Genomic DNA, 57,671 nt, shown 5'->3' with positions numbered 1-57,671 from the left:
CCGAGGCGGCCGGCGGCACCATGGCCGTCATGTCACCGGCCACCCGGCAGGAGATCGGTCGGGCCGGTGTCGGCAACGCCGACGACGTGACGCGGGCCTGCGTCCGGGCCGCGCAGGCGCAGCGTGACTGGGCCGCCACCAGCTATCTGGAGCGGGCCGCCGTGCTGCGCCGGGCCGGTCAGCTGTTCGAGCGCTACGCCGACGACATCGGCGGTTGGCTGATCCGCGAGGCCGGGTCGGTGCCGCCGAAAGCCGAGGTCGAGACGACCACCGCCGCCCAGGAGTGCTACGAGGCGGCCACCCTGCCGTCGCACCCGACCGGTGAGATCCTGGCCAGCGGCCAGCCCCGGCTGAGTCTGGCGCGTCGGCTGCCGGTCGGGGTGGTCGGCGTCATCGCACCGTTCAACTTCCCGCTGATCCTGTCCATCCGGTCCATCGCGCCGGCCCTGGCGTTGGGCAACGCGGTGGTGTTCAAACCGGACCCGCGTACGGCGGTCTGCGGCGGGGTGTCGATCGCCCGGATCTTCCAGGAGGCGGGTCTGCCCGACGGGCTGCTGCACGTGCTGCCCGGTGGGGCGGACGTCGGCGAGGCGCTGATCGCCGACCCCCGGGTGCGGGTGGTCAGCTTCACCGGTTCCACCGCCGCCGGGCGCAAGGTGGGCGAGGCCGCCGCCCGCCACCTCAAGCGGGCCCATCTGGAGCTGGGCGGCAACTCGGCGTTGATCGTGCTCGACGACGCCGACCTGGACCTCGCGGTCTCGGCCGGCGCCTGGGGGTCGTTCCTGCACCAGGGGCAGATCTGCATGGCCACCGGCCGGCACCTGGTGCACGAGCGGATCGCCGACCGGTACGTCGAGCAGTTGGCGGCCAAGGCCGACCACCTGCCGGTCGGGGATCCGGCGGCCGGGCAGGTTGCGCTCGGCCCGATCATCGACGAACACCAGCGGGACAAGATTCATTCGTTGGTCACGGCCAGCCTCGACGCCGGGGCCCGGTTGGCGGCCGGCGGCACCTACGAGGAGCTGTTCTACCGGCCGACGGTGCTGGCCGACGCCACCTCGACCACCCCGGCGTTCGCTCAGGAGGTGTTCGGCCCGGTCGCGCCGGTGGCGACCTTCGCCGATCTGGATCAGGCGGTCGCGATGGCCGGCGACACCGAGTACGGCCTGTCGCTGGGCATCCTGAGCCGGGACGTGATGAAGGCGATGGCGCTGGCCGACCGGATCCCCAGCGGCATCGTGCACATCAACGACCAGACCGTCGACGACGAGGCGGTGGCGCCGTTCGGCGGGGTGGGCGCCTCCGGCACCGGCAGCCGGTTCGGCGGGCCGGCCGCCAACATCGAGGCGTTCACCGAGACCCAGTGGCTCACCATGCAGGGCGACATCAGCCGGTTCCCGTTCTGACCCGGCGGACCGGAAGCTGAGGACGGACGTCGATCCGCCGGCGGTACGCGATGTCCGTCACAGACATCGCCGCACCCGGATGTGACAGTGACCGGGTGACACCACCGGACCCTACGCCGGCCACCACGCCTCCCCAGCCGGCGCAGCGGGAGCCGGGCCCGCGCCGTCTCGCCGGGGTGCTGCCGCCCTGGCTGGCGCTGGCCGTCGCCGGGCTCGGCGGGGTCGCGTCCGCGTCGCAGAGCGCGGTCAACGCCGAACTCGGGGCCCGGATGGGCAGCGCCGTCATCGGGGCGGTGGTCAACAACATCGGCGGATCGCTGCTGGTCGCCCTCGGCCTGCTGCTCCTGCCGTCGATGCGGGCCGGGTTGCGCCTGCTGCGGGCCGCCCGGCTGCCCTGGTGGACCTACCTCGGCGGGGTCGGCGGGGCGTTCTTCGTCACCGCCGCCACCTACGCGGTGCCGGTGCTCGGGGTGGCGGTGCTGACCATCGCCCAGGTCGCCGGCAACAGCCTCGGCGGCCTGGCGGTGGACCGGGTCGGGCTGGCCCCGGCCGGCCGGCTCGCCGTCACCATGCCCCGGCTGGTCGGGGCGCTGCTCGGCATCGGCGCGGTGGTGGTGGCCCAGGCCGGCCGGCCCGTCGGGCAGCTCGCGGTCGGGGTGATCGCGCTGGCGGTGGCCGGCGGGCTGGCGGTGTCGGTCCAGTCGGCGCTCAACGGCCGGGTCTCAGCGGCCAGCACCACCGCGATGGGCACGGTGGCGAACTTCGTGGTCAGTACGCCGCTGGTGCTGATCGCGGCCGGCCTGCTCGGCGGCTACCAGGCGGCGGCCGGCCGGGCGTGGCCGGGCGAGTGGTACCTCTATCTCGGCGGGCTGTTCGGCGTCTGCATCGTGGTGGCCCTGCTGGTCGGGGTCCGGTCGGTCGGGGTGCTGCGGACCGGGCTCGGGGTGGTCGCCGGTCAGCTCGTCGGGGCGCTGCTGATCGACGTCCTGGTCCCCGGCGGTGCCGGCGTCAGCCCGGGTCTGATCGCCGGCGCCGCGCTGATCGTCGTCGCGGTGCTGGTGTCCGGTCAGGGTGCCCGTCGGTCCCGGCCGGTCGGCCGCGACGGTGCGGTGGCAGACTTGACCGGGTGGCAGACGAGCCGACCGACCCGACCACCGAGCTGACCGGCACGCTGGTGGTGCGTGCCCGCCGGTTGCGGGTGATGTGCTGGTCGCTGGCCGCCGCGCTGCTGCTGGTCTTCACCGCGGTCAGCTTCGGCCTGCAGGGGTCCACCGGCGCGAACCTGGGCAGCTTCCAGCGTGGCGACCAGGCCGCCATGGTCGGTCTCGGCCTGGTCGGGGCCGCCGTGATCCTGTTGTTCACCCGGCCCCGGGTCGAAGCCGACGCCGCCGGGGTGCGGGTGCGCAACGTACTGCGCTCCTACCAGCTGCCGTGGTCGCTGGTCGCGGCGGTCCGCTTCGACCGGGACGCCGCCTGGGCCAGTCTGGAGCTGGCCGATGACGAGCTGGTGCCGATGCTGGCGCTGCAGTCCGTCGACCGGGAGCACGCCGTCGAAGCGGTCCGGGCGTTGCGCCGGCTGCACGCTGCGGGCCGCGCGGCGACCACCGCCGGCTGACGCTGCGGGTCGACCGCCGTTGGCTGGCACCGGTTGTTGACACCGGACCGGGCGTACGGCTATGGCCGGAGCCTGGTAGTCTTGTCATGTCGACCACGCTGCCCTCGGCCGGTGGCGCCGGCGCGAGCCGGCAGCCGGGCGGAGCAGTCGCGAAAGCGGAGCGCCTGCTCCCACCCGTACCGCGGACCACCGTCCAGCGGGCGGGTCCGGTCTCCCGACGGCGGTCCGTCCGCCACCGGGCCGACGCCGTCGACGGCGTCACCGACCGGTCGAGCAGGCCCTGGCATGTGCCAGGGCCTTCTGCTTTCCCGGGGCGTCCCCAACCGGGGGCCGGCCCGGGGTGCGACGGCACCACGGAGATTACCGACTCGAGGAGGCCCCATCAGCGTCGAACCACGCGTGAACGAGCAGATCCGGGCACGTGAGGTCCGACTGGTCGGCCCTGAGGGTGAGCAGGTGGGCATCGTCCCGCTGGAGCGCGCCCTGCAGCTGGCCGCGGACGTCGACCTGGACCTGGTTGAGGTTGCGCCGATGGCGCGCCCGCCGGTGTGCAAGCTCATGGACTTCGGCAAGTTCAAGTACGAGAGCGCACTCAAGGCGCGCGAAGCGCGGCGTAACCAGCAGCAGACCGTCATCAAGGAAATGAAGCTCCGACCCAAGATCGACCCGCACGACTACGAGACCAAGAAGGGTCACGTGGTGCGGTTCCTCAAGGCCGGAGACAAGGTCAAGGTCACGATCATGTTCCGGGGCCGGGAACAGAGCCGGCCGGAGCTGGGCTACCGGCTGCTGCGCCGGCTCGAATCGGAGATCTCCGACCTGGGGTACGTCGAGGCCGCACCGAAGCAGGACGGCCGGAACATGATCATGGTGTTGGCCCCGCACCGGGCCACCAAGGCCGCTGCGGCCGCCGCGACGGCGGCCCGGGGCGGCGGAGCCTCCCGGGACCGGGAATCCGGCGCCGTCGAGGCACCACCACCGGCCGCCACGGCCGGACCCGCCGGGAACACCGGCGAGTGACAGGGGAGAGACGCGACACATGCCAAAGATGAAGAGCCACACCGGTATGGGCAAGCGGGTCAAGGTGACCGGCCGTGGCAAGATCCTGGCCGAGCAGGCGGGTAAGCGCCACCTGCTGGAGGGCAAGCCCTCCACTCGGACCCGCCGGCTCACCGGCACCGTCGAGGTGTCCCCGGCCGACGTCAAGCGCATCAAGAAGCTGCTCGGCCGCTGACGCGCGCCACTGACCCGAAGGAGTAGGTGAAATGGCACGCGTCAAGCGGTCCGTCAACGCCCAGAAGAAGCGCCGTACCCTGCTGGAGGACGCCAGCGGCTACCGGGGCCAGCGGTCCCGGCTGTACCGCAAGGCCAAGGAGCAGGTGCTGCACTCGATGCAGTACGCCTACCGGGACCGTCGCGACCGCAAGGGTGACTTCCGGCAGCTGTGGATCACCCGGATCAACGCGGCGGCCCGCGCCAACGGGATGACCTACAACCGCCTCATCCAGGGCCTCAAGCTGGCCGGCGTCGAGGTCGACCGCAAGGTCCTCGCGGACCTGGCGGTCAACGACGCCACCGCGTTCGCCGCTCTGGTGGAGGTGGCCCGCACGGCGGTCGCCGCCGAAGGCACCGGCGGCGCGGCGGCCCGAGCCGCCTGAACCGGCGCGACCCTGACCCGCACGTGGCACGAATCGAGGCGTCCGGCATGACCGCACCACGGCCAGCTGGGCGCCTCGGCCGTGTCCCGGCCGCCACCACCGGCGGCGGGGCCGTCGACCGGCAGCCGACGTTCACCACCCGTACCCCCCGGATCGTGGCCGCCCGGCGGCTGCACCGGCGCCGCGACCGCGACGCGACGCGGCGTTTCCTCGCCGAAGGCCCGCAGGCCGTCCGGGAGGCGCTCGCCGTGCCCGGCCTGGTCCGCGAACTGTTCACCACCGCCGCCGGGCGTACCCGGCACACCGACCTGGCCGTCGCGGCGGCCAGCGCCGGCATCGACGTCTCCACCGTCGACGACGCCGCGCTCACCGCGCTGGCCGAGACCGTCAACCCGCAGGGCGTCGTCGCCGTCTGCGACCACCTCGACGTCAGCCTCGACGGCGCGCTGCGCCGCCGGCCCGCGCTGGCCGCCGTACTGGTCGAGATCCGCGACCCGGGCAACGCCGGCACCGTGCTGCGCACCGCCGACGCCGCCGGTGCCGGCGCGGTCGTCTTCGCCGGTGCCGCCGTCGACCCGTACAACGGCAAGTGCGTCCGGGCCAGCGCCGGCAGCCTGTTCCACGTCGACGTGGTCCGCCACGACGATCCGGCACACGTCGTCGACGACCTACGCGCCGCCGGCCTGCGGGTGCTCGCCACCACCGGCCACGGCGACACCGACCTCGACGACCTCGCCGACTCCGGGGCGCTGGCCGCGCCGACCGCCTGGCTGTTCGGCACCGAGGCGCACGGCCTGCCGGCCGAGCTGGCCGAACGGGCCGACGCCCGGGTCCGGGTGCCGCTGCACGGCCGCGCCGAGAGCCTGAACCTGGCTTCCGCAGCGGCGGTCTGCCTGTACACTTCGGCCAGAGCACAGCGCCCAGGAAGGCCCACGCGATGAGCGTCCGCAGCTACCCGGCGCGTGTCGACGACCAGCCGACGCGCCGCGACCGGCGGCCCGGCTGCGCTGAGCCACCTCATCGGCTGTTTACCCGGCCCGCCGGTCCCGGCGGGCGGCAGGGCTGACCGACCCTTCCTGCCTGCGCACCCTACCGGCGGGCTGCGGCAGCGCCGCGCGTCCGTAGACTCTTGCCGGTCATCGGCCCCGGTGACCGCACGCCGCGAGGGAGTGCCCGCACGTCATGACCTACCGCAACGACCCATACGATCCGAAGCAGGTCGCGTTGCTCGACCCGGCCGCGCTCACCGGCGCGGTCGCTGACGCCGAGAAGGCGTTCGCCGCCGCCGCCGACCTGGACGCGTTGACCGCGCTGCGACCCCAGCACCTCGGCGACCGCGCCCCGATCTCGCTGGCCCGCCGGGAAATCGGCGCGCTGCCGCCGGCCGCCAAGGCCGACGCCGGCAAGCGGGTCAACGAGGCGCGTACCGCGGTGCAGACCGCGTACGACACCCGGCGCGGCGAACTCGAAGCCGAACGGGCCCGGCGGGTGCTCGCCGAGGAACGCGTCGACGTCACCCTGCCGTACGACCGCCGCCCGCGCGGCGCCCGGCACCCGCTGACCACCCTGATGGAACGCATCGGTGACCTGTTCGTCGGGATGGGCTACGAGATCGCCGAAGGCCCCGAGGCCGAGCTGGAGTGGACCAACTTCGACGCGCTCAACATCAGCCCCGACCACCCGGCGCGCGGGCTGATGGACACCTTCCACCTTGACCTGCCCGGCCTGGTGCTGCGTACCCACACCTCACCGGTGCAGGCCCGGACCATGCTGACCCGCACGCCGCCGATCTACGTGGTGTGCCCGGGGCGGGTCTACCGCACCGACGAACTCGACGCCACCCACACCCCGGTGTTCCACCAGGTCGAAGGGCTCGTCGTCGACCGCGGTATCACCATGGCGCATCTCAAGGGCACCCTGGACCACTTCGCCCGGGCGATGTTCGGTGCCGACGCCCGGACCCGCTGGCGGCCGCACTACTTCCCGTTCACCGAGCCGTCCGCCGAGTTCGACGTCTGGTTCCCACAGCACCGTGACGGGCCACGGTGGGTCGAATGGGGTGGCTGCGGCATGGTCAACCCCCGGGTGCTGCGGGCCTGCGGCATCGACCCGGAGGTCTACTCCGGATTCGCGTTCGGCATGGGCATCGAACGCACCCTGATGTTCCGCCACGGCATCAGCGACATGCGCGACATGGTGGAAGGCGACGTGCGGTTCACCCGCGCGTTCGGGATGGAGGTCTGAGACATGCGGATCGCACTTTCCTGGCTGCGCGAACACGTCGACCTGCCGGCCGACCTGACACCGCAGCAGCTCGAGGACACTCTCGTCGGCCTCGGCCTGGAGGTCGAGTCCATCGTCGACCTGGCCGGCACGGTCACCGGCCCACTCGTCGTCGGCGAGGTCCGCGAGATCGAGGAACTCACCGGCTTCAAGAAGCCGATCCGGTTCTGCCGGGTCGACGTCGGCACCGGCGAACCGCAGGAAATCGTCTGCGGCGCCACCAACTTCGCCCCCGACGACAAGGTCGTCGTCATCCTGCCCGGCGGGGTGCTGCCCGGCGGGTTCGCCATCGGTGCCCGCAAGACCTACGGGCGCAACTCGAACGGCATGATCTGCTCCGCCCGGGAGCTGGGCGTCAGCGACGACCACGCCGGCATCATCGTGCTGCCGCCGGACGTCACCGCCGCCCCCGGCGACGACGCCCGGCCCGTCGTCGGCCTCGACGACGTCGTGGTCGACGTCGAGATCACCCCCGACCGGGGGTACGCCATGTCGGTACGCGGGATCGCCCGGGAACTCGCCCAGGCGCTCGGCGTACCGTGGCGGGACCCGGCGGCGGTCGACGCACCCGGCGCCACCGACACCCCGGCGTACCCGGTCGAGGTCCGCGACACCGTCGGCTGCGACCGGTTCGCCGCCCGGATGGTCCGCGGCATCGACCCGACCGCGCCGACGCCGCAGTGGATGGCCCGCCGGCTGACCACCGCCGGGATACGCAGCATCAGCCTCGCCGTCGACATCACCAACTACCTGATGCTCGAACTCGGCCAGCCGATGCACGCCTTCGACGCCGACCGGCTCGCCGGCCCGCTGGTGGTCCGTCGCGCCGTCGCGGGGGAGAAGCTGACCACCCTGGACGGGGTGGCCCGGGTGCTCGACGCCGAGGACATGGTGATCTGCGACGACACCGGACCGATCTCGCTCGCCGCGGTGATGGGCGGCGAGACCAGCGAGGTGGTGCCCGGCACCCGGGACGTGCTGTTCGAGGCCGCACACTGGGATCCGGTGACGGTCGGGCGCACCGCCCGGCGGCACAAGCTGTTCAGCGAGGCCGCCAAGCGGTGGGAACGCGGCGTCGACCCGGCGCTGCCGCTGGTCGCCATCGACCGCGCCGTACGGCTGCTCACCGAGTACGCCGGCGGCGAAGCTGGCGCGGAGATCCTCGACATCGACCACGTCGCCCCGCCGGCCCCGATCGTCCTCGACGCCGGGCTGCCCGGCCGCCGGACCGGGGTGGCGTACCCGCCGCAGCGGGTCGTCGACCTGCTGGAGGCGATCGGCTGCACCGTCGCCACCGCCTCGACCGCCGGGGTGGCCAGCGCCACCACCGTCGCTACCGGCGTGGCCACCGCCACCTCGGCGGCGTCGGCCGCCGACGACGGCGCCGCGCCGCTGGTCGTCGCCCCGCCGAGCTGGCGGCCCGACCTGACCGATCCGGCCGACCTGGTCGAGGAGGTGGCCCGGCTGGACGGCTACGACAACGTGCCCAGCGTGTTGCCGCCCGCCCCGGCCGGGCGGGGACTGACCGCCGCCCAACGCCGCCGCCGGTCGGTGGCGCGGGCGCTGGCCGAGGCCGGTCACGCCGAGGTGCTCTGCTACCCGTTCGTCTCCCCGCAGGCCGCCGACGACCTGGGGCTGCCCGCCGACGACCCGCGCCGCGACGCGGTCCGGCTGGCCAACCCGTTGGCCGACACCGACCCGCTGCTGCGGACCAGCCTGCTGCCGCCGCTGCTGGCGGCGCTGCGGCGCAACATCGGCCGGGGGCAGCGCGACGTTGCCCTCTACGAGATCGGCGTGGTGTTCCAACCCCGGCCGGATGCCGCCGCGCCGCCGCCGATGGGCGTCGACGACCGGCCCGACGACGCGGTGTTCGCCGCCGCCGACGCGGCCGTACCGCACCAGCCGTGGCACGTCGCGGTGGTGCTCGCCGGTGAGCTTGAGCCGGGTGGCTGGTGGGGTGCGGGACGGCCGGCCAGCTGGGCCGACGCCGTCGAAGCCGGTCGGACCGTGCTTGACGCCGCCGGCATCCCGGCCGACCGGGTCGAGGTCCGGGCCGGCGAGTACGCGCCCTGGCATCCGGGTCGCTGCGCCGAACTGCTGGTCGACGGGGTCGTGGTCGGCCACGCCGGGGAGTTGCATCCGGCGGTGGTCGCCGCGCTGGAACTGCCCCGGCGTACCTGCGCGATGGAGCTGGACCTGGACGCGGTGCCGCCGGCCCCGGTGGTGCCGGCACCGGACTTCTCCAGCTTCCCGCCGGCGTTGATCGACGTGGCGCTGGTCGTCGACGAGGCCACCCCGGCGGCGCAGGTCCGTGCGGCGCTGGCGGCCGGCGCCGGCGAGCTGCTCGAATCGGTCCGGCTCTTCGACGTGTACGCCGGCGAGCAGCTCGGCGCCGGGCGCAAGTCGTTGGCGTACAAGCTGGTGTTCCGGGCACCGGACCGTACGCTGACCGTGGAGGAGGCGGTGGCGGCCCGCGACGCGGCGGTCGCCGAGGCCGCCTCCCGGCTCGGCGCCACCCTGCGCGGCGCCTGACCATATCGACACCGGGTCTCCGGCCCGGTCTGCGCAGTTGTCGCGGCGGACCGGGCCGGGACTGCCGGCGACCGCGGCGGCGGGGATCCGGGTCCTGGGGCCGACCGGACGACCCTCCGACTAGGATCGGACGATGCCTCGGTGGCGCAGGACACGTCTCATCGCTGGCGCGGCGATCGCCGCGCTGGCCGTCGCTGCCTTCTTCAGTGGCGAGTCGCACTGGGGCTGGTTCCTGATGCTCACCGCCGGGATGCCGTACGCCGTCCTTGCCGTCCCGACGCGTTGCGGTGAGTCGTTGTGGCATGACGGCGATTGTCCGTACCTCGGGTCAGGTCTGCTGGTGGGCTGTCACCTGCACCGCCTCGACAAGGTTGAGCGGCTGCTCGGCGCGCAGCCACGGATCCGGGCCGGCAGCCGGTGGAGCGGGTTGCCCGCCGGGTTGCCGCCGGGTCGGGCTCCTGTCGTGGCGCGGCACGTCAGGGAAGGTCTGGGCTTCGTCGCCGCGCTGCTGGGTGCCGTGTCGGGTCTGCTGATCCTGCTCGGGCTCACGCCGATCGGATAGCTGACGATCGGGTAGTCGTCTACCGAAACAGCATCGACTGATTTGGATTAGCTTGCCGCGCTCGTGGCCGGCGTTCCGGTCGATGACATGGCTGCTTTCAAATAGTGGGGCGCCTTCGATGAGATGTCGGAAAACGGGTGTCCTCCAGTCGCAGTCCAGTGCGTGTCCAGTGATCTCCAGTACGTGTTCAGATGGTCGCGTAAAACTCGGCAACGGCAGCGGAATGAACCGGTAACACTGCTGCATGTCCCTTGATGTGCTGTTCCTGGACACGCGTACTGGTGAGGGGTAAATGGCTTCCGCTCGGCACGTTTCGGCCAGTCAGAACGGTGAGCTGGGCGCCTGCGTCAAGGCGTGGCGACACCGGCTGTCACCGGATGGAGATCAAGGGCGGGACGGGCGCCGCCGTCGCCGGTCGAGCGTCACACAGGAGGAGATCGCCGACCTTGTCGGGGTGAGCGTCGTCTGGTACAGCAACCTGGAGCGCGGGATCCGCGCCAACTACTCCGACGCGTTCCTCGACTCCGTCGCCGAGGCGTTGCGACTCGGTCGGTACGAGCGGGAACTGCTCTATCTGCTGGCGGTCGGCCGGATGCCCCCGCCGTCACCGGCCGGGACCTCCGCCGCGGTCGTGGGCCCCGCACTGCGCCAGTTCGTCACGGGCCAACGCTGGGCGACCTACGTGCTCGACCGGTATGCCCGGGTGGTGCAGCACAACGAGGCGTGTGAGACCTACTACCCCTGGCTGCGCGACGAGCGCAGCTACCTCCGGTGGCTGTTCACCGCGCCGGACGCCCGACGTCGCCTGGTCAACTGGGCGACGGACTGGGTCGCGCCCCTGCTCACCCAGATGCGCATCGCCCGGGCCCGGCACCCCGAGGACGCCGACATCGCCGCGCTGGTCGACTCCTGTCTGGACACCGACCCGGAGGTCCGGTGCCTGTGGGAGGCGCATTCGGCGCGGGAGTGCGTGATGCGGTCGCGGCGGGGGATCCGCCTGGCCAGTGACCACCGGACCACCATGGTCGACGTCGTGACGCTGACCGATCCGGGCACGAACGAACTGCAGGTCGTGTCGTTGCTCCCGGTGGCCGAGCCCGCCTGACACAAACTGTCAGTTGGCCAAACTGACAGCTTCTGGTCAACCTGCTGGCCACTCGGCAGGATGCAGATACCTGTTGGCCTGAGTCGATGTGACTCGGTTGCTGTACGACGTGAACCGGAGGTTGATCATGAACCCGTTCGATGACGAGAACGGCACTTTCCTGGTTCTGGTGAATGCCGAGGGTCAGCACTCACTGTGGCCGGAATTCGCCGAGGTCCCGGCCGGCTGGACCGTGGCGTGGGGGCCCGGCGAACGGGAGGCGGGACTCCGGTACGTCGAGGAGACCTGGCTGGACATGCGGCCGAAGAGCCTCGCTCTCGCGATGCAGCGGGCCGACAAGCAGAACTGAACAGACCTTCAGGGGAACGACAGCAAGTGAACGTCCGGCGGGAGGAAGTCATGGCCGACACCGATCAGCACTGGCCGTTGAGCAGCGAGCAGCAGCGGCTGTGGTTCCTCGACCGGCTGGCGCCGGCGAGTGCGGCGTACCACGTGCCGGTCTCGTGGCGGTTGTCGGTCGCCGTACCGCTGTCGGTGGCCGTTACCACCGTGCGCCGCGTGCTGGCTCGCCACGGCGCGCTGTTCGTGGCCTTCGAGGAGGTTGCCGGCGTCCCCGTGCAGCGTCCGTTGCCGACCCGTGAGTTCCCCGTGGAGATTCATGACCTGACCGGATGCCCGCTGTCCGACCGCGACGAGCGGTGCGCCGAAGCGATCCGGGGCACGGCGCGGGCGCCGTTCGACCTCGCCCGTGGGCCGTTGGTGCGCGCCGTGCTGTTCGTCGTCGACGACGCGGTCACGTCGGTCCATCTGACGTTCCACCACATCGCCATGGACGGTCTTTCGCTGCAGGTCGTCGAGCGGGAACTCGCCGCCGGGCTGGTCGGCGGAGTGGCAGAGTCGCGACCTCCGGCGGTGGAGTACGTCGACCACTGCGTCGCGCAGCAGCAGTGGCTGGCCGCGGACCGCTCCCGACAGGACCTCCAACGGCGGGTCGAGCAGTTGCGTGGCGCGCCGGAGCTGCTTGAACTCGGCCGGGACCTGACCCGACCACGGGATTTCACCCATCGTGGCGAAACCCTGCGGTTCACGATGGAGGCCGACGTCCGGGACCGGGTCCGGTCGTTGGCCGCCGGTAGTGGGGTCACGCCGTACATGGTGCTGTTGGCGGCCTTCAACGCCTTCGTGTACCGGCAGACCGGGCAGACCGATCTGGTCGTCGGTACGCCGGTCGCGGGCCGGGGCGACAGTCGCTTCCTGGACGTGGTCGGGCTCTTCGCCGGAACCCTGGTGCTCCGGACCGACCTGAGCGGGGAACCGACCTTTGCGTCCGTCGTGCAGCGGACCCAGGAGTCCGTGCTGTCGGCGCTGGAGTACGCCGGTGTGCCCTTCGACCAGCTGGTCAACAGCCTCGTGCCGCAGCGGACGCCGAGTCACGCCCCGCTGGTCCAGGTGCTGTTCGCGTACCACGAGAACGGTCCGGACAGCGCCGTCGACGGCGCGGTGCTGACCAGGGAGTTCGTCTCCACCGACACCGCCAAACTGGACCTCACCTTCACCGTCTACGACACTGGCGACCGGTACGACGTCGAGATCGAGTACTGCACCGACCTGTTCCTGCGCGACTCGGCCGAGTACTTCTTCCGGCACTGGTCGCAGCTGCTGGTCAGCGGCCTCGACCAGCCGTCCCAGCCGGTCGGCCGGCTGACCCTCGCCGACCCGGCGGAGCGGTCGTTGGTGGCGTCGTGGTCGGTGGTCGAGGGTGGGTCGGCGGCGGAGGTGGGTTCGGGTGTGGTGTCGGTGGATGGGTTGGTGGGTCGGCAGGTGGTGCGGTCGCCGGGTGCGGTGGCGGTGGTGTGTGGGGATGTGTCGTTGACGTACGGGCAGTTGTGGGAGCGGTCGGGTCGGGTTGCGGGGTTGTTGGTGGGGTTGGGGGTTGGTGCGGGTTCGTTGGTGGGGGTGTGTGGGTCGCGTTCGGTGGATTTGGTGGTGTGGTTGTTGGGGGTGTTGCGGGCGGGTGCGGCGTATGTGCCGTTGGATGTTGATTATCCGGCGGAGCGGTTGTCGTTGATGTTGGTGAATTCGGGTGTGTCGGTGGTGGTGGGGGGTGTTGGTGCTGCTGGTCGGTTGCCGGTGGGTGGTTGGCGGGTGGTGGAGGTTGACGGGGATGGTGTGGCGGTGTCGTCGGATGGGCTTGGGTCGGGGGTCGTGGCGGCGTCGGAGGGGGTGTCGTCGGGGGATGGTGCGGCGTATGTGATCTATACGTCGGGTTCCACCGGCCGTCCGAAGGGCGTCACCGTCACCCACCGCAACGCGGTCCGGCTGTTCACCGCGGCGGCCCGGGACTTCAGCTTCGGTCCCGACGACGTCTGGTCGATGTTCCACAGTGCCTCGTTCGACGTCTGTGTCTGGGAGATGTGGGGTGCGCTGAGCACCGGTGGCCGGCTGGTCGTGGTGCCCTACTGGGTCTCCCGCAGCCCCGAGGACCTGTACGCGCTGGTCCGCGACGAAGGCGTCACCGTGTTCAGCCAGACCCCGTCGGCATTCGTCCAGTTCGAGGCCGTGGACGCCCGATCGGCGGACCAACTTCGGCTGCGGTACGTCATCTTCGCTGGTGAGGCGTTGGACCACGGCTCGGTACGGCGGTGGGGCGGTCGCCACGGCTGGGACTGCCCGCGACTGGTCAACATGTACGGGATCACCGAGACCACAGTGCACAACACCTTCCGTACCGTCGGGCCGGACGACCTCACCCGCGCGCTCACCCAGATCGGCCGACCACTGGCGGACCTGACCATCCACGTCCTCGACCAGCACCTGCGACCCTGCCCGATCGGCGTCGTCGGGGAGATGTACGTCGGCGGGCCGGGGGTAAGCCGGGGTTACCTCGGCCAGCCCGGGTTGACCGCCGGCCGATACGTGGCGGACCCGATCGGCGGCGCGCCGGGTGCCCGCCTCTACCGCAGCGGCGACCTGGCCCGGCTGCGCCCCGACGGCAACCTGGAGTACGCCGGCCGGGCCGACACCATGGTCAAGGTCCGTGGCTTCCGGGTCGAGCTCACCGAGATCGAAGCCGTGGCCAGCCAGTTCCCCGGCGTCACCGGCGCGGTGGTCACCATCCGCCCGGACGACGCGGGTGCCCCCCAGCTGATCGGCTACGTGGCGACCGGCGCGGAGTCGACGGTGTCGATCGCCGAGCTGCGGCAGTGGCTGGCGGACCGCCTGCCGGACTACATGGTGCCGGCGAGATTCGTCGAGCTGGCGGCGATCCCGTTGACCCCGAGCGGCAAGACCGACCACCGGAGACTGCCCGACCCCGCCGAGGTGCGCCCGGCCGGCAGCGGCGAGTACGTCGCACCGGTGGGCCCGGTCGAACGAGGCCTTGCCGAGGTCTGGGTCGAGGCACTCGGCGTGGCGCAGGTGGGCCGGCACGACAACTTCTTCCACCTGGGCGGCGACTCGATCCGCAGCATCCGGGTGCTCGGCGCGGCGCGGGAGAACGGCATCTCGTTCGAGCTGCAGGAGCTGTTCCACCGTCCGACGGTCGCCGAACTCGCCGAAGTGTGCACCGTCACGGACGTGCCGCACGCCGTGCGTCGCGAGCCGTTCGACCTCATCGACGCAGCCGACCGGGCGCAGCTCCCGGCGGGCCTCGTCGACGCCTATCCGATGACCGCCCTGCAGGTGGGCATGGTCTACGAGATGTCCCGCGACCCGGAGCGGTTGCCCTACCACAACGTGGACAGCATGGCGGTCCGTGCGCCGTTCGAGTTCACCGCCTTCAAGAAGGCGGTCGACCACGTCGTACGCCGGCATCCGATCCTGCGTACGGCATTGTCGTTGACCGACTACAGCGAGCCGCTGCAACTGGTGTACCCGGACGCCGACCTGCCGGTCGGCTGCGAGGACCTGCGTGGCCTGGCCGAGCCGGCCCAGGACGAGATCATCCGGGACTACCTTGAGCTCCAGCGGGTCACCCCGTTCGACCACGACCGTCCACCGCTGTTCCGGATGTATGTGCACCGCCGCTCCGACGACGTCTTCCAGTGGACGCTGACCGAGCACCACGCCGTGTTCGACGGCTGGAGCCTGCACTCGACGCTCAGCGAGATCTTGCAGGTCTACCTCGGTCTGCGTGGCGGCGTCGAGCCGCAGCAGCGGCCGTTGACGTCGCAGTACCGGGACTTCGTCGAGCTGGAGCGCGCCGCCGTCACCTCGGCCGAGACGGAGCGGTTCTGGCGCGAGCGGCTGGCCGACGCCCCGGACACGAGGCTGCTGCGGTGGCCGGACGGGCCGGTACCGCAGTTTGCCGGCGAGGACCGGTTCGACGGCGAGTGGTGGTACGCCACGGACGAACGTCAGCGGTACGGCTCGGTGGAGACCCTGCTGAGCCTGCAGCTGTGCACGGCGTTGCGGGAACTGGCCGACGGACGCGGTACCGCGCTGAAGACCCTGTTCATCGCGGCCTGTCTGCGCGCGGTCGGCTACGCCACCGGCACGACGGACGTGCTGGTCGGCGTGACCGCCAACGGGCGGCCGGAGGAGCGCGGCGGCGACGAGGTGCGAGGGCTGTTCCTGAACACGCTGCCGTTCCGGTTGCGGCTGCCGGACGGTCGGTGGACCGACCTCGTGGATGAGGTCTTCGCGGCCGAGCGGGACATGCTGCCGCACCGCCGGTTCCCCCTGTCCGAACTGCAGCGCAGGCTCGGTCTGGACCGGGCGGTCAACGTCAACTTCGTCTACAACCACTTCCACGTGATGGCCGAGGTCTTGGCCGACCGCAGCGCCGAGATCCTGGACGGCAAGATCGGCAGCTTCTCCACGGTCCGCGCCGAACCGACGAACTTCCCGCTCAACATCGGCGTGGTGCGCGACCCGGTCGCTGACCGGGTGCTGCTGGCGATGGACTTTCACACCGACGCGCTGCGGGCCGAGCAGGTCCGGTTGCTGCGCGACTACTTCGTGGCCGCGCTCTGGGACATGGTGGGCGACCCGGACCGGCGTTACCTGCGGGAGCCGCTGGCCGGCGCGGCGGAGCGGTCGTTGGTGGCGTCGTGGTCGGTGGTCGAGGGTGGGTCGGCGGCGGAGGTGGGTTCGGGTGTGGTGTCGGTGGATGGGTTGGTGGGTCGGCAGGTGGTGCGGTCGCCGGGTGCGGTGGCGGTGGTGTGTGGGGATGTGTCGTTGACGTACGGGCAGTTGTGGGAGCGGTCGGGTCGGGTTGCGGGGTTGTTGGTGGGGTTGGGGGTTGGTGCGGGTTCGTTGGTGGGGGTGTGTGGGTCGCGTTCGGTGGATTTGGTGGTGTGGTTGTTGGGGGTGTTGCGGGCGGGTGCGGCGTATGTGCCGTTGGATGTTGATTATCCGGCGGAGCGGTTGTCGTTGATGTTGGTGAATTCGGGTGTGTCGGTGGTGGTGGGGGGTGTTGGTGCTGCTGGTCGGTTGCCGGTGGGTGGTTGGCGGGTGGTGGAGGTTGACGGGGATGGTGTGGCGGTGTCGTCGGATGGGCTTGGGTCGGGGGTCGTGGCGGCGTCGGAGGGGGTGTCGTCGGGGGATGGTGCGGCGTATGTGATCTATACGTCGGGTTCCACCGGCCGTCCGAAGGGCGTCACCGTCACCCACCGCAACGCGGTCCGGCTGTTCACCGCGGCGGCCCGGGACTTCAGCTTCGGTCCCGACGACGTCTGGTCGATGTTCCACAGTGCCTCGTTCGACGTCTGTGTCTGGGAGATGTGGGGTGCGCTGAGCACCGGTGGCCGGCTGGTCGTGGTGCCCTACTGGGTCTCCCGCAGCCCGGACGACTTCCACCAGCTGGTGACCGAGACCGGGGTGACCGTCCTCTGCCAGACCCCGTCCGCCTTCGCACAGTACGAGGGTGCCGACGCCCGGCTCGGCCAGCCGCAGGCGTTGCGCTGGGTGATCTTCGGCGGTGAGGCGTTGGACCACGGCTCGGTACGGCGGTGGGGCCGTCGCCACGGCTGGGACAGCCCGCGACTGGTCAACATGTACGGGATCACCGAGACCACAGTGCACGTGACCGCCCGCACGCTCGCCGCCGCCGACCTCGACGGCGGTCTCAGCCAGATCGGCCGCGAGGTCGCCGGACTGACCGCACACGTCCTCGACCCGGCGCTCGCGCCGGTGCCCCTCGGCGCGGTCGGTGAGCTGTACGTCGGTGGCGCCCGGCTGGCGCAGGGCTACCTCGGACGACCCGGTCTGACCGCGCAACGGTTCGTCGCCGACCCGTACGGCGTCGAGCCGGGTGGCCGGCTGTACCGCACCGGCGACCGGGTGCGGCTGCGCCCCGACGGCGACCTGGAGTACGCCGGCCGGGTAGACAACATGGTCAACATTCGTGGTTTCCGGGTCGAGCCCGGCGAGATCGAAGCCACCCTCGCCGCGCATCCGCAGGTCGGCGCCGCCGTGGTGGCGGTGCGTGACGACGGCGCCGGGCATCCCGCACTGGTCGGGTACGTGGCACCGGTGGGTACGGCCACCCTGGTCGACGCCGAGGTCCGCGAATGGTTGCGGCGGCAGTTGCCCGAGCACATGCTGCCGGCCCGGATCGTGGTGCTCGACTCGCTGCCACTGACCCCGACCGGCAAGGTGGACCGGGCAGCGCTGCCCGAGCCGCAGGTCGACGGGGCACGGACCGGGCCGCCGCCCAGCACCGCGACGGAACGGATCCTCTGCGAGATCTACGCCGATCTGCTCGGCGTGCCTGACCTGGGCGTCGACGGCAGCTTCTTCGAACTCGGCGGCGACAGCATCATGTCCATCCAACTGGTCAGCCGGGCGCGCCGGGCCGGCCTGGCGATCAGGACCAAGGACGTCTACGAGCACCGCACCGTGCGGGCCCTGGCCGCGGTGGTGACCACGGCGGACCGGACGGTCGCCGACCAACTGGACGACGGGGTCGGCGCCGTGCCGCTGACACCGATCATGGCCTGGGCCCGGGAACGCGGCGGACCGATGGCCGCGTACAGCCAGTCGCTGCTGGTCCAGGTGCCGCCCGCCCAGACTTTCGACCAGGCCCGGGACGCGCTGCAGGCGTTGCTCGACAACCATCCCGCGCTGCGGATGCGGGTCCGGTCCGCCACCGCCACCGCCACCGCCACCGACGGCGATAGTGCCGGCGACGCGCCGTGGGAGCTGGAGATCCCCGCCGCCGGGACGGTACGCGCCGAGAACTGCCTGCGCGGCGTGGACCTCGCCGGGGCCAGCGGCGGGCAGCGTACGACGCTGATCCAGGCGCAGGAACGGGCCGCCCGCGACCGACTCCGCCCGAGCGAGGGCGAACTCGTCCAGGCGGTCTGGTTCGACGGTGGCCCCACCGGCGACCACCGACTGCTGCTGGTGATCCACCACTTCGCTGTCGACGGCGTCTCCTGGCGGATCCTGCTGTCCGACCTGCGGGCGGCCGGTACGGCGCTCGCCGCCGGGCACCGACCGGTGCTGGAACCGGCAGGTACGTCGCTGCGGCAGTGGGCGGGCCGGGTCGCGGCGGTGGCTGACGAACCGTCGGCCGACGAGCAACTTCCGGCCTGGACCGCGCTGCTCGACCGGCCGGAGCCGATACTTGGTGCCCGTCCCCTCGACCGTCGGGTCGATGTCTTCGACCGGCTGCGGACGGTGTCCCGGACGGTGGCGCCGGACTGCACCCGAGCGGTGCTCACCACCGCACCCGCCGCCTGGCGCACCGGGGTCAACGAGATCCTGCTGACCGCGCTCGCGCTGGCGATGCCGCCGTGGCGTGCCCGGCGGGGCCGGGACGCGGGCAGCGACATCCTGCTCGACCTGGAGGGCCACGGCCGGGACGGACTCGTGCCGGAGGCCGATCTGTCCCGCACCGTCGGCTGGTTCACCAGCATCCACCCGATCCGCCTGGACGCCGGGCCGGTCGACTGGGCGGAGCTGGTCGCCGACGGCCCGCAGACCGGAGCGACCGGCGTCCCGCAGGCCGGCGCGGCGGTCAGTGCGGCGGTCAAGCGGATCAAGGAACAGCTGCGCGCGGTGCCCGCCGGCGGCAGGTACGGCGCGCTGCGCTACCTCAACGCCCGGACCGGTCCGGTGCTGGCCCGGATGCCGGTACCCCAGGTTGCGTTCAACTATCTCGGCAGGTTCCCCGCCGCCGAACCCGGCGACTGGGGGCTGGCCGCGGAGAGCACCGCGCTGAGCGGCGGAGGTGATCCCCGGCAGCCGGTGACCCACGTGCTGGAGATCGGCGCCGTGACCGTCGACGGCCCGGCCGGTCCGCAGCTGCGGACCACCTGGTCGTGGCCGGAGCAGGTGCTGACCGAGGCGGAGGTGGCGGACCTGGCGGACGCGTGGCACACCGCCCTCGAGGCGATCGTGGCCAGCTCGACGACGTCGGCGGCCGGCGCTCCCACGCCGTCGGACCTGCCGCTCGTCACGCTGACCCAGGACGAAATCGACGATCTTGAGCAGGAGCTGTCGCAGCAGCGAGGAGCGATGTGATGAGTACGTCCAACATCGAGGACATTCTGCCGCTGGCACCGCTGCAGGCCGGGATGATGTACCACTCCTGGAACCAGACCACCGGCCCGGAGGTGCAGACCGCCCAGCTCATCCTGGACCTGTACGGCCCGCTCGACGTCGCCGCGATGCGCGCCGCCGCGGACGACCTGCTGCGCCGGTATCCCAACCTGCGAGCGAGTTTCCGGGAACGCCGATCGGGCGCGCCGGTCCAGGTGATCGTCAGCCGACCGGAGCTGCCGTGGACCGAGGTGGCGGTGGCCCCGGGCGAAGCCCTCGCCGAGGCCCTCGCCCGGCACACCGAGGCGGACCAGGGCCGCAGGTTCGATCTGCGGACGGCCCCGCTGATCGCCTTCCGGCTGATCCGGGTCGACGACGAACGGCACCGGCTGGTCGTCACCTACCACCACATCCTGCTCGACGGCTGGTCCACCGCCCTGCTGGTCCGGCAACTGTGCGAGTCGTACGAGCGGCACGAGCGCGGTGCCGGCGGCGCGGCGGTACCGCCGCCCGCGGCGTACCGGGACTTCCTCGCCTGGCTGGCGGCGCAGGACCGGCCCGGCGCGGAGCAGGCCTGGCGCGCGGCGCTCGCCGAACTGGACGGTCCGACCCGGGTGGCCGCGCCCGACCCGACCCGTACCCCGGTCTGGCCGGCCAGCCTGCCGGCCGAGCTGAGCCGGGAAGCCACCGCGGAGCTGGTCGGGTTCGCCCGCCGCAACGGGCTTACCGTCAACACCATCGTGCAGGGCGCCTGGGCGCTGCTCGTCGGGCAGCTGACCGGGCGCAGCGACGTCGTGTTCGGCGCGGCGGTGTCCGGCCGGCCGGTCGACCTGGCCGGTGCCGAAACCATGATCGGTCTGCTGATGAACGTCGTCGCGGTGCGGGTACGGCTGCGCCGCGACGAACCGCTGTCGGCGCTGCTGGCCCGGATTCAGCACGAGCAGGCGCAGCTGTTCGAACACCACCATCTGGGCCTGGCCGAGATCCAGAAGGTGGCCGGCACCGGCGAGCTGTTCGACACCTGCGTCGCGTTCGAGAACTTCCCGGACACCGGCGACCTGCGCTGCGGGCAGTTGCGGGTGGAGGTGGGCGCGGACGACGCCGCGCACTATCCACTGAGCCTGAACGCGGCCGGCGGGCCACAGCTGCGACTGCGCTTGTCGTACCGTCCCGACCTGTTCGCGGCCGGCTTCGTCCGTGGCCTGCTGCGGCGGTTCGTCCGGCTGCTCACCGAACTGCCCGCCACGGCGCGGGAGCGCACCGGGCGGCTCGATCTGCTCAGCGCCGACGAACGCCACCGGCTGTCCGCCCAGGGCCGTAACCCCGCGCCGGTGCCGGTGGCGACCCTGCCGGAGCTGGTCGAAGCACGGGCGGCCGAGACACCCGAGGCGGTAGCGGTGCGCTGCGGCGCGCGCAAGCTGACCTACCGGGAGCTGAACGCGGACGCGAACCGCCTCGCCCGGGTGTTCGTCGACCGGGGGATCGGCCCGGAGCAGTTCGTCGCCCTCGCCATGCCCCGCAGCGTCGAGCTGGTGACCGCGATCCTGGCCGTGACCAAGGCCGGTGCCGGCTACCTGCCGGTCGACCCGGAGTATCCCCGCCCGCGCGTCGAACAGATGCTCGCCGACGCGGAGCCGGCCTGCGTGGTGTTCGCCGACGCGGTCGCCGCGCCGGTGGCCCGGGCCGTCGCCGACGCCGCCGGACTGTTCTGTCTCAACCTGGACGATCCGGCACTGCTGCGGGTACTGCCGGAGCAGCCGACCCACGACCTCACCGACCGGGAACGCCGCACCGCGCTGCTGCCGGCCCATCCCGCATACGTGATCTTCACCTCCGGGTCGACCGGTCGTCCGAAGGGCGTCGTCGTCACCCACCAGGGCGTCAGCAGCCTCGCCGCCACCCAGGCCGACCAGCTCGGTGTGGACGGCCGGGCCCGGGTCCTGCAGTTCGCCTCGCCCAGCTTCGACGCCTCGTTCTGGGAGCTGTGCATGGCGCTGACCTCGGGCGCCGCCCTGGTGGTGCCGACCGAACGGCTGCTGGTCGGGGAACCACTCGCCGCGCTCGTGCGGGCCCACGGGGTCACCCACGCGACGCTGCCCCCGGCGGTGTTGTCCCAACTGCCCGTACAGCCGTTGCCGACCCTGCGGTCCCTGGTGCTGGCGGGTGAGGCGTGCCCCGCCGAACTGGTGACCCGGTGGGCGCCGGGACGTCGGATGGTCAACGCGTACGGCCCGACCGAGACGACGGTCTGCGCCACCATGAGTGCCGGACTGCCGGCCGAGGGCCTGGCCGCCGGGGTTCCCGTACCCATCGGTCGCCCGGTGCGCAACTGCCGGGTGTACGTGTTGGACGACAGCCTGCGGATGGTGCCCGCCGGGGTGGCCGGTGAGCTCTACGTCTCCGGTCGCGCGTTGGCCCGCGGCTACCTGCGTCGGCCGGGGCTGACCGCGACCCGGTTCGTGGCCGACCCCTTCGCCGGTGCCGGCGAGCGGATGTACCGCACCGGTGACCTGGTGCGCTGGCGCCCCGACGGTGACCTGGAGTTCGTCGGCCGGGTCGACGAGCAGGTGAAGGTGCGCGGCCACCGGATCGAACCCGGCGAGGTGGAAGCCGTGCTGACCCGCCACGACGCGGTCGGCCAGGCGGTGGTCGTCGTCCGGGAGGTCGGTTCGGGAGGCCGGCAGCTGGTCGCGTACCTGGTCGGTGCGGCGCCGAGCGGCAAGATCGACCCGGCTGCCGTGCGTACCTTCGTCGCGGCCAACCTGCCCGAGTTCATGGTGCCGAACGTCTTCGTCCCGCTGGCCGCCCTGCCGTTGACCCCGAGCGGCAAGGTCGACCGGCAGGCCCTGCCCGCGCCCGACGCGGCGCCGGCGGCCGTCGACGAGGGTCCGGACAGCGCCGTCGAGAAGCTGCTGGGCGACCTGTTCGCCGAGGTGCTCGGGCTGGACCGGGTCGGGGTGCGGGACAGCTTCTTCAGCCTCGGCGGGGACAGCATCTCCTCGATCCAGCTGGTGAGCCGGGCACAGAGCGAAGGGCTGGCCATCCGGCCCCGCGACGTCGTCGCGCATCCGACCGTCGCCGAGCTGGCCGCCGTCGCCGAACGTGCCGCCAGCGAGGCGGACGACGCCGCCGTCAGACAGGCCGACGACGGGCTGGGCGACATCGACTCCACCCCGATCATGGAGTGGCTGCGGATCGCCGGTGGGCCGGTGGACGGCTACTACCAGTCGATGGTCGTCAACACGCCGGCGGACCTCACCGAGCCAGGTCTCGGCACCGCGCTGCAGGCCCTGCTGAACCGGCACGACACCCTCCGGATGCGACTCGTCCGATCGTCCGACGTCGACGCACCGTGGCGCTTCGACGTGGCCGGGCCGGGCAGCGTGCCGGCCACCTCGGTGCTGACCCGGGTGGCCGTGGACCCGCACGCACCGGAGCCGGTATGGCAGGAGACCGTGGCGGCGCAGGCGACCGCGGCGCAGGCCCGGCTCGCGCCGGAGAAGCGGGTGATGCTGCAGGCGGTCTGGTTCGACTCCGGCCCGGGGCACCAGGGCCGGCTGCTGCTGGCCGCCCACCATCTGGCCGTCGACGCGACGTCCTGGCGGATCCTGCTGCCGGACCTCGCCGCCGCGTGGGCGGCCGTGTCGGCCGGCGAACGACCCCAGCTCGCACCGGTCGCCACGTCGTTCCGACGCTGGTCGGCACTGCTGCGGCAGGAGGCGACCCGGCCGGTCCGCACGGCGGAGCTGGACCGGTGGCACCGGACGCTCGTCGATCCGCCGCCGCCGGTCGGCGACCGGCCACTCGACCCGGCCCGCGACACCGCCCGTACCGCGCGGTCGCTCATCCAGCGCGTCCCGGCCGAGCTGTCGGCGGACCTGCTGGGCCGGGTGGCCGACGCGCTGCACGCCGGCGTCGACGAGGTGCTGCTGGCCGCGTTGACCATCGCGGTCGCCGCCGACCGACCCGGTGGGCTGCAGCTCGACGTGGAGAGCCACGGCCGGGCCGAGTTGGCCGCCGACGTCGACCTGTCCCGCACCGTCGGCTGGTTCACCAGCCTCTACCCGCTACGGCTGGACCCACCGCAGGTCGACTGGCCGGACGTGTGGGCCGGCGGGCCCGCCGTCGGCAGGCTCGTCACCTGGGTCAAGGAGCAAGTCAGATCGGTGCCGGACAACGGCGTCGGGTACGGACTGCTGCGGTATCTGAACCCGGACACCGCGTCCGAGCTGGCCCGGCTGGACCGCCCGCAAATCGGCTTCAACTACCTCGGTCGACTGGCCGGCCACCAGGACGGGCCGCCCGGCGACTGGACCCCCGTACCGCAGGGCGCGTTCGGCGGCGACGTCGACGCAAACATGCCACTGCCCCACGCGGTGTCGCTGAACGCGATGGCGGTCGACCACGTCGGCGGACAACAGCTGCAGGCCAGCTGGACCTGGGCCGGCGAGGCGGTACCCGAGGCCCGGGTCCGCGACCTCGCGGACAACTGGCTGCGCGCGCTGCGGGTACTGGCGCGCAGCACCGGGACACCGGCGGACAGTGGCCGCCCGCCGTCGGCCAGCCTGATCCCGTCGGACTTTCCGCTGGTCCGGGTCGGCCAGGACGAACTCGACGCGATCAGCGCCGAGTACACCGACCTGGCGGACCTGCTGCCGCTGGCGCCGCTGCAGGAAGGCATCCTCTACCACGCCACGTACGCCGGTGCCGGTGCTGACCTCTACACCGCCCAGTTGACGTTGGAACTGACCGGCCCGGTGGACGCCGCCGCACTGCGCCGGGCGGCACAGGACCTGCTCCGACGCCACCCCAACCTGAGCGCGGGTTTCCGGCAGCGGATGACCGGGGCGCCGGTCCAGGTGATCGGCGCCGAGGTGCAGGTGCCATGGCAGGAGATCGACCTGTCGTCGCTGACCGACGAGCAGGCCGACGCCGAAATGGCCCGGATCGCCGACGCCGAACGCCGACGCCGGTTCGACATGGGCCGACCTCCGCTGCTGCGGTTCAGCCTGATCCGCCGGGGCACCGACCGGCACATGCTCGGTCTGACCCATCACCACATCCTGCTCGACGGCTGGTCACTGTCCCTGGTGGTACGCGACCTCATCGCGCTGTACGAACACCACCTTGGTGCCGGGGCTCCGGAGCCGGCCGAACCGTTCCGTACCTATCTGTCCTGGCTGACCCGCCAGGACCGGCCGGCCGCCGAGGCGGCGTGGCGCCAGGCACTGGCCGGCCTGTCCGAACCGACGCTGGTGGCCGGCCCGGGTGCCGCGCACCCGACGTCGTTTCCCCGCGACCTCACCGTCGAGCTGGACGAGGAGTTGACCGCGGCGCTGACCGCCCTGGCCCGCGAGCGGGGGGTGACCGTCAACACCGTGCTGCAGGCCGCCTGGGGGGTCCTGCTCTGCTACCTCACCGGGCGCGACGACGTCGTGTTCGGCACCCCGGTGTCGGGTCGCCCGCCGGACATCCCCGGTGTGGCGGCGATGGTGGGCCTGTTCCTCAACACGCTGCCCGTGCGGGTACGCACCGATCCTCGGGAACGGTTCACCGACTTACTGGCCCGGCTGCACGGGGAGCAGTCGGCTCTGGTGCCGTACCACTTTCTCGGGCTGGGCACGGTGCAGAAGCTCGCCGAAACCCCGGGCACCCTGTTCGACACGCTGTACGTGTTCGAGAACTACCCGGTCGCGCTCGACGGTGCCCCGACCATCGGCGATGCCACGGTGACCGGCGTCGACGGCCGGGACGCCACGCACTACCCGTTGGCCCTCGTCGTGCTGCCGGGCACCAGGATGCGGGTGCGGCTCAGTCACCAGGCCGAGCTGGTCGATCCAGCGACCGCCGAGGCGGTGCTGACCCGGCTGCACACCGTGCTGCGGGCGGTGGCCGCCGAACCGGCCACCACGGTGGTCGGATTGTCCCTGCTCACCGGGGCGGAGTCGGGACTGATCGCCGACGCCAACGACACCGGCGCCGGCACCGCTGTCCGCGCGACCGACGCCGGCACCGCCGCTGGCGAGGCGAGTCTGTCCGGCCTGTTCGAGGCCCAGGTGGCCAGGACACCGGACGCGATCGCCGCGCGCGATGGTGCCGACGAGCTGAGCTACGCCGAGCTCAACGCCCGGGCCAACCAGCTGGCCCACCTGCTGATCGGCCGCGGGGCAGGACCGGAGCGGGTGGTGGCCGTCGAGCTGCCCCGCTCCGTACCGAGCCTGATCGCGATCATCGCCACGGTCAAGACCGGTGCCGCGTACCTGCCGGTCGACCCGGACCTTCCCGCCGCCCGCCGGGCGCTGATGGTCGGTGACAGCCGCGCTGTCTGCGTCGTCGGGACTCGGGAGGGCCTCGACCAGTTGGTCGAGGCCGGCTGCCCGCCCGCCCACGGCCTTGCGGTCGACGACCCGGCGACGACCGACCAGCTCGGCCGGCAGCCGACGACCGACCCCGGCGACCGGCACCGGCACGACCCGTTGCTGGCCGGACATCCGGCGTACGTCATCTACACCTCCGGCTCGACCGGTCGTCCGAAGGGCGTCGCGGTGCCGCACTCCGGCATCGTCAACCGACTGGTGTGGATGCAGGAGCGGTTCCGGCTCACGCCCGAGGACCGGGTACTGCACAAGACGAGCCTCAGCTTCGACGTCTCCGTCTGGGAGATGTTCTGGCCGCTGGCGACCGGCGCCAGCGTCGTCGTCGCCAGCGGCCGGGACCAGCGGGAGCCGGCGCGGCTGGCCCGACTGATCGCCCGGCACCAGGTCACCACGATCCACTTCGTACCATCGGTGCTGGCCGCCTTCCTGACCGAACCGGTCGCCGCCCACTGCGCCAGCCTGCGCCGGGTGATCTGCAGCGGTGAGGCGCTGGACCCGGAGCTGGCCGACCGCGTCCACGCCACGCTCCGCACGGAGCTGCACAACCTTTACGGGCCGACCGAGGCGTCGGTGGACGTCACCCACTGGCCCGTCCCGACCGGCGTTCGGCTGGCCCGGGTACCGATCGGTCGTCCCATCCGCAACACCCGGGTGTATGTCCTAGATGGATACCTGCGGCCGGTCCCACCGGGCGTGATCGGCGATCTCTACCTGGCCGGAGCCGGCCTGGCCCGAGGCTACCTGCGTCGACCGGTGCTGACGGCCGAACGGTTCCTGGCGGACCCGTTCGGATCGGCCGGTGACCGGATGTACCGCACCGGCGACCGGGCGGCTTGGAACCGCGACGGCCAGGTGGAGTTCCACGGGCGTGACGACCACCAGGTGAAGATCCGGGGCTTCCGGGTCGAGCTCGGCGAAATCGACGCGGCACTGGGCCGCTGCACCGACGTGGCCGCCGCGGCGACAGTGGCCCGCGACGACGCGCCGGGCGGTCGGCGGCTCGTCGGGTACGTGGTGCCGGTCCCGGGCGGGTCGTTCGACCCGGACCGGTTGCGCGCGGAGCTGTCCGCGACGCTGCCCACGTACCTGGTGCCGACGGTCTTCGTCGAGCTCGCCGCGATGCCGCTCGGGTCGAGCGGCAAGCTCGACCGCGCCGCCCTGCCGGCACCCCGCCCGGCGACGACCAGCCGGGCCGAACCGGGGCCGGTCAGCGGCCTGGTGGCCCGGCTGTGCGAGCTGTTCGGTGAGGTCCTCGGAGTCGAGGTCGGCGCCGACGACGACTTCTTCGACCTCGGCGGGGACTCGCTGACCGCGATGCAGCTGGTGTTCGGCGTCGAGTCCGCGCTCGGCGTCGAGCTGGAGATTCTCGAGCTGATGCGCCATCCCACCCCCGCCCGACTGGCGGAGCACCTGCCAGATCCGGCACCGGCACCCGCCCCGACCGCCGGCTGACCCCGTACCACCACCGGCTGACGCCGGCTGACCCCGTACCACCACGCCGGCTGATCCGCACCACGGTCGTCCGCCGGTCGATCAGTACTCCTGCGAACGAAGGTTGATGACAATGCTGACGCTGGGATTCAGCGGCCTCGACCGCAGCATGGCGCTCAAACGGGCGATCCTCGGCGACGGCTGGCACCGGGAACAGCGGATCGTCCAGGGCCTGGACTCCGCCGCGGCGCTGGTCGACGAGACCGGGGTGCTCGCCGCCGCGGCGCAGGAGCGCTACGACGGCGTGAAGGGGACCGGCCACTTTCCCAAGGACGCGATCGACGCGTGCCTACGGATCGCCGGGGTGTCGATGCGCGACGTCGACATGGTCGCCCACGGTTTCCGGTACGAGCCGTCGCCGGTCTGGCGGCTCGATCACCTTTCGACCCGGTGGTACGAGCAGGTGTACGCGCAGGAGGTGCAGCGGGAGATCTTCCGCGCCCACTATCCGGCCGACCTCGCCGACCCCCGGATCGTCCACGTCCGCCACCACGAGGCACACGCCGCCAGCAGCTACTACCTCAGCGGCTTCGACGAGGCGCTGGTCGTGGTGGCCGACGGTATGGGCGAGCAGGAATCGTTGTCGGTGTTCGAGGGTCGCGGCGCCGCGCTGCGCCGGTGCGCCACCTTCCCGATCATGAGTTCGCTGGGGATCCTCTACAGCGTCTTCACCCACTACCTGGGCTTCCAGGCCGGCATGGACGAGTACAAGGTGATGGGTCTGGCGCCGTACGGCGACCGGGACCGGCACCGGGCCGCGCTCGACGAGTTCGTCCAGCTCAAGCCCGACGGGGATTTCGCCATCCCGTTGCTGTCGGCCAACAAGTCCCCGCTGGAGCGCGAGACGCACCAGGGCGTGCTGCGTCTGCTGGAGGAGAGACTGGGACCGGCTCGTGAACCCGACTCCGACCTGACGTCACACCACATGGACGTGGCCGCCGCACTGCAGGCGACGCTGGAGCGGACGCTGCTGCACGTGCTGGGCGAACACCGGCGCCGGACCGGCCTGCGGCGGCTCTGCATGGCCGGCGGCGTGGCGCTCAACTGCACCGCCAACGGAGTGGTGCTGCGCAGCGGGCTGTTCGACGAGGTGTTCATCCAGCCCGCCGCCGGCGACGACGGCAGCGCGCTCGGGGCGGCTCTGTACGCGCTGCGCCAGGAACGCCCGGCACCGCCGACCAGCATGCGGATGCCGTACTGGGGCGACGGCCCGACCGACGCCGAGGTGGACGCGGCACTGCGCGACCTCGGCCCGGGCTTCGAATCCAGCCGGTACGCCGGCGAACAGCTGATCCCGGAGGTGATCGGACTCATCGAGCGGGGTGCCACCGTCGCACTGTGCCAGGGGCGGATGGAGTTCGGCCCCCGTGCCCTCGGCAACCGCAGCATCCTCGCCGACCCACGCTCGCCCACCATGCGTGCCCATCTGAACACCGTGGTCAAGCAGCGGGAGGAGTTCCGCCCCTTCGCCCCGGCGGTGCCCGTCGAGGACGCCGCGACGTACTTCGACATCGCACCGGGCACCGAGTCGGCGTACCGCCACATGCTGACGGTCACCGGTGTCCGACCACCGTTCCAGGACCGACTGCCCGCCGTGACACACGTCGACGGGTCGGCCCGGGTGCAGGTGGTGGAGCGTGACTCCGCGCCGCTGTTCTGGGGACTGCTCCGCGAGATGGGCCACCGCACCGGACTGCCGGTGCTGGTCAACACGTCGTTCAACCTGCGCGGGCAGCCGATCGTGCGGACTGCCGTCGACGCGGTCGCCACCTTCGCGCGATCGACCCTCGACGCCCTCGTCATCGGCGATGTGCTGGTCCGGCGGGTCGATGTAGGACTTGCCGGGACAGAGCGCGCCGAGCCCGACGGTGACTCCGGGGTCGCTGCCGGTGCCGGATCGGGGAGGACGCAATGACCATCGACGACGAGCGGGTCACCGCCGACGCGCCCGCCTTCGAGGAAGTCGTCCGTACCGCGTTCGGTCAGGTTCTCCAGCGGGCCGATGTCGAGCCGGACGCCGACTTCTTCGATCTCGGCGGGCAGTCGCTGCAGGCCGTCGAGGTAGCGCTCGAACTTCGCCGACGTACCGGCATTCCGGTCGACCTCGATCTGCTGTTCACCTACCGGCGCCCGGTAGACGTCGGCACGTTCCTCGCCCAGTTGGCCCCGTCGGTGCGGCCGACGACGATGTCGCCGACCGAGGAGCGCATGCTGTTCCTGGACCGGCTGCATCCAGGGTCACCGCTGTACTGCGTGCCGGTCCGCTACCAGTTCGACGGCGAACTGGACACCGAGGCCCTGCACGCCGTCCTGCAGGACCTGGTGTCCGACCATGAAGCCCTGCGGACCTGCTTCACCGCGGACGGCCGACGGCTGGTCCAGTCGGCAGCCACGCCGAGCTGGACGGTGCTGGACCTGTCCGGGGAGGAACCCGAGCGGGCCGCCGCCGAGACCGGCCGGCACATCGCCGCCGAGGTGCGCCGTCCGATCCCCACCGACGTGGCGCCGCTGGCCCGGGCCAGCCTGGTGATCGAACGGTCGGACCGGCACGTGCTGCTGCTCACCCTGCACCATTTGATCGCCGACCAGCACTCCCTGGACCTGCTCGACCGACAGTTGCAGCAGCGGTACGGCGAGCGTGTGGGGCTGAGCCGGGACTTGCCGCCGCTGAGCCGTCGGGGCTTGGCCGGACGGCCCGACCCGACGGCGTCGCGGGACTACTGGCGTGGCCAGTTGGCGGGGCTCGGCGGCCGGATGGCACTGCCGGCCGACCGTACCCGGCCGGACGTGGTGGGACCGGACGGCGAGGTGGTGAGCGCGGCACTCGAACCCGACCTGGTCGCCCGCCTGGCTGAGTTGGCGATCGCCGCCTCGGCGTCGGAGTTCATGGTGCTGCTGGCGGCCTACGCGGCCTTCCTCGGCCGGGCCACCGCGACCCCATCCGCCGCTGGCCGGGACGCCACCGCTGGCCGGGAAGCCGTCGCCGACCCGGCCGACGTCGTGGTCGGCGCGCCGCTGAGCGGCCGGACAGCTGACGACGAGCAGACCGTCGGGATGTTCGTCAACGTCCTGCCGATCCGGGTGCGGGTGAGCGCCGACGTCACGTTCCGTCAGTTGGTCACCGAGGTGCGGGCGTTGGTCAGTGCCGCGTTGGCCTACCAGCAGACCCCGTTGCAGGAGCTGGTGGCGGAGGCGGCCGGGACCGGTGGTGCCCGCCACCACCCTCTCACCCAGGTCAGCATTTCGCATGTGGACAACCGTCGGTGGCACTGGGCGCCGACCGGCGCCCAGGCGACCCGGATGGTGCTGCCCACCGGTACAGCCAAGTACGAACTGCTCTGGACCGTCACCACCGACGCCGCGTCGTCGACCTCCATGCTGGAGGCGAGCAGTGACCTGTTCAGCCGGGGCCGGGCCGAACACCTGCACAACCGGCTGCTGACGAGCCTGACCCACCTCGTCTCGGCACCGGACGAGCCGGTCGGTCCGCTGCTGGATGCTCCGACCGGTCCAGCGTCGGACGAGCCGGTCGGTTCGTTGCCGGACGCTGCGGCCGGTTCGGTGGGGGGCGGCGACGGGTACCGCCGTCAGCCGGCCGCGGGTCCGGTGCATGAACTGGTGGCGGCCCGGGCACGGGTCCACCCGTCGACCGTCGCGATCCGGCACGGACAGCGCGACGTGACCTACGGCGAACTGGACGCCGCCGCGTCCGCACTGGCCGGTCGCCTGGTCAGCGAGGGAGTCCGACCGGGCGACCGGGTTGCGGTCGTCGCCGAGCGGGGCGCCGACGCGGTGACCGCCTTCCTGGCCGTGCTGCGTGCCGGTGCGGCGTACCTTCCCATCGACGTCGCCCAGCCGCCCGGCCGCAGCCGGGCCATGATGCGCGACAGCGACGTCCGGCTGGCGCTGTGCGAACAGGGCTCCGCGGCGCACGCGCCGGATGAGGTGCGGACCGTCGGGCTGGCCGAGGCGCTGGCCGAGGTCCGCGACGCGCCCCGGCCCACACCAGCGGTCCCGGTGACGGTACGGCACGCGGCATACGTCATGTACACCTCCGGGTCCACCGGTACGCCCAAGGGCGTGGTGATCCCGCACGAGGCGATCTGCCGGCTGGTGCCCCGCTCGAACTACCTGCGGATCCGCCCGCAGGACGTGGTCGCGCACCTGTCGAACGTCGCCTTTGACGCGGCCACCCTGGAGATCTGGGGGGCATTGTGCGCTGGCGCGACGCTGGCGGTGGTGCCCCGCGAGGTCGCCCTGTCCCCCCACGAGATGGCACGGCTGCTCGCCCGCACCGGCGTGAGCGTCATGTTCACCACGAACGCGTTGCTCAACGCGATCGTCGCGCACGTCGCAGACGCCTTCGCCGGTCTGCGGGTGCTGCTCATCGGCGGCGACCAGTACGCGCTGGACCAGGTCCGGCGGATGCTCGCCGCCGGCGCCCCCCAGCAACTGCTCAACGCGTACGGCCCGACCGAGAACACCACCTTCTCCGCCGCGCACCGGGTCACCGACACGGACCTGGCGCGGGGCGTCATCCCGATCGGCGGGGCCATCGACGGCACGTACCTGCGGGTCCTCGACGACCGGCTGACCCCGGTCGCGCCCGGCGACACCGGCGAACTGTATGTCGGGGGCCAGGGGCTCGCCGACGGTTACGTCAACGATGCCCGCCGGAGCTGCGCGACTTTCGTCGCCGACCCGTTCGCGGCCCGGCCCGGTGACCGGCTCTACCGCACCGGCGACCGGGTGCGGCTGCTGCCCGACGGCGGGGTCGTGTTCCTGGGCCGTCGCGACGACCAGGTCAAGGTCAGCGGGTTCCGGGTCGAGCTGGGCGAAGTGGAGCGGGCACTGCGGGCCTGCCCCGGGGTGGGCGACGGCGCGGTGTCCGCAGTTACCGCCGAGGGCGGAACCGAACTGGTCGCCGTACTGACCGGTCCGGCCGACCCGGCCGAGGTCCGGGAGCACCTGCGGGCCAACCTGCCGGCGTACATGGTGCCGGCGCGGTGTCACCGGGTCGACCGGCTGCCGATGACCCGCAACGGCAAGGTGGACCGCTCGGCGCTGGCGGCGCTGTACCGCGATGCGGGGTCGGCAGCGGTCCCGGACGCCGCGGTGGCCGGCGCGCCAGTGGCCGACGTACCGCTGCCGCCGAGGGATCGGCCGCCGACGGATCCGCTGCCGACCGACCCGGTCTCCGCCGGGCTCGCCGACATCTGGCGGAACCTGCTCGGAGTCGCCGACTTCGGCGTCGACAGCAACTTCTTCGAGCTGGGAGGAACCTCGATCAAGGCCCTGCACCTGGTCGGGGCGGTGCACCGGCAGTTCCACGTCGATCTGCAGATCCTCGCCGTGTTCCGGCGGCCCTCCTTCGCCGATCTGGCCGGCGAGGTCACCGACCTCGTCCGTACGCGGGTCAGCGGCGCCGACGCGACGGAAGGTGCCCGGTAGTGGACCTTGGCGATCCCGATCTCTACCTCGACTCCGGCCGGTTCGCCCGTTGGCACCGCAACGCCGCCGCGGACGCCGTGCTGTGGAGCGAACCTGGTACGTCACCGGGCGGCTTCTGGTCGGTCTTCTCGATGGCCGCGTGCCGGACGGTGCTGTCACCGAAGGCGCCGTTCACCTCCGAGTACGGGATGATGATCGGCTTCGACCGGGACCATCCGGACAAGGCCGGCGGCGGGATGCTGGTCGTCGCCGACGGCCCGCAGCACGGCCAGCTGCGCAGCGTCATCATGCCCTTCCTGTCCCGGGCGATGGCCGAAACCCTGGACGAGGCCGTCCGGCAGGAGGTACGGGGACTCGTCGCGGACGCTGTCGCCACCGGCAGCGTCGATGTCGCCGCGACCCTCGCCCCGGTGATCCCGGCCAGTGTCGTCTGCCGGGTCCTGGGGGTGCCGGAGGCCGACCGCGACATGCTCATCGAGTTGACCAATCACGCCTTCGGTGGCGCCGACGACACGTTCGCCAAGATGTCACCGGAGGCGGCGCATTCGGAGATGATCCTCTACCTGGCCGACCTGGTGGCAGCCCGGCGGCGCAACCCGGGTGACGACCTGATCAGCGCGTTGGCCGGCGACCGCCGGTTGGGCCTGCGCGAGGTGCTGCTCAACTGCGACAACGTGCTCGTCGGCGGGAACGAGACCACCCGGCACGCCATCGCCGGCTGTTTCCACGCCCTGGCCACCGCGCCCGGAACCCTGACCCGGCTGCGCGCGGATCCGGATCTGGTCGGGCCAACCGTCGAAGAGATCATCCGGTGGACCTCACCCGCGATGCATGTGCTGCGGGTCGCCACCGCTGACCTCGACCTGTCCGGTCAGCGGGTGACCTGCGGCGAGACGGTGGTCGCCTGGCTGCCGGCGGCCAACCGCGACCCGCGGCACTTCGACGCGGCCGACGATTTCCGACCCGACCGGCGGGCCAACCAGCACCTTGGCTTCGGACACGGGCCACACCACTGTCTCGGCGCGGCGCTCGCCCGGCTGGAACTCCGGGCGCTGCTGACCGCGCTGACCGAACTCGTGGAGTCCGTCGCCGTGCTCGGGGAGCCGGTGCAACTGCGGTCCAACCTGGTCCACGGCTACCGCCACCTGCGGGTACGGCTGGAGCCTGTCCGTCCGTGAGCCGTCGAACCGAGAGGCGTTGAGTTGAGTGAGTGCTATCCGAGATCCCCAGTTCCGGCGGTTGTACGTCGGCGACGCGTTGTCCGGTTTCGGGGACACCGCACTGTTGCTGGCCCTCGGTATCTGGGTCAAGGAACTCACCGGTAGCAACTCGGCGGCCGGTGTCGTCTTCCTCGCGATGGGCGTACCGGTGCTGTTCGCCCCGTTCGTCGGCCGGCAGATCGACCGGATTCGGCGTAAGCCGCTGCTGATGGCCACCAACGCATTCGCCGCGGTGGCGGTGCTGGCACTGCTGTTCGTGCGCTCCGCCGAACAGACCTGGATCATCTATACCGTCGCCGTCCTATACGGCTGTGTCTCCACGGTGCTCACCGCGGGACGCAGCGCCCTGCTCAAGGACCTGCTGCCGGACCAGGACCTGGGGTCGGCCAACGCGGCGTTCGGCACGCTGTTCGGGTTCACTCGAATCCTGGCGCCGCTGGTCGGCTCCGGCATCTACGCGGCGCTCGGCGGCCACATGCTGGCGCTGCTGGACGCGCTGACCTTCGTCGCGGCGATCGTCGCTCTGGCGACGGTGCGGGTCACCGAGTCGCAGCCGGAACGTACCGGGGAGCGGTTCAGCAGCGAGGTCCTCGCGGGCATTCGCTACATCCGTTCCGTTCCGTTGCTGACTCAGGTCACGGTGCTCAGCGCCGTCGCGTTCGGGGCGGTGGGATTCCTGGAACCGATCATCTTCGTCGTGGTCGAGGAGGGGTTGCACCGGCCGGCGGCGTTCTTCGGCGTGATCGTCAGTGTGCAGGGCATCGGCTCCATCATCGCCGGGTTCACCGGGGCGTGGCTGCTGCGCCGTGTCGGCGAGGCCCGGGCCATCGGCGGGGCGTTGATCGGGTTGGGCATCGGCTGCGCCGTGCTGGCTGTCGGCGCCACCTCGGTGGTGCTGGGCGGGGCGATCGGGGTCGGGCTGGCGGTGACCTGGTTCTCGATCGGATGGAACACGACGCTGCAGCGGCATACGCCACCGCGGCTGCAGGGCCGGGTCTTCACCACCGCCGGGGTGATGGTGACGGTTCCGCAGACGGCCTGTATCGGGTTGGCCGCGGCGCTCATCGTCGTCATGGACTACCGGCTCCTGCTGGCCCTGCTGTCGGTGGTCATCGTGCTCTGCGGGCTACGGCTGCTGGTGCGCCCACAGCCGGCACCGGCACCGCAGCCGGCACCGGGTGACGGCGCGGACGCCGCGCCGAACGAGCCCTCGCCGCAACCGGCGCGGAGTGAATCGGCGGTCGCCGACGAAGCCGTGCACAGCAACCGGAAGTAGCCGGACCGGCCCGGTCCGTGCAAGGACCATCCAGATCGGAGGCGAACGATGACCACAGCTGAGACGTCGATCACCCGGCGTACGGTGCGGGTGCCCTTCGCGGGCAGCCGCGAGGGTGAATGGCCGGTGACTCTCGCCCAGGGCAACGTCTTCGACTGGATGGCGTTGAACAGCCACAGCGCGGTGTTCGCGCTCTACGCCGACCTGCCGGCCGGACATACCGTCGAGGAGGTGTTCGAAGCCGTCGGCGTACTGGTGTCCCGGCACGAAGGGCTGCGGACGGTCTACGACACGGAATCCGCCGCCGGGCGCAGACAGCGGGTCTCCCGCACCGGCTACGTCGACGTGTTGGTGATGGAACTAGGGCCGCAGGCGCGGGAGCGTACCCAGATCACCGATCCGCTGCGGCTGTTCGATCACGGCCGTGAGTATCCGGTCCGGGTGGCCGTGACCACCCACTCCGGGGTTCCGGTCCGAGTCGTGTTCGAGTTCTCCCATGTCGTGGCCGACCTGGTGGCGGCCGGTATCGTACTGGACGATTTCGTCGAACTCGTCGCCTCGCCCGAGCGACATGTGGGCCCGCCCATCTGGCAACCTCCGGACCAGGCCGAATACGAGCAGACGCCCGAAGCGAAGCGCCGGATGGCCAGGACCCTGAAATACTGGGCCAAGCAGATTCACGAGCTTCCGGCTTGCGTGTTGTCAGTTCCGGCCCGGACCTCGGGACCGCCGGACGTCAGACTCTCGACGATGAGGTCCGCGTCGGTCGCCACGGCACTGCGGGAGGTGTCTGCTCGGGCCCGGGTCACGCCGGCGACGGTCTTGGTCACCACCATCGCGACGTTGTTGTCCTGGTGGACCGACACCGATCTGGCCGCGTTGGACACTCTCTACAGTAACCGCGCGTTGCCGAGGATGCGCCGCTTCGTCGGCAGCATCGTGCAGAGCGCGCTGGTTCCGTTCTCGACCTCGCCCTCGTTCTACGAGACACTGCGGCAGACCCATGCCGCGATCTTCAACGCGTACCAGTACGCGTACTTCGACGCCACCGCAGTCGCCGCCATGGTCGACTCGATCGGGATCGAGCGGGGATGTGCCCGGCACCGGGATCTGGTGGTCAACGACATGAGCACCGGCCATGGCGCGGTCTTCGACAGGCACCGGGGGGCGGGGGCCGACGCCACGGAGGTGGAGACGGGACTGGAGACGACCGCCGTGGACCCGTTCGGGCTGGTCATCCTGCAGACCGAGCCGATCGCCGTACTCGGGCTCACCCACGACGTACGGCACGTCACCAACGACGAGGCGGCGGCCATGCTCCGGTCGCTGGAACGGATCCTGACCACGGCCGTGGAGCGCGACGTCGACGTCGACAAGCTCGGCGAGCTGGTCGAACTCGACCGGGTCGAGCGCGACGCGGGGTGGGCGAAGGTGAACGCGTCATGGATGGACGTCGGCTCGATCGAGGCGACCCTGCGGGAGGCGGCCGGCGACCCGGCGGCCCGGGTGTTCGTCCGTACCGCTCTGGGTGGGGCCACGTCGCTGGTCGGGTACGCGGCGCCGGCGGACCGGCGGACCGGCCCGCGTGAACTGCACGCGGCGGTGATGGCCCGGCTGGGTGGTCGGCACGGGGTGACGGCACCGGATTCGTACGTCGTGTGTGCCAGAGCGCCACAGCGGCCGGAGAGCCTGCCCGCGTGGCAGGAGCAGCCGATCCGGAAGGCGGGGTCCGGCCGGTGACGTGGTGAACCCGTCGGCGTCGGTCGCCGCGTCCGTTGCCGTGCCGGTGGATACGCTGGATCTCATGCCGAAGGCCATCTGGAACGGACTCGTGATCGCCGAGAGCGACGACACGGTCGTCGTCGAGGGAAACCACTACTTTCCCAGGTCGTCGCTGCGTGACGACGTGGTGCGGAATTCCGACACCAGCACGCACTGCCCGTGGAAGGGCGACGCCTCCTACTGCAGCTTGGAGCATGAGGGGCGGCGAAGCGCCGACGCGGTCTGGTACTACCCGGCACCGCTTCCGGCGGCCGAGATGGTCCGGGACCGGGTCGCCTTCTGGCGTGACGTGGAGGTCGTTGACACCTGACAAATCGGGTGCGAGCCGTGAGGCGCGTGACGGGCCGGGGAAGGGTCTTGTCGGCCCGGATGCATCCTGATACCGTCCTCTGCATAGAAATGCGGAGGTGGGTATGGGCATCATCCGGGTCGCCGTCGCCGGCGCGAGCGGGTACGCCGGGGGAGAGCTGCTGCGACTGATCGCCGGGCACCCCGAGCTGGACCTGGTCGCTGCCACGGCGCACAGCCAGGCCGGCGCGCCGGTCGCCGCCGTACACCCGCACCTGGCCGGCCTCGACCTGGTGTTCGTCGCCACCGATCCGACCGACCTCGCCGCTGCGGACCTGGTCTTCCTGGCCCTGCCGCACGGCGAGTCGGCCGCGCTCGCCGCCAACCTGCCGGCCGACGTCAAGGCCGTCGACCTCGGCGCCGACCACCGGCTCGCCGACGCCGCCGCCTGGTCCCGCTACTACGGCGGCCCGCACGCCGGGGTTTGGACGTACGGGCTTCCGGAACTGCCGGGCCAGCGGGACCGGGTGGCCGCCGCCGACCGGGTCGCCGCCACCGGTTGCTACGCGGTCGCCACCACCCTGGCGCTCGCGCCGCTGATCGCCGCCGGAGTGGTCGCCCCCGACGACGTCGTGGTGGTCGCCGCCAGCGGCACGTCCGGTGCCGGTCGGTCCGCCAAGACCCATCTGCTGGCCAGTGAGGTGATGGGCAGCCTGTCACCGTACAAGGTCGGCGCGCATCAGCACGTGCCGGAGATCAAGCAGGCCACCGGAGCGACCAGCCTGTCCTTCACCCCGGTGCTGGCTCCAATGCCGCGCGGCATCCTGGCCACGGTCACCGCCCGGCCGGCCGGCGGAGCCGCCGCCGACCCGGCCGCCGCCGCGCGCGGGGCGCTGACCGCCGCGTACGCCGACGAGCCGTTCGTGCGTCTGCTGCCCGCCGGCAGTTGGCCGACCACTGCCGCGACCCTCGGATCCAACGCCTGCCACCTGCAGGTGAGTGCCGACGTCGACTCGGGACGGGTGATCGTGACCAGCGCCATCGACAACCTCGGCAAGGGCGCCGCCGGCCAGGCCGTGCAGTGCGCCAACCTGATGCTGGGCCTGCCGGAGACCACCGGCCTGACCGCATTCGGGACTGCGCCATGAGTGTCACCGCGCCGAAGGGGTTCCGGGCGTCCGGGGTGGCCGCCGGGCTCAAAGCCAGCGGCGCGACCGACGTCGCTCTGGTCGTCAACGACGGACCGGCGACCGCCGCCGCCGGGGTGTTCACCGCCAACCGGGTGCAGGCCGCGCCGGTGCGGTGGAGCCGGCAGGTACTACGCGCCGGTAAGGTGCGCGCGGTGGTGCTCAACTCCGGCGGAGCCAACGCCTGCACCGGGCCGGGCGGCTTCCAGGACACCCATGCCACCGCCGAACACGTCGCCACGACCCTCAGCGCGACAGGTGGCACGGACGTCGGGGCCGGTGAGGTCGCGGTCTGCTCGACCGGGCTGATCGGCGAACGGCTGCCGATGGACAAGCTGCTCGCCGGAGTGACGTCGGCGGTCGCCGGGCTCTCCGGCGACGCCGGACCGGTCGCCGCCGAAGCGATCATGACGACCGACACCCGGCCGAAGACGACCCTCGTGGACCGGACGGCACAGCCGGGTGGGCGGGCCTGGCGGGTCGGCGGAATGGCCAAGGGCGCCGGCATGCTCGCCCCGGCGATGGCCACCATGCTCTGCGTTCTGACCACCGACGCGTTCGCCGACGCCGTCGACCTCGACGCCGCGCTGCGCGAAGCCTGCCGGACCACCTTCGACCGGGTCGACTCCGACGGCTGCCTGTCCACCAACGACACGGTGCTGCTGCTGGCCAGCGGCGCCTCCGGGGTAACCCCGTCGGCCGGGGAGCTGACCGCCGCGGTCACCGCCGCCTGCGCCGATCTGGCCCGGCAGTTGATCGCCGACGCCGAGGGTGCCAGCAAGGAGGTCGCCGTCGAGGTGGTCGGCGCGGCCAGTGAGGCCGACGCGGTGCAGGTCGGCCGGGCGGTGGCCCGCAACAACCTGGTCAAGACGGCGCTGTTCGGCAACGACCCCAACTGGGGGCGGATCCTCGCGGCGGTCGGCACCACCAGCGCCACGTTCGACCCCGACCAGCTCGACGTGGCGATCAACGACGTGTGGATCTGCCGGGACGGGGCCGCCGCCGCGCCCCGCGACCAGGTCGACCTGACCGGCCGGCAGGTGTACATCCGCATCAGCCTGCACGCCGGTGCCGACACCGCGACCATCTGGACCAACGACCTGTCGCACGCGTACGTGCACGAGAACTCGGCGTATTCGACATGACGGATTCCCCCGGACAGCTGAGCCGCGACCTCAGCCTCGCCCAGACCAAGGCCGCCACCCTGATCGAGGCGCTGCCCTGGCTGGCCCGCTTCCACGGGGCCACCGTGGTCGTCAAGTACGGCGGCAACGCCATGATCGACCCGCAGCTGCAGCGGGCCTTCGCCGCCGACATGGTCTTCCTGCGCTACGCCGGCATCCGACCGGTCGTGGTGCACGGTGGCGGGCCGCAGATCTCCAGCATGCTGCGCCGGCTCGGCATCGCCAGTGAGTTCAAGGGCGGCCTGCGGGTCACCACCCCGGAAGCGATGGACGTCGTCCGGATGGTGCTCGTCGGCCAGGTCGGCCGGGAACTCGTCGGCCTGATCAACGAGCACGGGCCGTACGCCGTCGGACTGTCCGGCGAGGACGCCCAGCTGTTCACCGCCGTGCGCCGGCCCGCCTGGGTCGACGGTGAGCCGGTCGACGTCGGCCAGGTCGGCGACGTCGACACGGTCAACCCGTCGGCGGTCGCCGACATCATCGCAGCCGGGCGCATTCCGGTGATCTCGACGGTCGCGCCCGACGTCGACGGCGTGCTGCACAACCTCAACGCCGACACGGCCGCCGCCGCGCTGGCCGTCGCGTTGCAGGCCCGCAAGCTGGTCGTGCTCACCGACGTGCCCGGCCTGTACGCCGACTGGCCGGACACCGGCAGTCTGATCAGTCGGATCGACGCCGACGACCTGGCCGACCTGCTGCCTACCCTCGCCGCCGGCATGGTGCCGAAGATGGAGGCGTGCCTGCGGGCGGTGCGCGGCGGGGTACCCGCCGCGCACGTGGTCGACGGCCGGGTGGCCCACTCGACGCTGCTGGAGGTCTTCACCTCGGAGGGCTTCGGCACCATGGTCACTGACCCGACGAACGACGGGGAGTCCTGAATGGCCTCGCTGCGGGACCGCTGGTCCGCATCGTTGATGGACAACTACGGCACACCACCGCTGGCGCTGGTGCGCGGCGAGGGCGCGACCGTCGTCGCTGAGGACGGCCGACGCTACCTCGACCTGTTGGGCGGTATCGCGGTCAACTCGCTCGGGCACGCCCACCCGGCGGTCGTCGAGGCGGTCACCCGGCAGATCGGCACCCTCGGGCACGTCTCGAACCTCTACGTCGCCGAACCGCCGGTGGCCCTGGCCGAACTGCTGCTCGCCCTCACCGGCCGCCCCGGCGCGGTGTTCTTCTGCAACTCCGGGGCCGAGGCGGTCGAGGCCGCGTTCAAGCTGTCCCGGCGTACCGGCCGGACCCACGTCGTGGCCACCCATGACGGCTTCCACGGCCGAACCATGGGGGCCCTGGCGTTGACCGGGCAGCCGGCCAAGGCGGACCCGTTCCGGCCGCTGCCCGGCGAGGTCACCCATGTGCCGTACGGCGACACCGACGCGCTTGTTGCCGCCGTCACCGACCGTACCGCCATGGTGATCCTGGAGCCGATCCAGGGTGAGGCCGGCGTGGTGGTGCCGCCACCGGGCTACCTGGCGGCCGCCCGGGAGATCACCACCCGGCACGGTGCCCTGCTCACCCTCGACGAGGTACAGACCGGGGTCGGACGGACCGGCCACTGGTTCGCCCACCAGGCCGACGGGATCACCCCGGACGTGGTCACCCTGGCGAAGGGCCTCGGCGGCGGACTGCCGATCGGTGCCTGCATCGCCTTCGCCGACACCCAGGTCGGTGGCGTGGGCACCCCGTCGGCGCAGCTGACCCCGGCCGCGCTGCTGACCCCGGGCAGCCACGGCAGCACCTTCGGCGGCAACCCGGTCTGCTGCGCCGCCGCCCTCGCCGTGCTGCGCACCATCGCCGCCGAAGGGCTGCTCGACCACGTCAAGCGGGTCGGCGAGCAGTTGCGCCGGGGCGTCGAGACGCTCGGCCATCCGCTGATCGCCGGGGTACGAGGCGCCGGTCTGCTGCTCGGCGTGATGCTCACCGCGCCCGTCTCGGCCGCGGTCGCGGCCGGGCTGCGCGACGCCGGGTTCCTGGTCAATCCGGCCCAGCCGGATCTGATCCGGCTGGCTCCGCCGCTGATTCTCACCGCGGAGCAGGCCGACGAGTTCCTGGCCGCGCTGCCAGCGGTCCTCACCGCCGTCACCGACGCTGCGGCGACCTCCGGAGCGGCGTCGTGATCCGGCACCTGCTGCGCGACGACGACCTGAGCCCGGCCGAGCAGTCGGCGGTGCTGGATCTGGCCGCGGCGATGAAGGCGGACCGGTACGGCCACCGGCCGCTGGCCGGCCCCCGCTCGGTCGCGGTGCTGTTCGACAAGCAGAGCCTGCGGACCCGGCTGTCGTTCGACGTCGGCATCGCCGAGCTGGGCGGCAACCCGATCGTGGTGGACACCCAGGCCACCCACTTCGGTCGCGGCGAGACCCTGGCCGACGCCGGTCGGGTGCTGTCGCGGTACGTGTCGGCGATCGTGATGCGTACCTTCGGTGACGACCGGCTCGCCGAGGTCGCCGCAGGGGCGAGCGTACCGGTGGTCAACGCGCTCACCGACGGGTTCCACCCCTGCCAGCTGCTCGCCGACCTGCTGACCGTGCGGGAGCACTGCGGCGGCACCACCGGCCGGACCCTGGCGTACGTCGGCGACGCCGCGAACAACATGGCGAGCTCCTACCTGCTTGCCGGGGCCACCGCCGGGATGCATGTACGGGTGTCCGGGCCGACCGGGCACGACCCGTCCCCGTCGGTGGTCTCCCGGGCCGGCGAGATCGCCGCCTGGACCGGCGGGTCGGTGCAGGTCATCCGGGATCCGAAGGAGGCCGTCGACGGCGCCGACGTGCTGGCCACCGACACCTGGACGTCGATGGGCCAGGAGGGCGACGGCCGGGACCGGCGTACTCCCTTCTGGCCGTACCAGGTCAACCAGGAACTGCTCGACGCCGCCGCGCCGGAGGCGATCGTGCTGCACTGCCTGCCCGCCCACCGTGGCGAGGAGATCACCGACGGGGTACTCGACGGTGCGCGCAGCGCCGTGTTCGACCAGGCGGAGAACCGGCTGCACGCGCAGAAGGCGCTGCTGGCCTGGCTGCTGCGCCAGCAGGACGGGCCGTCGTGACCGGGCCGGCGACCCGGACCGCCCGGCACGCCCGGATCACCGAGCTGATCCGGGCCAAGGCGGTCCGGTCGCAGACCGAGCTGGCCGAGTTGCTCGCCGCCGACGGCATGCAGGTCACCCAGGCGACCCTGTCGCGGGACCTGGAGGAGCTCGGCGCGGTCAAGGTGCGCGGCCGGGACGGCGGCCCAGCGGTCTACCTCATCCCGGAGGACGGCAACCCGACGCTGCGTCCCGCCGAGCAGGCCCCGGCCCGCCTGGTCCGGCTGCTGCACGAGCTGCTCACCGGCGTCGACGCCAGTGGCAACATCTGCGTGCTGCGTACCCCACCGGGTGCGGCGCAGTTCCTGGCCAGCGCGCTGGACCGGTCCGGGCTACCGGACGTGGTCGGCACCATCGCCGGTGACGACACCATCCTGGTCGTCGCCCGCGACCCGGCCGGCGGCGCCGACCTGGCCGGCAAGCTCTCCACCTGGGCCGCCACCCCGCCGGGCCCGACCACCTCCTGATCTATCCGATACGCACATTCAACGAGGAGCACGACATCATGACTGAGCGGGTGGTACTCGCCTACTCCGGCGGCCTGGACACCTCGGTCGCCATTCCCTACCTCGCCGGGGAACTCGGTGCCGAGGTGATCGCCGTCGCGGTCGACGTCGGCCAGGGCGGCGAGGACATGGACGTCATCCGGCAGCGGGCGCTGGACTGCGGCGCGGTCGAATCCGAGGTGGTCGACGCCCGGGACGAGTTCGCCGCCGACTTCTGCCTGCCGGCGCTGCGGGCCAACGCCCTCTACATGGACCGCTATCCACTGGTGTCGGCGCTGAGCCGGCCGCTGATCGTCAAGCATCTGGTCGCGGCGGCCCGTAAGCACGGCGGCACCGTGGTGTCGCACGGCTGCACCGGCAAGGGCAACGACCAGGTCCGCTTCGAGGTCGGCATCGGCGCGCTCGCGCCGGAGCTGAAGGTGGTCGCCCCGGCCCGCGACTTCGCCTGGACCCGGGACAAGGCGATCGCGCTGGCCGAGGAGAAGGGGCTGCCGATCGACGTGTCGCACAAGTCGCCGTACTCGATCGACCAGAACCTGTGGGGCCGGGCGGTGGAGACCGGCTTCCTGGAGGACATCTGGAACGCCCCGATCGAGGACCTGTACTCCTACACCGCCGACCCGGCCGCGCCGCGCGACGCCGACGAGGTGACCGTCACCTTCGACGCCGGCGTGCCGGTGGCGGTCGACGGCGAGACGGTCACCCCGTACCAGGCGGTGGTGGAGCTCAACCGGCGCGCCGGAGCGCAGGGCATCGGGCGGCTGGACATGGTCGAGGACCGGCTCGTCGGGATCAAGAGCCGCGAGGTGTACGAGGCACCGGGCGCGATCGCGCTGATCACCGCCCACCAGGAGCTGGAGAACGTCACCGTGGAGCGCGAGGTGGCCCGGTTCAAGCGGACCGTGGACCAGCGCTGGGGCGAGCTGGTCTACGACGGCCTGTGGTTCTCCCCGCTGAAGCAGGCCCTCGACGCGTTCATCGACGAGACACAGCGGCACGTCACCGGCGAGGTCCGAATGGTGCTGCACGGCGGCCGGCCGGTCGTCGTCGGCCGGCGTTCCGAGGCCAGCCTGTACGACTTCAACCTGGCCACCTACGACACCGGTGACACCTTCGACCAGAGCCAGGCGAAGGGCTTCGTGCAGCTGTGGGGGCTGTCCAGCCGGCTGGCCACCGCCCGCGACACCCGGCTCGCCGGCCCCGGCGGGCAAACCCGGCTGCCCGGCTCGGGAGCCTGACCCCGACAATGGTCGCCGTGGACGACAAGAGCCTGACCGAGAACACCGCCAGCCCGAACCGCACCAGCCTGTGGGGTGGCCGCTTCGCCGGCGGGCCGGCCGAGGCGCTGGCCCGGTTGTCGGTCAGCGTCCAGTTCGACTGGCGCCTGGCCCCGTACGACATCGCCGGCTCCCGGGCGCATGCCCGGGTGCTGGCCGCCGCCGGCCTGCTCGACCCGGACGAACTGGGCCGGATGCTGGCCGCGTTGGACGACCTGGAGGCGGCCTGCGCCTCCGGGTCGTTCCGGCCGACCGTGGACGACGAGGACGTGCACACCGCGCTGGAACGCGGCCTGCTGGAGCGGCTCGGCTCACTCGGCGGCAAACTGCGCGCCGGCCGGTCTCGCAACGACCAGGTCGCCACCGACCTGCGGCTGTATCTGCGCGACCACGCCCGTGGCCTGGCCGCCCAGCTGGTCGAGCTGGCCGGTGCCCTGGTCGAGCAGGCCGAGCGGCACCTGGAGACCCCGGCGCCCGGGATGACCCACGTACAGCACGCCCAGCCGGTCACGTTCGGGCACTGGCTGCTGGCCCACGTCCACCCGCTGTTGCGCGACCTGGACCGGTTGCGCGACTGGGACGCCCGTACCGCCGTGTCACCGTTGGGTGCCGGCGCGCTGGCCGGCTCCGGCCTTCCGCTGGATCCGGTAGCGGTGGCCAAGGACCTGGGTTTCCGGACCTCGTTCGCCAACTCGATGGACGCGGTCGCCGACCGGGACTTCGCCGCCGAGTTCCTGTTCGTCACCGCGATGATCGGGGTGCACCTGTCCCGGCTGGGGGAGGAGGTGGTGCTCTGGACCTCGCAGGAGTTCGGCTGGGTGGAGCTCGACGACGCCTTCGCCACCGGGTCGTCGATCATGCCGCAGAAGAAGAACGCCGACATCGCCGAGCTGGCCCGGGGCAAGTCCGGCCGCCTCGTCGGCGGGCTGGTGGCGGTGCTGACCATGCTCAAAGGGCTGCCGCTGACCTACGACCGGGACATGCAGGAGGACAAGGAGCCGGCGTTCGACGCCGTCGACACCCTGCAACTGCTGCTGCCGGCCCTGGCCGGGATGATCTCCACCATGACGGTACGGGTGGACCGGCTCGCCGCCGCCGCCCCGGCCGGGTTCACCCTGGCCACCGAGGTGGCGGACTGGCTGGTCCGCAAGGGTGTGCCGTTCCGGGACGCGCACGAAGTCACCGGCAAGCTGGTGGCGCTCTGCTCGGCCCGGGAGTGCGCGCTCGACGAGGTCTCCGACGACGACCTGCGGCTGGTCAGCGAGCACCTGGACGCTGGCGTCCGGGACGTGCTCTCGGTACGGTCGGCGCTCGCGGTGCGGACCACGCCGGGCTCGACCGGCCCCGGCCCGGTGTCCGACCAGTTGGCCGCCGTGACCGAGCAGCTGTCCGGGTGGCGGCGGTGGGCTGCCGAGTCGGTGGTGCCCCGCTGACCTGGCCGTCGGCCGGGTCCGGTCACCGGGTGGGCGGCGGGAACCGGTAGGCCCGCTCCACCCGGGCCACGTGCACCGCGAAGCTGGCGTACCACCGGGCCCGGCCATCGGCCTGGGCGATCAGATGCTCGACGTGTCGACGCCAGGCGGCGATCGACTCCTCGTCACGCCAGTAGGAGATGGTGATGCCGATCCCGTCGGGATCCCGGGCACTGTCCACGCCCAGGAAGCCCGGCTGCGCGGCGGCGAGCTCCACCATCCGGCGGGCGGTGGCCGCGTAGCCGTGGCTGTCGTCGGTGCGGGTGGAGGCGAAGACCACCAGGTAGTACGGCGGTGGCGGGGTGTCGGCGGGATTCATCGGTCGCTCCCTGGCGGTGGTGTGCTGGGTCGCTGCGCCATGCTGCGCCGCTGTGCTGTGCTGGCATCATGAGACCATCCGCGCCGGTCGGCGATCTCGCGACGGTGCTCGCCGGACCGGTCGACGTCGCGGCCCGCGCGTTGCTGGGTTGCCGGGTCGCCGTCGGCGACGTCGAGGTCCGGCTCACCGAGGTCGAGGCGTACGCCGGGGTCGGCGCCGACCCCGCCTCGCACGCCCACCGGGGCCGTACGCCCCGTAACGCCCCGATGTTCGGGCCGTCCGGTCGGCTGTATGTCTACTTCAGCTATGGGATGCACTGGTGCGGCAACGTGGTCACCGGTGCGCCGGGACAGGCGGCGGCGGTGCTGCTGCGGGCCGGTGAGGTCGTCGCCGGGCAGGGGTCCGCACGGCGGCGGCGTGGGCCGCAGGTGCCGGACCGGGACCTGGCCCGTGGCCCGGCCCGGCTGATGGCAGCGCTCGGGCTGGACGGCGCGGCGAACGGTACGTCGGTGCTCGACGGCACCGGCCCGGTGTCGCTGACGCCATCGCCGGTGCCGGTCCCGGCCGGAGCTGTCCGCACCGGCCCCAGGGTGGGCGTGGGCGCGGCCCCGCATACGCCATGGCGCTTCTGGTTGGCCGGCGAGCCGACGGTCAGCGCGTACCGCAGGGCTGCTCCCCGGCCGCGCGGCGGCCGGACCGGGTCACCGAGCGTGACCGGATGACGGGAGATCGGTGCGATCGGATGACGGGAGATCGGTGCGGCGGCAGGCGGTCAGCCGGCGCGACGCGATGGCTGCTCCGCCCATGGCAGCAGGCCGTCCTCGACGGCGCGCCGGGCAAGCTCCAGTTTCGTCTGTGCCGGGCGGCCGGCTGCGGCGTACTTGCGCTTGACCCGCTCGAGGTACTGCTTGGCGGTGCCGAGACCGACTCCGACGCGACGGGCGGAGGCGACCATGGTCAGCCCGGACAGGTAGGCGACCAGGACTGCGGTCTCCTGTTGGGAGAGCCGTGGACCGGGGTGGTACGAGGGCTCGGACACGGGCGACCTCCGGAGCTGTTGACTCCGGTAGAGTAGGCAGTTGACTTTCAGGCAGTCAATAAGTTGACAAGATCTAGTGTTCGATCCCGCAACAGGACGGCCAGCCGCGCGCATCCGCCCCGGACTGACCACCCGGCCCCGCCGTACCGCCGACCCCCGCCACCGCCAACACGGCGACGAGCGCGACGGCGAACGCCACGCGAGACAACTTCATCGGCCCTCCTCGACGGTGGTATAAACCTCCGTGCAGTAAATTAGGGGGCCGGACATGAGTCAACAAGTTCACCCGGACTTCCCCCGGCGGCTGCGAGCCCTGCGGGTCGCGCGCAACATGACCCAGCGGGAGCTGGCCCGGGGAAGCCTGTCGGTCAGCTACATCTCGTTGCTCGAAGCCGGGCGCCGGTCACCCAAGCCGGAGGTGCTGCGCGAGCTGGCGCAGACCCTCGGCTGCTCGGTGGCCGAACTCGCCGGGGAGGCGGACGCGGTCGCGACAAGACCCGCCGCACTGACCCTGTCGTACGGTCGGCTCGCCATTGAGGCCGGGGACCCGACCGAGGCGGAACGACAGTTCAGCAGCGTCCTGGCCACCGCCGCGCCGGACCCGCTGACCCGGACCGAGGCGCAGCTCGGCCTGGCCCGCGCGCTGGCCGAGCAGGGCCGGCTGGCCGAAGCCGCCCAGCAGTACGAGTCGTTGCTGCGCGACAACCCCGACCGCCCGGCGTTCGTCGCCTCGCTCGGCATGGTGATCAGCTGGATCCGGTGCCTCTACGAGCTCGGTGAGCTGCAACGGGTGATCGAGGTCGGGATGGGCACCCTGGACCGCGTCGACCGCCTCGGTGCCTGGGAGTCCGAGGACGCCGTCCGGCTGCTCGCCACGGTCGCCGCCGCCCACTCCGAGCTGGGCGACCTGCGACAGGCCGAACGGCTGCTGCGCGAAGGCCTGCAGCGCGCCGACCGAATCGGCTCACCCCGGGCCCGGGCCGCGGTGCTCTGGAACGCCAGCCAGGTCGCCTGCGAACAGGGCAGCTACCGCGAGGCGCTGGAACTCGCCGAGGAGGCGCTGGCCTTCTTCCGCCAGGACCGGGACCGACGCAGCGCCGCCCGGCTGCTCACCGCCTACGGCTGCATCCTGCTCAGCCACACTCCACCCCGCGTCGGCGAGGCCCGCACGACGTTCGAACGGGCGCTGCGCGAGCTCACCGAGGTCGGCGGCGGGATCGACCGCGGCTACGTACTGACCGAACTGTCCCGCACCTTGCTGCTGGACGGCGACGTGGCCGGCGCGGTGCGCACCGCCCGGCGGTCGCTGGCCGAACTCGGTGGGCAGGCACATCTGGAGCGGGCCCGGGCGCAGACCGCGCTGGCCGCGGCGCTGGCCGCCGCCGGTGACATCACCGAGTCCCGGGAGATGTTCGCCGGCGCCGCCGCGACCCTCAGCGGGCTGCGCGCCTCGCGACAGGCGTCCCGGGCCTGGGCCGAGCTCGGCGACGTGCTGGCCGACACCGGCGATCCGGTCGGCGCCGTCGAGGCGTTCCGTAAGGCCACCGCCGCGGTGCACCTCGGCCTTCAGCCGTCCCGTCGGGCCGGGTAGCCCCAGCCCTGGGCCACCTCGAACAGTGGACCCGGCAGCGCCACGTCGGCCGGCAGTTCCCGGGGCGGCTGGACCGTGCCGGTACGAATCCGTCCGGTCCAGTCACCCAGCCCGGCCTTGATCCGGCCATGGTCGAAACGGCCGTACTCCACCATGTCCGATTCCCACTCCAGACCAAGGAACTCGCAGATGCGCCGGGTCTCGGTCGTCGGATCGGCGGCCAGATCCTCGTAGCGGACCGTGTGTCCGGGAAGCACCCGGCGGGCCTCGGCGAGTTTGGTCAGGTACCGGCCGACGCTCTCAGCCGCCTCCTGCGGCGTCTGCTGCGGCCGGGCCCTGGACCACGAGTCGAGGATCGCGGCCGGGTGGCGCAGCAGGAACACGAACCGCGCGTCCGGCCACACCTGGGCGATCCGGGTCCAGATGAACACGTTGTGCGGGGTCTTCTCGACCAGGACCTGTTTGCCGCTGCGCTGCAACGCCGCGTCCAACACCCGGTCCCACAGCAGGTGGGTGACCTCCTGGGCGTCCCAGCCCAACTCGCCCATGCTGTCCGTGATGTAGTGGTCACTGAACTCCACCCGCAATTTGCTCAGATGCAGCTCGTGCGGGGCGTAGAGCGAAGAGTGGCTGTTCAGCATCATTCGCAGCAGTGTCGACCCCGACCGGACCGACGACAGAATGAACACCGGTTGGCGCAGCAGCCGGTGCGGGCGGCGGACGAAGGCGGGACGGCCGCCCCGGCGGGTGATCTGCATTCCGGTCGACCGGGCGATCCGTACGGCAAGGTGATGCTTCCAGCTCATACGACCCGACACTACGAAATCTTGCTGAGAAAATGCTAGGGGTCTTCGCCCGCCAGCCGGGCACTGCGACGGCGGATGCCAGGTGACCTGCGGGCCGACCGGCCCGGAAACCCGGACGGGTGGCAGGATTCGCATTCGGTCCGGGTGGGCAATGCAGGCCGCAGCACACCGGCGACGGAATCCGGGTCACGACGGCGGCGATGAAAGGTGCGTACGTGCAGGGGTACGGAACACAACTCGCGCTGGTCGGGATCCTGGTGGTGCTGAACGCGGTCTTCGCCGGTAGCGAGATCGCCCTGGTGTCACTGCGCGACAGCCAGCTGCAGCGGCTGGAACGGTCCCGTCGGACGGGTCGCGTCCTGGCCAAACTCGCCAAGGACCCGAACCGGTTCCTCGCCACCATCCAGATCGGCATCACCCTGGCCGGGTTCCTGGCCTCGGCCACCGCCGCGGTGTCCCTGGCCGAGCCGCTGGTGCCAGCGCTGGACGTGCTCGGCCGGGCCGCGGAGCCGGTGGCGATCGTGCTGATCACCCTGGCGCTGACCTTCGTCACACTGGTCTTCGGCGAACTGGCCCCGAAACGGGTGGCCATGCAGCGGGCCGAACGGTGGGCCCTGGCGGTGGCCCGGCCCCTCGACATGATGGCCAGCCTGGCTCGGCCGGCGGTCTGGGCGCTCGGCACCACCAGCGACCTCGTGGTCCGCCTCGTCGGCGGCGACCCGAAGGCAACCCGCGACGAGATCAGCCCGGACGAACTGCGCGACATCGTGGCCGGTCACCGGGCGTTCAGCGCCGAGCAGCAGATTATCATCTCCGGGGCACTGGAGATCGCCGACCGGCGGCTGCGGGCCGTGCTCGTGCCCCGGCTGGAGGTCTTCACCCTGGACAGCGGGACGTCCGCCGAGGCGGCCCGGATCGTGCTGGCCACCTCAGGGCACTCCCGCGCGCCGGTGGTCCGAAACGGGATGCTGGACGAGACCGTCGGCGTAATCCACCTGCGTGACCTGGTCGGCGTACCCGACGACCGGCCGGTCGACGCGGTCGCCCGCCCGCCGATGCTGCTGCCCGAGTCGCTGCCGGTGGTTGACGCGTTGCGCCGGTTCAAGACACACCGCCAGCACATCGCGCTGGTCGTCGATGAACGCGGTGCCGTCGACGGCATCGTCACCCTGGAGGACGTGCTGGAGGAGATCGTCGGCGAGATCTACGACGAGACCGACCGGGACATCCGCGCGGTACGCACCGAGCCGGACGGCACCATGCTGGTCCCCGGGACCTTCCCCGTGCACGACCTGCCGGACATCGGGGTCGACCTGCCCGGCCGCCCGGCCGGCGACTACACCACCGTCGCCGGTCTGGTGCTGGCCCGGCTCGGCCACATTCCCACCGACGCGGGCGAGTCGGTCCGGGTCGACGGCTGGACCATCACCGTCGCCTCCGTCGACCACCACGCCATCAGTGGCGTACGGCTGCGCCGATCCGCGCGGGACGACGGCGACCGCGCGGGTGACGGCGACCGCTCCGACGCCGAGGACCGCCCGCTCAGCTCGGCCGTTGAAAGACCAGACAGTAGTCACCGGTCAGCCAGTCGGGCTGGTGGTCCCAACACAGGAACGACTCCTGAACCAGAGTGAGATGGGCGCGGATCACCCGACCCACGTCCCAGGCGAGGGTGGTCACCCGACCGTCGACCCGCATGTTCGCCACGTTGACCACGGCGTGGCCGCCCGGCCGCAGCAACTCGGCGACCTGCCCGAAGACGTCACCGATCTCGTCGAGATAACTGGCGTAGTCACCGTCGAGGGTCTCGTAGGCGTTGAGCGGGTTCTCCGGATGGTCCGTCGCGTCCATGTAGGGCGGTGAGGTCAGGCAGAGGTCGAACGGCCCGTCGACCACGCCAATCAGCTTCCGCGCGTCACCGTCGACGATCTCGGCACCGGCCGCCCCGGCGAGCCGCTGCCGGATCAGTGCGACCCGGTCGGGCAGCAGTTCGACGCCGGTCGCCCGTCGACCCATCCGCGCCGCGGTCACCAGTGTGGTGCCATAGCCGGCGAACGGGTCGAGCACCGTCTGCCCGGGCGTGGTGTACTCGTCGATCACCGCCTCGACCAGAGCCTCCGGAAAGTGCACCTGCTGGTCCTCGCCGGCCGGCAGTTGGGCGATCAGGTCGGTGCTGGTCAGCTGCAGCCACGGTCTCACCCGACCATTGTCCCTCGCGGCAGTCGCGGCGGCCGGCCGCCCTGCGTCGCTGGCGCACGGCCTACTCCGACCCTGCCGGGCTTACTCCGGCGCCGCCTCGTCGCCCCGCCCGGACTGGCGACGGTTGCGCAGCGCCACCCAGGTGGCAGCGAACACGATCGCTCCGGCCAGGCAGACCGCGACCGCGTGACCGCTGCCGGTCCAGCCGAACCAGTCCTGCAGCAGTATCCGGGAGCGGGAAGTGGGATCCACCAACGTGATCGCCACGAACGCGGCGACCAGCACTCCGGCGCCGAGGGCGAACGCGGTCGCCCACGGCCCGCTCGGCCCGAACCGGCCGTGCAGCACGAGCACAGCACGCACGATCCGCCGGGCCCGGACCAGCCGTAACGTGCCTACCGTGTAGATCAACCGGAACACCTGCAGCGGCCCCAACGCCAGGATGGTGACCGGGACCACGATCAGGGTCAGCGTCACCAGCCCCCGGTTGCGCCGTAGCCAGGCCAGCCGGTCGGCGGAGAAGGCCAGCAGTACGGCGGTCTCGGCGACCAGCACCGCTCCGCTCGCCCAGTGCAGGACCTCACCGACCGTTGCCAGGGCCCCACCGGCGAGGGTGAGGAACACCGCCGGAACCGAGGCCAGCGCCGCGACCAGCACCGGCACCGCCAGTCGCCGTTCCCACCGGGCGGACCGGTCCTCGTCGGACTCGCCAGCTGGTAGACCGCTGGCAGGTCGTCCGGGCTCGCCAGCCGGCTGATCGTTCGCAGGTCGGCCGTCGGCGCCGGTCATCCCGATGTGCCGGCGGCCCGCCGTCCGACGGTCGCTGGCGGAACCCGGACCGCGATCTCCACACCGAGCTGCGCACCGTCGCTCAGCCGGAGTCGGTCACCGCTCCAGAACCGGCCCGGGTCGTACCAGTTGGTCCGCCGGCCCGCTGGCAGCAGCCCCATCGCCTCGTAGGTCACCGCGACCACCTCGGCGCAGTAGACACTCTCCAGATCCGGCCGGCCGGCAGCACCGTCAGCCGACGGTTCGGCGCCGCCCGGCACCTCGGCCGCCTCGGCGCCGGTCGTGCCCCGACCGACCGGCGGCAACCAGCTGGCCAACCGGTCGCGTACCACGCCGGCCAGCGGCGCCCGCCGTACGGACGGGGCACGACCTCGCAGCCACCGCCAAGCCAGCGCGGCGGTGGACGGGAACGGGGTGCCGTCCAACCGGGCGACGGTCCGTAGCACGGCATCCTCCATCGCGCTGTCGGCAGGCGGCTCCAACTGCCGCAGCCAGGCTCGCTGACCGTAGCGCCGTGCCCAGACCGTGACCGCGTCGCGCAGGTCGTGCAGCTGGACCCCCCTGTGGTGGCTGCCCGACCACATGTCCGGCAGCGACCGACCGAGCTCGGCATGCCACAGCAGCGGCGGGAGATCCTCGATCACCACCGCCATCCCCACATGGTTCACCGGGCTGTTCGTGGTCATCTGGATCGCCCGGTCGGGCATCGTTCGCCCGCGGAACAGCCACAGGTCACCGGTGCGGGTCAGCTCGACCGCCGCGTCGAGGGAGAGTGGTTGGCCGGTCACTCGACTACCCTAGGCCGATGCGTTGGTGGAAAGTAATGGGCCTGGCCGCGTTCGTCGGGGTCGCCGCGACCGGAGCGGTCGTCGTCCGGGCCGAACGACGCCGTAGGGCCTACACTGCCGAACAGATTCGCGACCGGCTCCGACAGCGCCTGGTCGAGGCCAGCCCGGCGGACGCCCCGCCCCCAACGTGAGCCGTCGGTCAGCCGAGCCGCCGGCTCCGCCGGCGGCCGGTCACAGCAGTCGCGCCTCGCGCAGCAGGTGCGCAAGGCCGGCACCGTCGGGTGCGGACAACCACCGCCGGCCACCCGGCCCGGCAGCCCTGGAGGTCTCACCGGCCGGTGCCGGCAGATTGCCGGCCAGGACCGCCTGGGTCGGCGAGAGCCGACGGATCGCCACCGCCGCCAGGCTGTCCGGATGCTGCGCCGCGAACTCGGCGTAGATCTCCGGATCGTGCTGCCCGTCGTCGCCCACCAGCAGCCAGCGGATCTGCGGGAATTCCTCCGCCAACCGGGCCAGGCTGGCGCGCTTGTGGTCCCGACCACTGCGGAACCACCGTTCGGTGGTCGGACCCCAGTCCGTCAGCAGCAGCGGGCCGGCCGGGTAGAGATGCCGGGACAGGAAGCGGCTCAAGGTCGGCGCGACGTTCCAGGCACCCGTGGACAGGTAGAGCACCGGCGCACCCGGATGCGCGGTGACCAGGCGTTCATACAGCACCGCCATCCCGGCGACCGAGGCCCGGGCATGCTCGTCCAACACGAACGTGTTCCACGCGGCCAGCATCGGCCGGGGCAGCGCGGTCACCATGACCGTGTCGTCGATGTCGGAGATGATGCCGAACCGGACCTGCGGGTCGACGATGCGTACCGGCGCGTCGACCGGCTCAGAGTCACCGCTGTGCAGCCGTACCGACGTCCAACCAGGCTCCAGATCGGCCGGCACGACGGTGTCCACGAACCCGCCCCGGTCGGCCTGGACCTCGTGCCGCTTGCCACCGGCTTCGATCACCACCGGCGCGTCCTTGACCGGCAGGGTGGCGAAGCTGCGCCAACCCCGTACCTTCTTCGCCCGTCGGAGCGGGGGATCAGGCCGACCCAGCAGCACCCGGGCCATCACCCGGACCCAGCCCGGCGCGCCGTAGCCGGTGTACGGAATGAGCGTGAGATCCCAGCCGCGTCGCCGCAGCCGGCGCTCCAGCAGGGCGTGGATGGCATCCTCGAGCCGGACGGCCCGGTGTGCGCCACGTGCCGCCGGGCTCACGGGTGTCATCGCCACGGGTGCCACCCTGCCACAGCCGCCCGCTGCGGGCACGGCGCGGTGAGCGACGACGTGAAACCCGCTCAGCCGGCCGGTGTCGCCGCCGACACCGGCCGATCCGGCGTTATCGCCGTAGGTCAGGTCGAGGCCAGTTCGATCTCCACCTCGGGCGGGTCGAGCAAAGTGTTGTGCACCGTGCAGTGCGCGGCGACAGCCCGCAGCGCAGCCCGGCGTCCGGCCGGCAGCTCGTCCGGAACGCTCAGTTCGATCCGCACCGCAGCCACCCGGGCCGGCCGGTCGGCCGCCATCACGTACCGGGCACCGACGGCGAGCCCGTCCCGAGACAGTCCGTGCCGGACCAGGTAGCGGCCGGCGTAGTACCCCACACACGACGCGAGTGCGGCGACGAACAACTCGACCGGCGTCGGTGCGCTGTCCGAGCCGTCGCCGCTGACCGGTTGGTCGACGACGATCTGGTGGCCACGGACCTGCACCACGTACCGTTCGCCGTCGACGTGCCGCACAGTCAGTCCGGGCTGCTCCGCCGGCTGGCGGGTCGATTCGGTCGGTCCGACCGTGACCGGCTGGCTGCTGTCACGCAGCTCGGTCGTCGACTCGATGCTGTTCACCGTCGGCTCCCTCCGCCGGCGCTCGACTGCCCTGCCGGCACTCTCATTGCACCCCGCCCGGCGGCCCGCCGGTCAGAGCCGGGTGGCACTGCCCGGTGGGCCGGACGATTCGGCCCGTGGGACCCGCCGGTCAACGACCGGCCCGATGGGTTCACGGACTCGGGGCGACCTGCGCCGCAGGTCGGAAACCGGATGTCCGTACTGGTCGGCGATGAGGGACAATCGCGCCGTGACGGACGAACAAGACCCGGCCGGTACGCCCAACGTGCTGGACGAGCTGCGTTGGCGAGGCCTGATCCAGGATGCCACGGATGTGACCGAACTGGGCCGGCAGCTGAGCGGCCCCACCACCTTCTACGTCGGCTTCGATCCGACGGCCCCCAGCCTGCATGTGGGCCACCTGGTCCAGGTGCTCACCGCCCGTCGGCTGCAACTTGCCGGACACCGGCCGCTGCTGCTGGTCGGCGGGGCCACCGGGCAGATCGGGGACCCGAAGGAGGGCGGTGAGCGTAACCTGAACCCGCCCGAGGTGGTGGCGGGCTGGGTGGACCGGATCCGCGACCAGCTCGCGCCGTTCGTCTCGTTCACCGGGTCGGTCGCGGCGCGGGCGGTCAACAACCTGGACTGGACCGGGCCGATGTCGGTCGTCGAGTTTCTCCGGGACGTGGGCAAGCACTTTCCGGTCAACCGGATGCTGGCCCGTGAGGTGGTTCGGGCCCGGCTGGACAGCGGCATCAGCTTCACCGAGTTCAGCTACCAGCTGCTGCAGGCGAACGACTTCTTCGAGCTGCACCGGCGGCACGGTTGTCTGCTGCAGTTCGGTGGCTCCGATCAGTGGGGCAACATCACTGCAGGGGTCGACTACGTACGCCGCCGTGGAGCCGGCCCGGTGCACGGTTTCACCACGCCGCTGGTCACCCGGTCGGACGGCACCAAGTTCGGCAAGACCGAGGGCGGCGCGGTCTGGTTGGACGCCGCGTTGACCAGCCCGTACGCCTTCTACCAGTTCTGGGTCAACGTCGACGACCGTGATGTCGGGCGGTACCTGCGCTACTTCAGCTTCCAGGATCGCGAGACGATCGCCGAACTGGGGCGGGAGTCGGCGGCCCGGCCGGCGGCGCGGATCGCCCAGCGCGCGTTGGCCGAGGAGCTCACCGCCCTGGTGCACGGTCCGGTGGAGGCCGCCCAGGCGGTGGCCGCCAGCCAGGCCCTGTTCGGCCGGGGGTCGCTAGACGAACTGGCTCCGGAGACACTGCACGCCGCGTTGCGTGAGGCGGGCCTGCTGACCGTGACCGGCGAGATGCCGGCAGTGGCCACGTTGCTGAAGGAGTCGGGACTCGTCAACAGTCTCAACGAGGCACGTCGGGCTATCGCCGAAGGCGGTGCCTACCTCAACAATCAGCGGGTTTCGGACGTCGAGGCAGTGGTTGCGGCCGAGACGCTGCTGCACGGCCGGTTCCTGGTGCTGCGCCGTGGCAAGCGCACGTTCGCCGGGGTTGAGCTGGTCAGATAGGCGTCGGTCGACGTTGTGACGTGGGACGCGTACGCTCGATTTGACGACTGATCGGGCGGGCGCGTAACTTTCTCTCTGCCCGCAGGGGAACGGACGGAAACACCGGAGCCGCAACGCAGCCAAGGTGACCGGCCGGAACTGTGGGACAACCTCCAGGTCCGGGTGTTCGCACCGAACGGAACTGGGCGGGCGGGGCCGCGAGGGGTCGCACCGGCAGAGCCGGGGCCGATTTGGAGCGGCGAGACCGACCGGCTAGGGTTGATGACCGCAGGGCACCGGGCGAGTCGACGGAAACGTCGCGGCCGGCCTGCAAAACCGGGTACGAACACTTAGGTGACACTGTGTGTTCGACCAGGCGGTCAAACCGGCACGAAGCACTATGATCCGGAAAAACCCGGGTTGACGGGGCAAAAGAGTCGGAGTAAGGTAGTAAAAGTGCCCGGCGGAAGTCGGGTGGGACGGATGGCCCTGGTGGGGTTGCCTGCTTGGTGTGGGTG

The 57,671-nt window shown here is 72.0% G+C and carries 42 protein-coding genes (1 of these 42 running past the window's edge); 33 read left to right on the top strand and 9 right to left on the bottom strand.

From position 1 onward, the window contains the following. From ACFHWT_RS22295 to argH, 28 genes are all read left to right on the top strand, one after another. Positions 1-1,406, top strand: the 3' portion of a protein-coding gene (locus ACFHWT_RS22295; RefSeq protein ID WP_416596609.1) for a benzaldehyde dehydrogenase. The gene continues 55 nt to the left of window position 1, outside the view; only the last 1,406 of its 1,461 coding nucleotides appear in the window; its start codon lies off the left edge, out of view; its stop codon occupies positions 1,404-1,406. 50 nt (positions 1,407-1,456) lie between these two features. Continuing rightward, positions 1,457-2,569 (top strand): DMT family transporter, encoded by a 1,113-nt coding sequence (locus ACFHWT_RS22290; protein WP_416596608.1) that lies wholly within the window; start codon positions 1,457-1,459, stop codon positions 2,567-2,569. 38 nt (positions 2,570-2,607) lie between these two features. After that, positions 2,608-3,021, top strand: coding sequence for a PH domain-containing protein (locus ACFHWT_RS22285; RefSeq protein WP_416596614.1), 414 nt, complete (start codon positions 2,608-2,610; stop codon positions 3,019-3,021). Positions 3,022-3,420: 399 nt separating this feature from the next. Next, complete coding sequence (gene infC / locus ACFHWT_RS22280) at positions 3,421-4,041, top strand: translation initiation factor IF-3 (RefSeq protein WP_123601270.1); 621 nt, start codon at positions 3,421-3,423, stop codon at positions 4,039-4,041. A gap of 19 nt (positions 4,042-4,060) precedes the next feature. Then, a complete protein-coding gene (rpmI, locus tag ACFHWT_RS22275; RefSeq protein WP_123601271.1) occupies positions 4,061-4,255 on the top strand; it encodes a 50S ribosomal protein L35 in 195 nt (64 codons plus the stop codon). A 31-nt stretch (positions 4,256-4,286) separates the two neighbouring features. Beyond that, positions 4,287-4,679: a 50S ribosomal protein L20 gene (rplT, locus tag ACFHWT_RS22270; protein WP_416596607.1), complete on the top strand. Its 393-nt coding sequence runs from the start codon at positions 4,287-4,289 to the stop codon at positions 4,677-4,679. 47 nt (positions 4,680-4,726) lie between these two features. Continuing rightward, the gene (locus tag ACFHWT_RS22265) at positions 4,727-5,620 is read left to right on the top strand and encodes a TrmH family RNA methyltransferase (protein ID WP_416596606.1); all 894 of its coding nucleotides are present in this window, start codon (positions 4,727-4,729) and stop codon (positions 5,618-5,620) included. Positions 5,621-5,861: 241 nt separating this feature from the next. Continuing rightward, positions 5,862-6,923, top strand: a complete 1,062-nt coding sequence (locus ACFHWT_RS22260; RefSeq protein WP_416596605.1) for a phenylalanine--tRNA ligase subunit alpha — start codon at positions 5,862-5,864, stop codon at positions 6,921-6,923. 3 nt (positions 6,924-6,926) lie between these two features. After that, on the top strand, positions 6,927-9,494 hold the full coding sequence (locus ACFHWT_RS22255) for a phenylalanine--tRNA ligase subunit beta (protein WP_416596604.1): 2,568 nt from the start codon (positions 6,927-6,929) through the stop codon (positions 9,492-9,494). Between the two features lie 133 nt (positions 9,495-9,627). Beyond that, positions 9,628-10,056 carry a hypothetical protein gene (locus tag ACFHWT_RS22250; protein WP_416596603.1) on the top strand — a complete coding sequence of 143 codons (429 nt, stop codon included), beginning with the start codon at positions 9,628-9,630 and terminating at the stop codon, positions 10,054-10,056. A 292-nt stretch (positions 10,057-10,348) separates the two neighbouring features. Continuing rightward, a complete protein-coding gene (locus ACFHWT_RS22245) occupies positions 10,349-11,161 on the top strand; it encodes a helix-turn-helix domain-containing protein (protein ID WP_416596602.1) in 813 nt (270 codons plus the stop codon). A gap of 127 nt (positions 11,162-11,288) precedes the next feature. Next, positions 11,289-11,510 carry an MbtH family protein gene (locus ACFHWT_RS22240; protein ID WP_370461426.1) on the top strand — a complete coding sequence of 74 codons (222 nt, stop codon included), beginning with the start codon at positions 11,289-11,291 and terminating at the stop codon, positions 11,508-11,510. Positions 11,511-11,560: 50 nt separating this feature from the next. Then, positions 11,561-19,630 (top strand): amino acid adenylation domain-containing protein, encoded by an 8,070-nt coding sequence (locus ACFHWT_RS22235; RefSeq protein ID WP_416596601.1) that lies wholly within the window; start codon positions 11,561-11,563, stop codon positions 19,628-19,630. Beyond that, a complete protein-coding gene (locus tag ACFHWT_RS22230; RefSeq protein WP_416596600.1) occupies positions 19,630-27,477 on the top strand; it encodes an amino acid adenylation domain-containing protein in 7,848 nt (2,615 codons plus the stop codon). The genes ACFHWT_RS22235 and ACFHWT_RS22230 overlap by 1 nt, the downstream gene beginning before the upstream one ends. 112 nt (positions 27,478-27,589) lie before the next feature. Continuing rightward, positions 27,590-29,431: a carbamoyltransferase gene (locus ACFHWT_RS22225; RefSeq protein WP_416596599.1), complete on the top strand. Its 1,842-nt coding sequence runs from the start codon at positions 27,590-27,592 to the stop codon at positions 29,429-29,431. Further along, positions 29,428-32,967 carry an amino acid adenylation domain-containing protein gene (locus ACFHWT_RS22220; RefSeq protein ID WP_416596598.1) on the top strand — a complete coding sequence of 1,180 codons (3,540 nt, stop codon included), beginning with the start codon at positions 29,428-29,430 and terminating at the stop codon, positions 32,965-32,967. The genes ACFHWT_RS22225 and ACFHWT_RS22220 overlap by 4 nt, the downstream gene beginning before the upstream one ends. Continuing rightward, positions 32,967-34,145 (top strand): cytochrome P450, encoded by a 1,179-nt coding sequence (locus tag ACFHWT_RS22215; protein WP_416596597.1) that lies wholly within the window; start codon positions 32,967-32,969, stop codon positions 34,143-34,145. The genes ACFHWT_RS22220 and ACFHWT_RS22215 overlap by 1 nt, the downstream gene beginning before the upstream one ends. 28 nt (positions 34,146-34,173) lie before the next feature. Continuing rightward, on the top strand, positions 34,174-35,463 hold the full coding sequence (locus ACFHWT_RS22210) for an MFS transporter (protein WP_416596596.1): 1,290 nt from the start codon (positions 34,174-34,176) through the stop codon (positions 35,461-35,463). Between the two features lie 48 nt (positions 35,464-35,511). Beyond that, positions 35,512-37,203, top strand: coding sequence for a condensation domain-containing protein (locus ACFHWT_RS22205; protein ID WP_416596595.1), 1,692 nt, complete (start codon positions 35,512-35,514; stop codon positions 37,201-37,203). Positions 37,204-37,267: 64 nt separating this feature from the next. Beyond that, the gene (locus ACFHWT_RS22200) at positions 37,268-37,555 is read left to right on the top strand and encodes a DUF427 domain-containing protein (protein ID WP_416596594.1); all 288 of its coding nucleotides are present in this window, start codon (positions 37,268-37,270) and stop codon (positions 37,553-37,555) included. A 103-nt stretch (positions 37,556-37,658) separates the two neighbouring features. Further along, positions 37,659-38,681, top strand: coding sequence for an N-acetyl-gamma-glutamyl-phosphate reductase (gene argC, locus ACFHWT_RS22195; RefSeq protein ID WP_416596593.1), 1,023 nt, complete (start codon positions 37,659-37,661; stop codon positions 38,679-38,681). Beyond that, on the top strand, positions 38,678-39,865 hold the full coding sequence (argJ, locus tag ACFHWT_RS22190; protein ID WP_416596592.1) for a bifunctional glutamate N-acetyltransferase/amino-acid acetyltransferase ArgJ: 1,188 nt from the start codon (positions 38,678-38,680) through the stop codon (positions 39,863-39,865). The genes argC and argJ overlap by 4 nt, the downstream gene beginning before the upstream one ends. Continuing rightward, a complete protein-coding gene (gene argB, locus ACFHWT_RS22185; RefSeq protein ID WP_416596591.1) occupies positions 39,862-40,782 on the top strand; it encodes an acetylglutamate kinase in 921 nt (306 codons plus the stop codon). The genes argJ and argB overlap by 4 nt, the downstream gene beginning before the upstream one ends. Beyond that, positions 40,783-42,021, top strand: coding sequence for an acetylornithine transaminase (locus tag ACFHWT_RS22180; protein ID WP_416596590.1), 1,239 nt, complete (start codon positions 40,783-40,785; stop codon positions 42,019-42,021). Next, complete coding sequence (gene argF / locus ACFHWT_RS22175) at positions 42,018-42,953, top strand: ornithine carbamoyltransferase (RefSeq protein WP_416596589.1); 936 nt, start codon at positions 42,018-42,020, stop codon at positions 42,951-42,953. Before ACFHWT_RS22180 ends, argF begins: the two co-directional genes overlap by 4 nt. Beyond that, positions 42,950-43,459 (top strand): arginine repressor, encoded by a 510-nt coding sequence (locus tag ACFHWT_RS22170; RefSeq protein WP_416596588.1) that lies wholly within the window; start codon positions 42,950-42,952, stop codon positions 43,457-43,459. Before argF ends, ACFHWT_RS22170 begins: the two co-directional genes overlap by 4 nt. 38 nt (positions 43,460-43,497) lie before the next feature. Continuing rightward, positions 43,498-44,736 carry an argininosuccinate synthase gene (locus ACFHWT_RS22165; RefSeq protein WP_416596587.1) on the top strand — a complete coding sequence of 413 codons (1,239 nt, stop codon included), beginning with the start codon at positions 43,498-43,500 and terminating at the stop codon, positions 44,734-44,736. Between the two features lie 8 nt (positions 44,737-44,744). After that, complete coding sequence (gene argH / locus ACFHWT_RS22160) at positions 44,745-46,208, top strand: argininosuccinate lyase (RefSeq protein WP_416596586.1); 1,464 nt, start codon at positions 44,745-44,747, stop codon at positions 46,206-46,208. A 22-nt stretch (positions 46,209-46,230) separates the two neighbouring features. Here argH and ACFHWT_RS22155 read toward each other — a convergent pair whose 3' ends face one another. Next, complete coding sequence (locus ACFHWT_RS22155) at positions 46,231-46,566, bottom strand: antibiotic biosynthesis monooxygenase family protein (protein WP_416596585.1); 336 nt, start codon at positions 46,564-46,566, stop codon at positions 46,231-46,233. 68 nt (positions 46,567-46,634) lie between these two features. Between ACFHWT_RS22155 and ACFHWT_RS22150 the strand changes: the two genes are divergently transcribed. Beyond that, entirely contained in the window at positions 46,635-47,288 is a 654-nt protein-coding gene (locus ACFHWT_RS22150; protein ID WP_416596584.1) for a DNA-3-methyladenine glycosylase, read from the top strand. Between the two features lie 50 nt (positions 47,289-47,338). On the opposite strand, the gene ACFHWT_RS22145 is transcribed toward ACFHWT_RS22150, so the two are convergent. Then, positions 47,339-47,605: a hypothetical protein gene (locus ACFHWT_RS22145; protein WP_416596583.1), complete on the bottom strand. Its 267-nt coding sequence runs from the start codon at positions 47,603-47,605 to the stop codon at positions 47,339-47,341. 73 nt (positions 47,606-47,678) lie between these two features. Continuing rightward, on the bottom strand, positions 47,679-47,819 hold the full coding sequence (locus ACFHWT_RS22140) for a hypothetical protein (RefSeq protein WP_416596582.1): 141 nt from the start codon (positions 47,817-47,819) through the stop codon (positions 47,679-47,681). 54 nt (positions 47,820-47,873) lie between these two features. Between ACFHWT_RS22140 and ACFHWT_RS22135 the strand changes: the two genes are divergently transcribed. Next, positions 47,874-49,196, top strand: coding sequence for a helix-turn-helix domain-containing protein (locus ACFHWT_RS22135; RefSeq protein ID WP_416596581.1), 1,323 nt, complete (start codon positions 47,874-47,876; stop codon positions 49,194-49,196). On the opposite strand, the gene ACFHWT_RS22130 is transcribed toward ACFHWT_RS22135, so the two are convergent. Beyond that, on the bottom strand, positions 49,172-50,002 hold the full coding sequence (locus ACFHWT_RS22130; RefSeq protein ID WP_416596580.1) for a sulfotransferase family protein: 831 nt from the start codon (positions 50,000-50,002) through the stop codon (positions 49,172-49,174). The two genes, ACFHWT_RS22135 and ACFHWT_RS22130, sit on opposite strands and share 25 nt — an antisense overlap. A 215-nt stretch (positions 50,003-50,217) precedes the next feature. On the opposite strand from ACFHWT_RS22130, the gene ACFHWT_RS22125 reads away from it, so the two are divergent. Further along, a complete protein-coding gene (locus ACFHWT_RS22125) occupies positions 50,218-51,636 on the top strand; it encodes a hemolysin family protein (protein WP_416596613.1) in 1,419 nt (472 codons plus the stop codon). On the opposite strand, the gene ACFHWT_RS22120 is transcribed toward ACFHWT_RS22125, so the two are convergent. The 3 genes from ACFHWT_RS22120 to ACFHWT_RS22110 form a co-directional block, all read right to left on the bottom strand. Then, positions 51,545-52,201, bottom strand: coding sequence for a TRM11 family SAM-dependent methyltransferase (locus tag ACFHWT_RS22120; protein WP_416596579.1), 657 nt, complete (start codon positions 52,199-52,201; stop codon positions 51,545-51,547). The genes ACFHWT_RS22125 and ACFHWT_RS22120 overlap by 92 nt on opposite strands. Before the next feature lie 81 nt (positions 52,202-52,282). Beyond that, on the bottom strand, positions 52,283-52,990 hold the full coding sequence (locus tag ACFHWT_RS22115) for a hypothetical protein (protein WP_416596578.1): 708 nt from the start codon (positions 52,988-52,990) through the stop codon (positions 52,283-52,285). Further along, positions 52,987-53,778 (bottom strand): hypothetical protein, encoded by a 792-nt coding sequence (locus ACFHWT_RS22110; RefSeq protein ID WP_416596577.1) that lies wholly within the window; start codon positions 53,776-53,778, stop codon positions 52,987-52,989. Before ACFHWT_RS22110 ends, ACFHWT_RS22115 begins: the two co-directional genes overlap by 4 nt. A 17-nt stretch (positions 53,779-53,795) precedes the next feature. Here ACFHWT_RS22110 and ACFHWT_RS22105 point away from each other — a divergent pair, with 17 nt between their 5' ends. Then, positions 53,796-53,969, top strand: coding sequence for a hypothetical protein (locus ACFHWT_RS22105; RefSeq protein WP_416596576.1), 174 nt, complete (start codon positions 53,796-53,798; stop codon positions 53,967-53,969). 40 nt (positions 53,970-54,009) lie between these two features. On the opposite strand, the gene ACFHWT_RS22100 is transcribed toward ACFHWT_RS22105, so the two are convergent. Both ACFHWT_RS22100 and ACFHWT_RS22095 read right to left on the bottom strand, forming a co-directional pair. Further along, on the bottom strand, positions 54,010-55,044 hold the full coding sequence (locus tag ACFHWT_RS22100) for an App1 family protein (protein WP_416596612.1): 1,035 nt from the start codon (positions 55,042-55,044) through the stop codon (positions 54,010-54,012). Between the two features lie 125 nt (positions 55,045-55,169). After that, on the bottom strand, positions 55,170-55,661 hold the full coding sequence (locus ACFHWT_RS22095; protein ID WP_416596575.1) for an OsmC family protein: 492 nt from the start codon (positions 55,659-55,661) through the stop codon (positions 55,170-55,172). Positions 55,662-55,890: 229 nt separating this feature from the next. Here ACFHWT_RS22095 and tyrS point away from each other — a divergent pair, with 229 nt between their 5' ends. Beyond that, the gene (gene tyrS, locus ACFHWT_RS22090; protein ID WP_416596574.1) at positions 55,891-57,174 is read left to right on the top strand and encodes a tyrosine--tRNA ligase; all 1,284 of its coding nucleotides are present in this window, start codon (positions 55,891-55,893) and stop codon (positions 57,172-57,174) included. Positions 57,175-57,671: the final 497 nt, after the last annotated feature.

This window comes from Micromonospora sp. LOL_021 (assembly GCF_048060215.1).
Taxonomy (GTDB): domain Bacteria; phylum Actinomycetota; class Actinomycetes; order Mycobacteriales; family Micromonosporaceae; genus Micromonospora_E.
This window is presented reverse-complemented; position numbering and strand designations above follow the sequence as displayed.

What these genes read in the sequence shown, in the direction of transcription:
- ACFHWT_RS22290 (WP_416596608.1), top strand. Translation starts at nt 1,457, where the DNA reads ATGTCCGTCACAGACATCGCCGCACCCGGATGTGACAGTGACCGGGTG.
- ACFHWT_RS22285 (WP_416596614.1), top strand. Translation starts at nt 2,608, where the DNA reads ATGTGCTGGTCGCTGGCCGCCGCGCTGCTGCTGGTCTTCACCGCGGTC.
- rpmI (WP_123601271.1), top strand. Translation starts at nt 4,061, where the DNA reads ATGCCAAAGATGAAGAGCCACACCGGTATGGGCAAGCGGGTCAAGGTG.
- rplT (WP_416596607.1), top strand. Translation starts at nt 4,287, where the DNA reads ATGGCACGCGTCAAGCGGTCCGTCAACGCCCAGAAGAAGCGCCGTACC.
- ACFHWT_RS22265 (WP_416596606.1), top strand. Translation starts at nt 4,727, where the DNA reads ATGACCGCACCACGGCCAGCTGGGCGCCTCGGCCGTGTCCCGGCCGCC.
- ACFHWT_RS22260 (WP_416596605.1), top strand. Translation starts at nt 5,862, where the DNA reads ATGACCTACCGCAACGACCCATACGATCCGAAGCAGGTCGCGTTGCTC.
- ACFHWT_RS22255 (WP_416596604.1), top strand. Translation starts at nt 6,927, where the DNA reads ATGCGGATCGCACTTTCCTGGCTGCGCGAACACGTCGACCTGCCGGCC.
- ACFHWT_RS22250 (WP_416596603.1), top strand. Translation starts at nt 9,628, where the DNA reads ATGCCTCGGTGGCGCAGGACACGTCTCATCGCTGGCGCGGCGATCGCC.
- ACFHWT_RS22245 (WP_416596602.1), top strand. Translation starts at nt 10,349, where the DNA reads ATGGCTTCCGCTCGGCACGTTTCGGCCAGTCAGAACGGTGAGCTGGGC.
- ACFHWT_RS22240 (WP_370461426.1), top strand. Translation starts at nt 11,289, where the DNA reads ATGAACCCGTTCGATGACGAGAACGGCACTTTCCTGGTTCTGGTGAAT.
- ACFHWT_RS22235 (WP_416596601.1), top strand. Translation starts at nt 11,561, where the DNA reads ATGGCCGACACCGATCAGCACTGGCCGTTGAGCAGCGAGCAGCAGCGG.
- ACFHWT_RS22230 (WP_416596600.1), top strand. Translation starts at nt 19,630, where the DNA reads ATGAGTACGTCCAACATCGAGGACATTCTGCCGCTGGCACCGCTGCAG.
- ACFHWT_RS22225 (WP_416596599.1), top strand. Translation starts at nt 27,590, where the DNA reads ATGCTGACGCTGGGATTCAGCGGCCTCGACCGCAGCATGGCGCTCAAA.
- ACFHWT_RS22220 (WP_416596598.1), top strand. Translation starts at nt 29,428, where the DNA reads ATGACCATCGACGACGAGCGGGTCACCGCCGACGCGCCCGCCTTCGAG.
- ACFHWT_RS22205 (WP_416596595.1), top strand. Translation starts at nt 35,512, where the DNA reads ATGACCACAGCTGAGACGTCGATCACCCGGCGTACGGTGCGGGTGCCC.
- ACFHWT_RS22200 (WP_416596594.1), top strand. Translation starts at nt 37,268, where the DNA reads ATGCCGAAGGCCATCTGGAACGGACTCGTGATCGCCGAGAGCGACGAC.
- argC (WP_416596593.1), top strand. Translation starts at nt 37,659, where the DNA reads ATGGGCATCATCCGGGTCGCCGTCGCCGGCGCGAGCGGGTACGCCGGG.
- argJ (WP_416596592.1), top strand. Translation starts at nt 38,678, where the DNA reads ATGAGTGTCACCGCGCCGAAGGGGTTCCGGGCGTCCGGGGTGGCCGCC.
- argB (WP_416596591.1), top strand. Translation starts at nt 39,862, where the DNA reads ATGACGGATTCCCCCGGACAGCTGAGCCGCGACCTCAGCCTCGCCCAG.
- ACFHWT_RS22180 (WP_416596590.1), top strand. Translation starts at nt 40,783, where the DNA reads ATGGCCTCGCTGCGGGACCGCTGGTCCGCATCGTTGATGGACAACTAC.
- ACFHWT_RS22165 (WP_416596587.1), top strand. Translation starts at nt 43,498, where the DNA reads ATGACTGAGCGGGTGGTACTCGCCTACTCCGGCGGCCTGGACACCTCG.
- argH (WP_416596586.1), top strand. Translation starts at nt 44,745, where the DNA reads ATGGTCGCCGTGGACGACAAGAGCCTGACCGAGAACACCGCCAGCCCG.
- ACFHWT_RS22155 (WP_416596585.1), bottom strand. Translation starts at nt 46,566, where the DNA reads ATGAATCCCGCCGACACCCCGCCACCGCCGTACTACCTGGTGGTCTTC.
- ACFHWT_RS22150 (WP_416596584.1), top strand. Translation starts at nt 46,635, where the DNA reads ATGAGACCATCCGCGCCGGTCGGCGATCTCGCGACGGTGCTCGCCGGA.
- ACFHWT_RS22140 (WP_416596582.1), bottom strand. Translation starts at nt 47,819, where the DNA reads ATGAAGTTGTCTCGCGTGGCGTTCGCCGTCGCGCTCGTCGCCGTGTTG.
- ACFHWT_RS22135 (WP_416596581.1), top strand. Translation starts at nt 47,874, where the DNA reads ATGAGTCAACAAGTTCACCCGGACTTCCCCCGGCGGCTGCGAGCCCTG.
- ACFHWT_RS22130 (WP_416596580.1), bottom strand. Translation starts at nt 50,002, where the DNA reads ATGAGCTGGAAGCATCACCTTGCCGTACGGATCGCCCGGTCGACCGGA.
- ACFHWT_RS22115 (WP_416596578.1), bottom strand. Translation starts at nt 52,990, where the DNA reads ATGACCGGCGCCGACGGCCGACCTGCGAACGATCAGCCGGCTGGCGAG.
- ACFHWT_RS22105 (WP_416596576.1), top strand. Translation starts at nt 53,796, where the DNA reads ATGCGTTGGTGGAAAGTAATGGGCCTGGCCGCGTTCGTCGGGGTCGCC.
- ACFHWT_RS22100 (WP_416596612.1), bottom strand. Translation starts at nt 55,044, where the DNA reads ATGACACCCGTGAGCCCGGCGGCACGTGGCGCACACCGGGCCGTCCGG.